At 68.9% G+C, this 53,416-nt stretch carries 56 protein-coding genes and 2 pseudogenes; 40 read left to right on the top strand and 18 right to left on the bottom strand.

Annotated features, from left to right (window positions below):
* Positions 1-44: 44 nt before the first annotated feature.
* Positions 45-851 carry an SDR family NAD(P)-dependent oxidoreductase gene (locus ACWDTP_RS09655; protein ID WP_450018933.1) on the bottom strand — a complete coding sequence of 269 codons (807 nt, stop codon included), beginning with the start codon at positions 849-851 and terminating at the stop codon, positions 45-47.
* A gap of 2 nt (positions 852-853) precedes the next feature.
* On the bottom strand, positions 854-1,720 hold the full coding sequence (locus ACWDTP_RS09650; protein WP_450018931.1) for an HAD family hydrolase: 867 nt from the start codon (positions 1,718-1,720) through the stop codon (positions 854-856).
* 38 nt (positions 1,721-1,758) lie between these two features.
* On the opposite strand from ACWDTP_RS09650, the gene ACWDTP_RS09645 reads away from it, so the two are divergent.
* The 10 genes from ACWDTP_RS09645 (at position 1,759) to ACWDTP_RS09600 (ending at position 9,488) form a co-directional block, all read left to right on the top strand.
* Positions 1,759-2,052: a glutaredoxin family protein gene (locus ACWDTP_RS09645; RefSeq protein WP_450018929.1), complete on the top strand. Its 294-nt coding sequence runs from the start codon at positions 1,759-1,761 to the stop codon at positions 2,050-2,052.
* A gap of 61 nt (positions 2,053-2,113) precedes the next feature.
* Positions 2,114-3,469, top strand: coding sequence for a glutamyl-tRNA reductase (locus ACWDTP_RS09640; protein ID WP_450018927.1), 1,356 nt, complete (start codon positions 2,114-2,116; stop codon positions 3,467-3,469).
* A 33-nt stretch (positions 3,470-3,502) separates the two neighbouring features.
* Positions 3,503-4,438, top strand: coding sequence for a hydroxymethylbilane synthase (hemC, locus tag ACWDTP_RS09635; RefSeq protein WP_450018925.1), 936 nt, complete (start codon positions 3,503-3,505; stop codon positions 4,436-4,438).
* Positions 4,435-6,102, top strand: coding sequence for a uroporphyrinogen-III synthase (locus tag ACWDTP_RS09630; RefSeq protein WP_450018923.1), 1,668 nt, complete (start codon positions 4,435-4,437; stop codon positions 6,100-6,102). Before hemC ends, ACWDTP_RS09630 begins: the two co-directional genes overlap by 4 nt.
* Before the next feature lie 77 nt (positions 6,103-6,179).
* Complete coding sequence (gene hemB / locus ACWDTP_RS09625) at positions 6,180-7,112, top strand: porphobilinogen synthase (protein ID WP_450018947.1); 933 nt, start codon at positions 6,180-6,182, stop codon at positions 7,110-7,112.
* The gene (locus ACWDTP_RS09620; RefSeq protein WP_450018921.1) at positions 7,109-7,558 is read left to right on the top strand and encodes a hypothetical protein; all 450 of its coding nucleotides are present in this window, start codon (positions 7,109-7,111) and stop codon (positions 7,556-7,558) included. Before hemB ends, ACWDTP_RS09620 begins: the two co-directional genes overlap by 4 nt.
* 20 nt (positions 7,559-7,578) lie before the next feature.
* Positions 7,579-8,010 (top strand): hypothetical protein, encoded by a 432-nt coding sequence (locus ACWDTP_RS09615; protein WP_450018919.1) that lies wholly within the window; start codon positions 7,579-7,581, stop codon positions 8,008-8,010.
* Positions 8,003-8,506 (top strand): DUF3093 domain-containing protein, encoded by a 504-nt coding sequence (locus ACWDTP_RS09610; protein ID WP_450018917.1) that lies wholly within the window; start codon positions 8,003-8,005, stop codon positions 8,504-8,506. Before ACWDTP_RS09615 ends, ACWDTP_RS09610 begins: the two co-directional genes overlap by 8 nt.
* The gene (locus ACWDTP_RS09605) at positions 8,503-8,730 is read left to right on the top strand and encodes a hypothetical protein (RefSeq protein ID WP_450018915.1); all 228 of its coding nucleotides are present in this window, start codon (positions 8,503-8,505) and stop codon (positions 8,728-8,730) included. The genes ACWDTP_RS09610 and ACWDTP_RS09605 overlap by 4 nt, the downstream gene beginning before the upstream one ends.
* A gap of 2 nt (positions 8,731-8,732) precedes the next feature.
* Positions 8,733-9,488 (top strand): APH(3'') family aminoglycoside O-phosphotransferase, encoded by a 756-nt coding sequence (locus ACWDTP_RS09600; RefSeq protein ID WP_450018913.1) that lies wholly within the window; start codon positions 8,733-8,735, stop codon positions 9,486-9,488.
* A gap of 10 nt (positions 9,489-9,498) precedes the next feature.
* On the opposite strand, the gene ACWDTP_RS09595 is transcribed toward ACWDTP_RS09600, so the two are convergent.
* The 8 genes from ACWDTP_RS09595 to ACWDTP_RS09560 all read right to left on the bottom strand — a co-directional run bounded on the left by ACWDTP_RS09595 (position 9,499) and on the right by ACWDTP_RS09560 (position 20,849).
* On the bottom strand, positions 9,499-12,252 hold the full coding sequence (locus ACWDTP_RS09595; RefSeq protein ID WP_450018911.1) for an FAD-dependent oxidoreductase: 2,754 nt from the start codon (positions 12,250-12,252) through the stop codon (positions 9,499-9,501).
* The gene (locus ACWDTP_RS09590) at positions 12,249-12,659 is read right to left on the bottom strand and encodes an SCP-2 sterol transfer family protein (RefSeq protein WP_450018909.1); all 411 of its coding nucleotides are present in this window, start codon (positions 12,657-12,659) and stop codon (positions 12,249-12,251) included. Before ACWDTP_RS09590 ends, ACWDTP_RS09595 begins: the two co-directional genes overlap by 4 nt.
* On the bottom strand, positions 12,652-13,674 hold the full coding sequence (locus tag ACWDTP_RS09585; protein ID WP_450018907.1) for a hypothetical protein: 1,023 nt from the start codon (positions 13,672-13,674) through the stop codon (positions 12,652-12,654). The genes ACWDTP_RS09590 and ACWDTP_RS09585 overlap by 8 nt, the downstream gene beginning before the upstream one ends.
* Entirely contained in the window at positions 13,671-13,994 is a 324-nt protein-coding gene (locus ACWDTP_RS09580; protein WP_450018905.1) for a hypothetical protein, read from the bottom strand. The genes ACWDTP_RS09585 and ACWDTP_RS09580 overlap by 4 nt, the downstream gene beginning before the upstream one ends.
* Positions 13,994-14,452 (bottom strand): hypothetical protein, encoded by a 459-nt coding sequence (locus ACWDTP_RS09575; RefSeq protein ID WP_450018903.1) that lies wholly within the window; start codon positions 14,450-14,452, stop codon positions 13,994-13,996. The genes ACWDTP_RS09580 and ACWDTP_RS09575 overlap by 1 nt, the downstream gene beginning before the upstream one ends.
* Positions 14,449-15,645: a polyprenyl synthetase family protein gene (locus tag ACWDTP_RS09570; RefSeq protein ID WP_450018901.1), complete on the bottom strand. Its 1,197-nt coding sequence runs from the start codon at positions 15,643-15,645 to the stop codon at positions 14,449-14,451. The genes ACWDTP_RS09575 and ACWDTP_RS09570 overlap by 4 nt, the downstream gene beginning before the upstream one ends.
* Positions 15,602-16,435, bottom strand: coding sequence for a hypothetical protein (locus ACWDTP_RS09565; RefSeq protein WP_450018899.1), 834 nt, complete (start codon positions 16,433-16,435; stop codon positions 15,602-15,604). Before ACWDTP_RS09565 ends, ACWDTP_RS09570 begins: the two co-directional genes overlap by 44 nt.
* A gap of 82 nt (positions 16,436-16,517) precedes the next feature.
* Positions 16,518-20,849, bottom strand: coding sequence for an AAA family ATPase (locus ACWDTP_RS09560; protein WP_450018945.1), 4,332 nt, complete (start codon positions 20,847-20,849; stop codon positions 16,518-16,520).
* Positions 20,850-21,081: 232 nt separating this feature from the next.
* Between ACWDTP_RS09560 and ACWDTP_RS09555 the strand changes: the two genes are divergently transcribed.
* From ACWDTP_RS09555 to ACWDTP_RS09540, 4 genes are all read left to right on the top strand, one after another.
* Positions 21,082-21,951, top strand: a complete 870-nt coding sequence (locus ACWDTP_RS09555) for an oxygenase MpaB family protein (RefSeq protein ID WP_450018897.1) — start codon at positions 21,082-21,084, stop codon at positions 21,949-21,951.
* On the top strand, positions 21,938-22,555 hold the full coding sequence (locus ACWDTP_RS09550) for a TetR/AcrR family transcriptional regulator (protein ID WP_450018895.1): 618 nt from the start codon (positions 21,938-21,940) through the stop codon (positions 22,553-22,555). Before ACWDTP_RS09555 ends, ACWDTP_RS09550 begins: the two co-directional genes overlap by 14 nt.
* 58 nt (positions 22,556-22,613) lie before the next feature.
* Positions 22,614-23,162: a hypothetical protein gene (locus ACWDTP_RS09545; protein WP_450018893.1), complete on the top strand. Its 549-nt coding sequence runs from the start codon at positions 22,614-22,616 to the stop codon at positions 23,160-23,162.
* 326 nt (positions 23,163-23,488) lie between these two features.
* Entirely contained in the window at positions 23,489-23,971 is a 483-nt protein-coding gene (locus ACWDTP_RS09540) for a pyridoxamine 5'-phosphate oxidase family protein (RefSeq protein WP_450018891.1), read from the top strand.
* A 9-nt stretch (positions 23,972-23,980) separates the two neighbouring features.
* Here ACWDTP_RS09540 and mddA read toward each other — a convergent pair whose 3' ends face one another.
* Entirely contained in the window at positions 23,981-24,751 is a 771-nt protein-coding gene (gene mddA / locus ACWDTP_RS09535; RefSeq protein ID WP_450018943.1) for a methanethiol S-methyltransferase, read from the bottom strand.
* A 95-nt stretch (positions 24,752-24,846) separates the two neighbouring features.
* Positions 24,847-25,104, bottom strand: a pseudogene (locus tag ACWDTP_RS09530) (nitroreductase family deazaflavin-dependent oxidoreductase); the annotation flags it as partial.
* 235 nt (positions 25,105-25,339) lie between these two features.
* On the opposite strand from ACWDTP_RS09530, the gene ACWDTP_RS09525 reads away from it, so the two are divergent.
* The 8 genes from ACWDTP_RS09525 to ACWDTP_RS09490 all read left to right on the top strand — a co-directional run bounded on the left by ACWDTP_RS09525 (position 25,340) and on the right by ACWDTP_RS09490 (position 32,936).
* Positions 25,340-26,371, top strand: coding sequence for a tyrosine-type recombinase/integrase (locus tag ACWDTP_RS09525; RefSeq protein ID WP_450018941.1), 1,032 nt, complete (start codon positions 25,340-25,342; stop codon positions 26,369-26,371).
* Positions 26,368-26,739, top strand: coding sequence for a helix-turn-helix domain-containing protein (locus ACWDTP_RS09520; RefSeq protein WP_450018889.1), 372 nt, complete (start codon positions 26,368-26,370; stop codon positions 26,737-26,739). The genes ACWDTP_RS09525 and ACWDTP_RS09520 overlap by 4 nt, the downstream gene beginning before the upstream one ends.
* Before the next feature lie 1,324 nt (positions 26,740-28,063).
* Positions 28,064-29,251, top strand: coding sequence for a hypothetical protein (locus ACWDTP_RS09515; protein WP_450018887.1), 1,188 nt, complete (start codon positions 28,064-28,066; stop codon positions 29,249-29,251).
* A 176-nt stretch (positions 29,252-29,427) separates the two neighbouring features.
* On the top strand, positions 29,428-30,285 hold the full coding sequence (locus ACWDTP_RS09510) for a helix-turn-helix domain-containing protein (RefSeq protein WP_450018885.1): 858 nt from the start codon (positions 29,428-29,430) through the stop codon (positions 30,283-30,285).
* A gap of 101 nt (positions 30,286-30,386) precedes the next feature.
* Complete coding sequence (locus ACWDTP_RS09505; protein WP_450018883.1) at positions 30,387-31,130, top strand: SDR family NAD(P)-dependent oxidoreductase; 744 nt, start codon at positions 30,387-30,389, stop codon at positions 31,128-31,130.
* Between the two features lie 30 nt (positions 31,131-31,160).
* Positions 31,161-31,562 (top strand): VOC family protein, encoded by a 402-nt coding sequence (locus tag ACWDTP_RS09500; protein ID WP_450018881.1) that lies wholly within the window; start codon positions 31,161-31,163, stop codon positions 31,560-31,562.
* Between the two features lies 1 nt (position 31,563).
* Positions 31,564-32,547, top strand: a complete 984-nt coding sequence (locus ACWDTP_RS09495; RefSeq protein ID WP_450018879.1) for a saccharopine dehydrogenase family protein — start codon at positions 31,564-31,566, stop codon at positions 32,545-32,547.
* A 20-nt stretch (positions 32,548-32,567) separates the two neighbouring features.
* Positions 32,568-32,936: a VOC family protein gene (locus tag ACWDTP_RS09490; RefSeq protein WP_450018877.1), complete on the top strand. Its 369-nt coding sequence runs from the start codon at positions 32,568-32,570 to the stop codon at positions 32,934-32,936.
* A 12-nt stretch (positions 32,937-32,948) separates the two neighbouring features.
* Here the strand turns inward: ACWDTP_RS09490 and ACWDTP_RS09485 are convergent, their stop codons facing one another.
* Positions 32,949-33,404, bottom strand: a complete 456-nt coding sequence (locus ACWDTP_RS09485; protein ID WP_450018875.1) for an Rrf2 family transcriptional regulator — start codon at positions 33,402-33,404, stop codon at positions 32,949-32,951.
* Between the two features lie 110 nt (positions 33,405-33,514).
* On the opposite strand from ACWDTP_RS09485, the gene ACWDTP_RS09480 reads away from it, so the two are divergent.
* The 3 genes from ACWDTP_RS09480 to ACWDTP_RS09470 are packed head-to-tail and all read left to right on the top strand — an operon-like array spanning position 33,515 to position 36,246.
* Complete coding sequence (locus tag ACWDTP_RS09480) at positions 33,515-34,552, top strand: zinc-dependent alcohol dehydrogenase family protein (protein WP_450018873.1); 1,038 nt, start codon at positions 33,515-33,517, stop codon at positions 34,550-34,552.
* Between the two features lie 36 nt (positions 34,553-34,588).
* A complete protein-coding gene (locus tag ACWDTP_RS09475; RefSeq protein WP_450018871.1) occupies positions 34,589-35,515 on the top strand; it encodes a TIGR03619 family F420-dependent LLM class oxidoreductase in 927 nt (308 codons plus the stop codon).
* Positions 35,515-36,246 (top strand): SDR family NAD(P)-dependent oxidoreductase, encoded by a 732-nt coding sequence (locus ACWDTP_RS09470; protein WP_450018869.1) that lies wholly within the window; start codon positions 35,515-35,517, stop codon positions 36,244-36,246. Before ACWDTP_RS09475 ends, ACWDTP_RS09470 begins: the two co-directional genes overlap by 1 nt.
* Positions 36,247-36,400: 154 nt before the next feature.
* On the opposite strand, the pseudogene ACWDTP_RS09465 reads toward ACWDTP_RS09470, so the two are convergent.
* Positions 36,401-36,532, bottom strand: a pseudogene (locus ACWDTP_RS09465) (nitroreductase family deazaflavin-dependent oxidoreductase); the annotation flags it as partial.
* A gap of 145 nt (positions 36,533-36,677) precedes the next feature.
* Here ACWDTP_RS09465 and ACWDTP_RS09460 point away from each other — a divergent pair.
* The 8 genes from ACWDTP_RS09460 (at position 36,678) to ACWDTP_RS09425 (ending at position 45,465) form a co-directional block, all read left to right on the top strand.
* Entirely contained in the window at positions 36,678-38,069 is a 1,392-nt protein-coding gene (locus tag ACWDTP_RS09460; RefSeq protein ID WP_450018867.1) for a cytochrome P450, read from the top strand.
* 31 nt (positions 38,070-38,100) lie between these two features.
* Positions 38,101-39,423: a glutamate-1-semialdehyde 2,1-aminomutase gene (gene hemL, locus ACWDTP_RS09455; RefSeq protein WP_450018865.1), complete on the top strand. Its 1,323-nt coding sequence runs from the start codon at positions 38,101-38,103 to the stop codon at positions 39,421-39,423.
* Between the two features lie 38 nt (positions 39,424-39,461).
* Entirely contained in the window at positions 39,462-40,049 is a 588-nt protein-coding gene (locus tag ACWDTP_RS09450; protein ID WP_450018939.1) for a histidine phosphatase family protein, read from the top strand.
* Entirely contained in the window at positions 40,049-40,678 is a 630-nt protein-coding gene (locus ACWDTP_RS09445; RefSeq protein ID WP_450018863.1) for a TlpA disulfide reductase family protein, read from the top strand. The genes ACWDTP_RS09450 and ACWDTP_RS09445 overlap by 1 nt, the downstream gene beginning before the upstream one ends.
* Complete coding sequence (locus ACWDTP_RS09440; RefSeq protein WP_450018861.1) at positions 40,675-41,463, top strand: cytochrome c biogenesis CcdA family protein; 789 nt, start codon at positions 40,675-40,677, stop codon at positions 41,461-41,463. The genes ACWDTP_RS09445 and ACWDTP_RS09440 overlap by 4 nt, the downstream gene beginning before the upstream one ends.
* A gap of 107 nt (positions 41,464-41,570) precedes the next feature.
* Entirely contained in the window at positions 41,571-43,094 is a 1,524-nt protein-coding gene (resB, locus tag ACWDTP_RS09435) for a cytochrome c biogenesis protein ResB (protein WP_450018937.1), read from the top strand.
* On the top strand, positions 43,091-44,071 hold the full coding sequence (gene ccsB / locus ACWDTP_RS09430) for a c-type cytochrome biogenesis protein CcsB (protein WP_450018859.1): 981 nt from the start codon (positions 43,091-43,093) through the stop codon (positions 44,069-44,071). The genes resB and ccsB overlap by 4 nt, the downstream gene beginning before the upstream one ends.
* Before the next feature lie 101 nt (positions 44,072-44,172).
* Positions 44,173-45,465 (top strand): MinD/ParA family ATP-binding protein, encoded by a 1,293-nt coding sequence (locus ACWDTP_RS09425; protein ID WP_450018857.1) that lies wholly within the window; start codon positions 44,173-44,175, stop codon positions 45,463-45,465.
* A 24-nt stretch (positions 45,466-45,489) separates the two neighbouring features.
* Here the strand turns inward: ACWDTP_RS09425 and ACWDTP_RS09420 are convergent, their stop codons facing one another.
* Entirely contained in the window at positions 45,490-45,651 is a 162-nt protein-coding gene (locus ACWDTP_RS09420) for a hypothetical protein (RefSeq protein ID WP_450018855.1), read from the bottom strand.
* Positions 45,652-45,727: 76 nt separating this feature from the next.
* On the opposite strand from ACWDTP_RS09420, the gene ACWDTP_RS09415 reads away from it, so the two are divergent.
* The 3 genes from ACWDTP_RS09415 to ACWDTP_RS09405 all read left to right on the top strand — a co-directional run bounded on the left by ACWDTP_RS09415 (position 45,728) and on the right by ACWDTP_RS09405 (position 47,400).
* Positions 45,728-46,009, top strand: coding sequence for a DUF4229 domain-containing protein (locus ACWDTP_RS09415; RefSeq protein ID WP_450018935.1), 282 nt, complete (start codon positions 45,728-45,730; stop codon positions 46,007-46,009).
* Entirely contained in the window at positions 46,006-47,043 is a 1,038-nt protein-coding gene (locus tag ACWDTP_RS09410; RefSeq protein ID WP_450018853.1) for an aminotransferase class V-fold PLP-dependent enzyme, read from the top strand. The genes ACWDTP_RS09415 and ACWDTP_RS09410 overlap by 4 nt, the downstream gene beginning before the upstream one ends.
* A 96-nt stretch (positions 47,044-47,139) precedes the next feature.
* Entirely contained in the window at positions 47,140-47,400 is a 261-nt protein-coding gene (locus ACWDTP_RS09405) for a hypothetical protein (RefSeq protein WP_450018851.1), read from the top strand.
* An 8-nt stretch (positions 47,401-47,408) separates the two neighbouring features.
* Here the strand turns inward: ACWDTP_RS09405 and ACWDTP_RS09400 are convergent, their stop codons facing one another.
* Entirely contained in the window at positions 47,409-49,040 is a 1,632-nt protein-coding gene (locus ACWDTP_RS09400) for a GAF domain-containing protein (RefSeq protein WP_450018849.1), read from the bottom strand.
* 103 nt (positions 49,041-49,143) lie between these two features.
* Between ACWDTP_RS09400 and ACWDTP_RS09395 the strand changes: the two genes are divergently transcribed.
* Positions 49,144-49,548 (top strand): response regulator, encoded by a 405-nt coding sequence (locus ACWDTP_RS09395; protein ID WP_450018847.1) that lies wholly within the window; start codon positions 49,144-49,146, stop codon positions 49,546-49,548.
* Here the strand turns inward: ACWDTP_RS09395 and ACWDTP_RS09390 are convergent.
* The gene (locus ACWDTP_RS09390; protein WP_450018845.1) at positions 49,530-50,183 is read right to left on the bottom strand and encodes a response regulator; all 654 of its coding nucleotides are present in this window, start codon (positions 50,181-50,183) and stop codon (positions 49,530-49,532) included. The genes ACWDTP_RS09395 and ACWDTP_RS09390 overlap by 19 nt on opposite strands.
* 169 nt (positions 50,184-50,352) lie before the next feature.
* Between ACWDTP_RS09390 and ACWDTP_RS09385 the strand changes: the two genes are divergently transcribed.
* Entirely contained in the window at positions 50,353-51,009 is a 657-nt protein-coding gene (locus tag ACWDTP_RS09385; RefSeq protein WP_450018843.1) for an aquaporin, read from the top strand.
* Here the strand turns inward: ACWDTP_RS09385 and ACWDTP_RS09380 are convergent, their stop codons facing one another.
* Positions 51,010-52,359 (bottom strand): MFS transporter, encoded by a 1,350-nt coding sequence (locus tag ACWDTP_RS09380; RefSeq protein WP_450018841.1) that lies wholly within the window; start codon positions 52,357-52,359, stop codon positions 51,010-51,012. It abuts the gene before it with no gap.
* A 170-nt stretch (positions 52,360-52,529) separates the two neighbouring features.
* Here ACWDTP_RS09380 and ACWDTP_RS09375 point away from each other — a divergent pair, with 170 nt between their 5' ends.
* On the top strand, positions 52,530-52,736 hold the full coding sequence (locus tag ACWDTP_RS09375; RefSeq protein WP_450018839.1) for a helix-turn-helix domain-containing protein: 207 nt from the start codon (positions 52,530-52,532) through the stop codon (positions 52,734-52,736).
* Positions 52,737-52,738: 2 nt separating this feature from the next.
* Complete coding sequence (locus ACWDTP_RS09370) at positions 52,739-53,305, top strand: Clp protease N-terminal domain-containing protein (RefSeq protein ID WP_450018837.1); 567 nt, start codon at positions 52,739-52,741, stop codon at positions 53,303-53,305.
* Positions 53,306-53,416: the final 111 nt, after the last annotated feature.

Below are 53,416 nucleotides of genomic sequence, written 5' to 3'. Positions count from 1 at the left end.
ATCCGGGGTTTTGGTGCAGTTTTGCGTCTGCTCGGCGGGCGAGGTCAGCCGGGACCCAACGTGGCCTCACCGGTCTGCGGGTGGAGATACCAGCCGCCCGCGGCCCGGGTGCCACCGTCGACGTGGAGGGTCTGCCCGGTGATGTAGCCGGACATACCCGACGCGAGAAACACCGCTGCCGAGGCGATCTCGTCGACGTGGCCCGCGCGGCCCAGCGGGATCGAGGCGCCGACCCCGGGTGGCGGGCCGGCCGGCGACATCGCCAGCAGCCCTTCGGTCACGGTGAGGTCGGGCGCCAGCGCATTGACCCTGATCCGGTGCGGAGCCAGCTCGAACGCCGCGGTCTGGGTGTAGTTGATGACGCCGGCCTTGGCCGCCGCGTAGGCCGCATAGCCGGGGGCGGCCCGGACTCCCTCGATCGAGGTGAGATTGATGATGCTGCCCGGCTTTTCGGTATCGACCAGCCTGCGGGACACCCGTTGGGTGCACAGCAGGACGTGGCGTAGGTTGCTCCGGTAGAGCGCGTCCCAGCCGTTTTCGGAGGTCTCCAACAGCGGGGAGGAGAATGTCCCGCCCGCATTGTTGACCAGGATGGTGACCGGCCCCAGTTCGGCCTCGGTCCGCGCCAGCGCGGCGTCCACCTGTTCGGCGTCGCGGACGTCGGTGACGATACCGAGTGCGCCGATGACTTCCGCTGCTGCCGAGCAACTCTCGGGGTCACGTTCCCATATCGCCACCGAGGCGCCGAACGCGGCGAGCCCCTCCGCGATTCCCCGGCCGATGCCGGCACCGCCGCCGGTCACGACGGCGACGTCGCCGGTGAGCAGGATGTCAGAGGGACCGATAGCCACGGTCACCCATTCTCCGCCGAGCAGACGCGTACGTACCCGGGAATGCGCATTCCCGGGTACATGCGGGCGGTCCGGAAATCGCGGATCTCCCAACCGCGTTCCCTGGCCACATCCCGCAGTGCCGCATCGGGATTGATCGCGACCGCGGTGCCGACCAGCGACAGCATCGGGACATCGTTGAAGCTGTCCGAATACGCGGTGCACCGGCGCAGGTTGAGGCCCTGCCGGATGGCCAGCGACCGCACCGCGTGGGCCTTGCCGGTGCCGTGCAGGATGTCGCCGACCAGCCTGCCGGTGAACACCCCGTCGATGGACTCGGCGACCGTGCCGAGCGCCCCGGTCAGCCCGAGCCGCTTGGCGATGGTGGCGGCCAGCTCGTAGGGCGTCGCGGTGACCAGCCAGACCTGCTGGCCCGCGTCGAGGTGCATCTGGGCCAGCGCGCGGGTGCCGGACCAGATCTTGTCGGCGATGATCTCGTCGTAGATCTCCTCGCCGAGCTCGGCGAGCTCGGCCGTCGAGCGCCCCTCGATGAACGCCAGCGCCTTGCGTCGCCCGGCCGCCACATCGTCGCTGTTCTCCTTGCCGGTGAACTGGAACTTGGCCTGCGCGTAGGCGATGCCGAGGATGTCGGAATAGGTGAAGTATTTGCGGGCGGCCAGGCCGCGGGCGAAGTGCACCAGCGACGAGCCGTGCACCAGGGTGTTGTCGACGTCGAAGAACGCCGCCGCGGTCAGGTCGGGCGGGGGCGCCTGCGCGGGCCCGGCCGGGTCGTCGCCGCTCTCGGCGCCGAGCTCGGTGACCGCCAGTTCGGCGCTGGCCTGGCCGCCGAGCTCCTGATCGAGCGCGTCGGCACTACCGGATTCGGACACCAATTCACCCTAAGTCACCCGATGGGGATACTGGCGTCGTGGCGCTCCAAGGACAGCCGGATCGGCCCGGCAGGCACACCGTGACGTTGTTGACCCGCGCGGGCTGCCAGCTGTGCGCCAGGGCGGGCCTGCAGTTGGCCGGGCTCCGCGATGAGCTGGGCTTCGAGTTGGTGACCACCGATGTGGACGAGGCGGCCGGGGCCGGGGACCCGACGCTGCGGGCCCGGTTCGGTGACCTGCTGCCGGTGGTGTTGCTCGACGGCGTACAGCACAGCTACTGGGAGGTCGACGAACCCCAGCTACGGGCCGATCTCGCCGAGCAGGCCGGTTGACCACGTGAAATTTGGTGGCCGGGCGGGAAACGATTACCTTTGGTGACGTGGTGATGAAGCCGTGAGCGTATTGCTGTTCGGAGTTTCGCATCGCAGTGCGCCGGTGTCTGTGCTCGAGCAGCTCAGCACCGATGAGGCCGAGCAGGCCAAGATCGTCGACCAGGTGTTACAGACCTCGCTAGTGACCGAGGCGATGGTGCTGTCCACCTGCAACCGCGTCGAGGTGTACGCCGTGGTCGAGGCGTTCCACGGGGGCCTGTCGGTGATCGGTTCGGTGCTCGCCGAGCACTCCGGCATGTCGCTCAACGACCTCACCAAGTACGCCTACGTCCGCTACGCCGAGGCCGCCGTCGAGCACCTGTTCGCGGTGACCAGCGGCCTGGATTCGGCGGTCATCGGCGAAGCCCAGGTGCTGGGGCAGGTGCGCCGCGCCTACGCCTCGGCCGAGGCCAACCACACCGTCGGGCGGACCCTGCACGAGCTGGCGCAGCGCGCGCTGTCGGTCGGTAAACGGGTGCACTCCGAGACCGGGATCGATGCCGCGGGCGCCTCGGTGGTGTCGGTGGCGCTGGGCATGGCCGGAACCAAACTCCCCGGCGGGCTGGCCGGCCGGACCGCGGCCGTGGTCGGGGCCGGTGCGATGGGTGCGCTGGCCGGCGCACACCTGGTTCGGGCCGGCGTCGAACGCGTGCATGTCGTCAACCGCTCGCTGCCGCGGGCCCGCAGGCTCGCCCACAATCTGACCGAACAGGGCGTCGTCGCCGATGCGGTGCCGCTGGACCAGCTGCCCGACGCCCTGGTCGACGCCGACATCATGATCAGCAGCACCGGCGCGGTGCGGCCGGTGGTGTCGTTGGCCGATGTGCACCACGCGCTGGCTCAGCGCAACGCCTCGGGCCCCGAGAACCAGCTGGTGATCTGCGACCTCGGGATGCCGCGCGACGTCGATCCCGCGGTGGCCGGGCTGCCCGGGGTCTGGGTCGTTGACATGGACCGCATCCAGCGCGAACCCTCGGCGCGGGCCGCGGCCACCGACGCCGCGGCGGCCCGCAATATCGTTGCCACCGAGGTGGCCAACTACCTGGCCGGGCAGCGGATGGCCGAGGTCACCCCGACCGTCACCGCACTGCGGCAACGGGCCGCCGATGTGGTGGAGGCCGAGCTGCTGCGCCTCGACAACCGGCTGCCGGGACTGGACTCGGCGCACCGCGACGAGGTCGCCAAGACCGTGCGCCGGGTGGTCGACAAGCTGTTGCACGCCCCGACCGTGCGGGTCAAGCAATTGGCGGGTGCCCCCGGCGGGGACAGCTACGCCGAGGCGCTGCGCGAGCTGTTCGAACTCGACCCGCAGGCCGTAGAGGCGGTCGCGGCCAGTGAATTGCCTTTTATGACAACAGATCTCGATAAGACTGAGTAGAGCTTGGTACATTCCTCGAAGGACCGAGATACCGTGACCCGGATCGGCACCCGGGGTAGCCTGCTGGCTACCACACAGGCCGGGACCATCAGGGACGCACTGACCGCTGCCGGGCATCCGTGCGAGCTGGTGATCATCTCCACCGAGGGCGACCGGTCGGCGAAGCCGGTCGCCGAGATCGGTGTCGGGGTGTTCACCGCGGCCCTGCGCGAAGCCATCGACGACGGCCGGGTGGACCTGGCCGTTCACTCCTACAAAGATTTGCCGACCGCGGTCGACGACCGGTTCGTCATACCCGCCATACCCCGCCGCGAGGACCCGCGCGATGCCCTGGTGACCCGCGACGGTCTGGTGCTCGGAGAGTTGCCGGTGGGCTCGGTGATTGGCACGTCGAGCCCGCGGCGGGCGGCACAGCTTAGAGCACTGGGTCTCGGTTTGGAAATCCGCCCCCTAAGAGGCAACCTAGATACCAGGTTGAGCAAGGTCACGAGCGGTGATCTCGACGGCATCGTGGTCGCCCGGGCGGGTCTGGTCCGCATCGGACGTCAGGATGTCGTCACCGAGACGCTCGAGCCGGTGCAGATGTTGCCAGCGCCGGCTCAGGGTGCGCTCGCGGTGGAATGCCGCGCGGGCGACACCGAGCTGATCGGGGTGCTGTCGGAGTTGGACGACGCCGACACGCGAGCCGCGGTCACCGCAGAACGGGTCCTGCTCGCCGAACTGGAGGCGGGCTGTTCCGCACCGGTGGGCGCGATCGCCGAGGTGGTCGAGTCGATCGATGAGGACGGCAATGTCTTCGAAGAGCTGTCGTTGCGCGGCTGCGCGGCGACGCTGGACGGATCCGACGTGATCCGTGCATCCGGCATCGGAACTCCGGATCGGGCCGCTGACCTCGGCGTCTCGGTGGCTGCGGAGCTTTTCGAACTGGGGGCACGCGAGCTGTTGGAAGAGCGCGGGAGTGAGAGATGACCATGCGAGGCCGCAAGGCGAAGCCAGGCCGCATCACATTCGTCGGTTCGGGCCCGGGTGATCCCGGCCTGCTGACGGCGCGGGCGCAGTCCGTGCTGGCGCACGCCGAGTTGGTGTTCACCGATCCCGACGTTCCGGAGGCGGTGCTGGCCCTCGTCGGCACCGAGCTGCCACCGGCATCCGGCCCGGCCCCGGCCGAACCGGCCAAGGCCGGCGATGCCCCCGCGGCCGAGGCCGACAAGCAGGCCGCGGTCATCCCGGGCGGCGCCGAGGTCCGCCCCGCGCTGGGCGATCCGGCCGAGGTGGCCAAGACGCTGGCCGCCGAGGCCCGGCACGGCTACGACGTGGTGCGCCTGGTGTCAGGGGATCCGCTGTCGGTCGACGCGGTGATCACCGAGATCGGCGCCCTGGCCAGGACCCAGCTGCACTTCGAGATCGTCCCCGGCCTGCCCGACACCACCGCGGTGCCCACCTACGCGGGTCTGCCGCTGGGCTCCGCGCACACCGTCGCCGATGTCCGCGGCGACGTCGACTGGGCGGCGCTGGCCGCCGCGCCGGGGCCGCTGATCCTGCACGCGACCGCATCACACCTGCCCGATGCGGCCCGCACCCTGATCGAGTTCGGCCTCTCGGATTCGACGCCCGCGGTGGTGACCGCGAACGGCACCACCTGCCAGCAGCGTTCGGTCGAGACCACGCTGGCCGGGCTGATCGACAAGGCCACCTTGGCCGCCGCCGAGCAGACCGGGGTCCCGGCGGGCCTGCTGACCTCGCCGCTGGTCGTGACCATCGGCAAGACCGTCGTCAACCGCGCCAAGCTGAACTGGTGGGAGAGCCGCGCGCTCTACGGCTGGACCGTGCTGGTGCCGCGCACCAAGGATCAGGCCGGCGAGATGAGTGATCGCCTGGTCGGCCACGGCGCCCTGCCGATCGAGGTGCCGACCATCGCGGTCGAGCCGCCCCGCAGCCCGGCCCAGATGGAGCGGGCGGTCAAGGGTCTGGTCGACGGCCGGTTCCAGTGGGTGGTGTTCACCTCCACCAATGCGGTGCGTGCGGTGTGGGAGAAGTTCAACGAGTTCGGGTTGGACGCCCGCGCGTTCTCCGGTGTGAAGATCGCCTGCGTCGGGCAGGCCACCGCCGACAAGGTGCGTGCCTTCGGGATCAACCCCGAGCTGGTGCCCGCGGGTGAGCAGTCCTCACTCGGCCTGCTCGACGAATTCCCGCCCTACGACGAGGTTTTCGACCCGGTCAACCGGGTGCTGCTGCCGCGCGCCGATATCGCCACCGAGACGCTGGCCGAGGGGCTGCGCGAACGCGGTTGGGAGATCGAGGACGTCACCGCCTACCGCACGGTGCGTGCCGCACCGCCACCGGCCCAGACCCGCGAGATGATCAAGACGGGTGGATTCGACGCGGTCTGCTTCACCTCCAGCTCCACGGTGCGCAACCTGGTGGGCATCGCGGGTAAGCCGCACGCCCGCACCATCGTTGCCTGCATCGGTCCGAAAACCGCTGAGACCGCAGCGGAATTCGGCCTGCGGGTGGATGTGCAGCCCGAGACCGCCGCGGTCGGTCCGCTGGTCGAGGCGCTCGCCGAGCACGCCGCCCGGCTGCGTGCCGAGGGTGCGCTGCCGCCGCCGCGCAAGAAGAGCCGTAGGCGGTAGGGCGCACAACGACGAGCGGAGGCATTGCAGTGGCGTTCCCGAGGCATCGACCGCGCCGGTTGCGCACCACCCCGGCCATGCGCCGCCTGGTGGCGCAGACCTCCTTGGAGCCAAGGCATCTGGTGCTGCCGATGTTCGTGGCGGACGGTGTCGACGAACCGCGCCCGATCGCATCCATGCCGGGGGTGGTGCAGCACTCCCGGGAGTCGTTGCGCCGGGCCGCGGCCGAAGCCGTTGCGGCCGGAGTCGGTGGCCTGATGTTGTTCGGGGTGCCCCGCGAAGAGGCCAAGGATGCGACCGGGTCGGCCGGGGTCGACGCCGACGGCATCCTGAACGTGGCGCTGCGCGATCTGGCCAAGGATGTCGGCGACGCCACCGTGCTGATGGCCGACACCTGCCTTGACGAGTTCACCGATCACGGGCACTGCGGGGTGCTGGACTCCTTCGGCCGGGTCGACAACGACGCCACCAACGCGCGTTATGTCGAACTCGCTGTCGCCCAAGCGGATTCGGGTACCCACGTGGTGGGGCCCAGCGGGATGATGGACGGGCAGGTGGCCGCCATCCGGGACGGGCTGGACGCCGCAGGGCACACCGACGTCGCGATCCTGGCCTATGCGGCCAAGTTCGCCTCGGCCTTCTACGGTCCGTTCCGGGAGGCGGTGTCCTCCAGCCTGGTGGGCGATCGTCGCACCTACCAACAGGATTCGGGCAATATCCGGGAGGCCGTGCACGAGGTCGAGCTCGACCTCGCCGAGGGCGCCGACATGGTGATGGTCAAACCGGCGATGAGCTACCTCGACGTGGTGGCCGCCGCCGCCGACATCTCGCCGGTACCGGTCGCGGCGTACCAGATCTCGGGCGAGTACTCGATGATCAGCGCGGCCGCCGCCAACGGCTGGATCGACCTGCGGGCCGCCGCCCTGGAATCGCTGATCGGGATCCGCCGGGCCGGGGCCGATATCGTGCTGACCTACTGGGCGGCGCAGGTCGCCGACTGGCTGGCGTGACCGGACAGGTGACCGGACGCGAACCGGCGCCCGACGGGCGTGCCGACACCGATATCCGCCCCGAGGACGTCGACACCGGCTTCTGGTTGTGGGTCGGCGCGCTGCCGCTGATGGTGATCGGTTTTCTGCTCGACGTCCTCACCGGGCCCGCGGGCGACCAGCGGATGATGGTGATCGCCTTCGCGGTGGTGTCCATGGTGGTGCTGTCCTCGATCGTGGTGACGTTCCTGATCCTGATGCGCCAGGGCTACCGCTGGGCGCGCACGCTGCTGACCAGCGGCGGCCTGGTGTCGGTGGTGCACGCGGTGAGCAGCCTGCTCAGCGGGGAGCGGTCGTCGGCGATCGCGGTCGGCTACGCCGTCACCGCGATCGTGGGATCGGTGCTGATCCTCGGCGGCGTCTATCTGGTGCACCGCAAGGACGCGAACGGGTTCTTCACCCGCTGATTCGCTACGCTTCGGTCACAATGTCACCGCCGCCACCGCCGTCTTCGCCGCAGTCCGCGTCGCCCCCGCCGGAAACCCCGCAACCGTCGCGCCAGCCGCTCGCCGCGACGGTCGGGTTCTGCTTCTGGCTGGTCGCCGCGGTCCTGCTGATCGTCGGCGGCATGATCGCCGCCTCGGCATCGCTGCCCGGCCTGGACACCGCCGTGTTCCGCGGGACCGGTGTGCTGACCGCGGTGGCCGGCGTCGCGATGGCGTTCCTGGCCGGCCGCAGCCGCTCGGGTGACCCCAGGTTCCGCCGGGCCGCGATCGCGCTGTCGCTGGCGATCGTGGTGGTGGCGGCGGTGACCGCCAAGCTCGGGGTGGTGCACATCCTGACCGTGCTCGGCATCATCCTGCTGATCATCGGCACCATCCTGAACGCATTGCCGAGGCCGAGGAGCGAGGTTGACTGATCCGGAGAAGGACGCCACGGCGGCGCGCGACGACGAGGCGGCCGAGGTGCTGTTCTACGAGCAGGGCGCCAGCTGGGCCTGGTTGCTGGCCGGGCCGTTCGCCGGCATCGGGATGGCGATCCTGCAGATGACCGGCGGCTACGGCCGCGATCTCTGGATCCCGCTGGTGTTCCTGGTGCTGGTGTCGGGTTTCATCGCCATCCAGATCAAGGCGGCCCGGATCCACACCTCGGTGCGCTTGACCGCGACGACCCTGCGACAGGGCGAGGAGCGCATCGCGGTCGACGAGATCGTCCGGATCTATCCCGAGGCCACCGGTTCGGAATCGCCGAAATGGCAGTCCTCGCGGGCGCTCGGCGAGCTGACCGGCGTGCCGCGCGGGCGCACCGGCATCGGCCTCAAGCTCAGCGGCGACCGGTCGGCGCAGGCGTGGGCGCGCAGGCACCGGCGACTGCGGGACGCGCTGGGCGCCCTGGTCGAGGAGCCCACCGCGTGAACGGGCGTGGACTCCTCGACATCGCGGCGGGCGTCGTCGCCGCCGTCGGATGCCTGCTGTCCTGGCTCGCGGCCAGTTCGACCATCGATGTCGCCCCGGTGCTCCCCGGAGAGCCCGCCACCACCTCGGTGGTCTACTCGGGGCCGCTGCTCGCGCTGGCGTTCGTGCTGGCCACGGCCGCCGGGGTGCTGCTGGTGCTGGGGATCGCCCGGCTGCGACGCTGACGATGCAGCCGGTTGCCCACGGGGAGTCCGGTGCCCCGGTGTTCCGCAGTGCCGACGGCTCGCGCTACACTAAGGTGGTCGGCCCGGCCGGCGTGGCCGACCTCGCCGCGGAGCGGGACCGGGTGTCCTGGTCGCACGGGTACGGCCTGCCCGCGCCCGCGGTGCTCGACTGGGGCCCGACCGCCGATGCCGGCGCCTACCTGGTCACCAGCGCCGTCGACGGGGTTCCGGCCGATCAGCTGACCGAATCGGCGCTGCGGGCCGCATGGCCTTCCATCGTGACCGCGGTGCGCGCCCTGCACGGCATCGCGGTCGCCGACTGTCCGTTCCGCCGCGACCTGGACCTCATGCTGGACCGGGCCCGCACGGTCGTGGCGGCGGGCGCGTTGCGGCGCGACTTCCTGCGCGACGAGGACCGCGGCATCCCGGCGGCCGTGCTGCTGGCCCGGGTCGAGCGCGAGGCCCAGGCACGCCGCGGGCAGGAGGCCCGCGACCGGGTGGTGTGCCACGGCGACCTGTGCCTACCCAACCTCCTCGTCGACCAGGACCGGCCGGCCTTCACCGGGTTCGTCGACCTGGGCCGGCTTGGGGTCGCGGACTGGCACGCCGATCTGGCGCTGCTGCTGGCCAACACCGCCGACACCGTCCCCGGGTTCGCCGCCGAGGCCGAGGCCGGTCTTGCGGCGGGCTATCCGGCGCCGGTGGACCCCGAGCGGGTGCGGTTCTACCTCGGGCTCGATCCGCTGACCTGGGGGTGACGCCTGCCGGTCAGCGGCTGAGGTTCTCGTCGCTGGGCGGCACCCTCTCGACCGGGGGCCGGCCCACGGTCACCCGGACCTCGGGTGTCTCGGCGGCCGGTTCGGGCACGTCGTATCCGGAGAACAGGGACCGGGCCGCCGGCCGGACCGGGCCCGCAGGGCCGGGCCCGAGTCCGGCATAGGCCGATCCGGGGCGAGGCGCCGCGGGCTCGTCGGGGGAGGCGTCCTCGGCTGGCCCGGGTTCGCGGGTCGGCGCTCGCGTGGGTGCCGGGTCGGGTTGGGCGGCCCCCGGCCGGCCCACCGCCTCCTCGAGGCAGCGGCGCCATACCTGCAGCTGGTCGAGCAGTTGCCGGGTGTAGTCGGCCGGCGCGACCGGCAGGGCCGGCGGGGCCGGCGGCAGGGCCCCGCCCATGGCCTGCTCCAGGTACTGCCGCCAGGCCGCCAGGTAGCCGAACAGCTGCCGGCCGGGATCGTCGGACGGAGTCGTCATCGATAGTCCTCCCGGGACGAAGGGCAGGGTGGATGCGCCGCCGGCGACGGCGTCCAGCGGGTCGAGCGGGTGCGGCAGCGACTCCAGCGAGTAGCGCGAGTCGAGGCTGCGCAGCGGGCGGGTGTCGGCGGGTTCGCGGTTCTCCAGATCGAACACGTAGCAGTAATCGCCGGCCGGTGAGGGCATCCGGACCGGGCTGGACAGCCCCTGATCCAGGAAACCGTAGGGGAACCGCCAGTCCAGGGTGGTCTTCTCCCTGCGGTCGGCACCGCCCGATTCCACCCAGATGTAGTGGTCCAGGATCGCGTTGACGGCGTGGCGGGCCGATTCGCAGGCCGCCTCCATCGACGTCATCCGGGTGAACGTCTTGGTCCAGGTGCCCGCGAACACCACCGAGTTGTGGTGCACCTGATAGCCGCCGTGGCGGGCCTGCCAGACGTCGCGCTGCTCCAGATCCTCCAGCCACGCGTCCTCGGACGGCCTGGTGGTCCACGACGTCCCGTGCGGATTCCACGGGTCGGCGCCCGGCCGGTTCGGCCAGTCCCCGACGATCGGGACCAGGTAGGGGGTCTCGTTGCGGACCGCGCGGCCGAACCCCTGGCCCGGCCCACCCGACATCACCAGGCCGCGGTCCAGCGCATACCAGGCCGGCCACGGGATGAGCGCCTCGGCGACGTTGTCGACATCGCTGGTCAGCGCCGAAACGATCTGCCGCCACACCTCGGTGGCGATCTCGTCGGCCGTGCAGTCCCTGGCCGCCTTGCCCCGTCCGGACTCGTCGACCAGGTGCCGGGACGCGGTGTTGAAATCGCCGATGTCGACCGACAGCACCGATACGTGACCGTCCCTGGACAGGTTCGGCCGCCGCTCCCACAGCCCGTGCTGGTTGATCGAGGACAGCGCCCACTCGGTGCCCGAGTAGTACATGTGGCCGCGCAACAACTGGAACTCGGTGTCGAAGTAGTACTGGATACCGCCCAGCGTCTGGAACCGGTCCCACGGCACCAGGCCCATCTCGTCCATGGCGTAGGGGTCGCGCCGGCCCGGGTCACGGTCGTGCGTCGGCTGCAGCGGGCCGTCCGGTGGCGGAGCCGATGTGGTGAAACCGTCGAGCCCGGCGACGGTGCCGCCGGTGCCCGCGGCCCGCAACGCCCCGGTGAGTTGTTCGGCGGCCGGGGCGTCGACGGCGACCACGGTGTAGTCGGTGGCCACCCGGGTGCCGTCGCTCAACGCGACCTGGACGCGGGGCCGCAGGTGCGGCGGACCGTCCGGATCGGCGCCGGGAGGCTCCAGCCGCTGGGCCGCGCCGTGCACGAAGTGGACCCCGAGCGCGGCGAGATGACGATGCCAATGGTCGAACCACGATTCGGTGGTGGGGCCGTTGAGCACCCCGTCGGCCTTGTTGTCGCGCCGATCCATCTGCAGTTGTAGCTGCAGATAGGTGGTCAGGTTGGTGCGGGCGTCGCCCCATCGCGAGTCGAATGCGGCCAGCACCCTTGGCATTTCGAGCAGCAGCGCATCGAAGCGCGGGGTGTAGGTGAACCGGGACTGCTCGGAGGTGTTGTCGCGCCCGATGAAGAAATCGTAGGCCGACAGGTTCTGCAACTCGGTGGCCCGGCGCAGCGGGCTGGTGACCAGATAGCGCAGCAGCCGTCCGACGAAGGTGTGCACATCGCCGACCGTGAAACCCAACTGGGTGAGCTGGCCCAGGATGGTCAGGAATTCGGCCGGGGTGCGCGGCGCCTCGCGCGGGAACACCAGCGACGGTTTGCCCTCCACGGTGGTGCCCTGGGTGACCACCCGCCGGACGTTGTCCATCACGGTGCGGGCCGTCGGGTGCCAGCGGATGTCGCCGCCACCCAGATCCAGCCGCTGATAGACCGGGATGCGCTGGAACAGATCCCAGGTGTGCAGGTAGTAGGCCGGGAAGAACCGGAAGCCGTGTTCGCCGGCCACCGCACGCCCCGGGGTGCGGGGCTGCCCGCGCCGGCCGGGGAACGGGCGCAGCTCGGCCGCGCTCCCGTCCCGGGTGCCGACCGTCGAGTACTGGGACGCGGCCAGACCGCCGAGTTTGACCTCGGGGTAGGTCTCGGTGGTGGAGACGCCGTCCTCGGACAGCCCGGCGCGTTCGTCGGCGCGCGGCTCGTAGACCGTGACCTCGAAACCCCGCTCGGCCAGTTCGTGGGCGGCGGTGAGCCCGGCGATGCCCGCGCCGAGGACCGCGACCGTGGGGCGGCGCCGGCACGACGCCGGGGTGACGATCGATTCGGTCATGCCCGATCCGCCCCCATCCTCAGCGCCTCCAGCAGCCCGGGTTGCGACGGCGCCCGGACCGCGGCGTGCACATAGGCCAGCAGCGTGTCGTGGGCGCGCAGAACGTCGTCCAGACTCCCTCGGACGCCGACCGCGCCGCCCTCCACCGCTTCTCGCAGACTCACCCTGGCATCGAGCACATCGAGGATGGCGGTCCGCGAGGCGCGGACCCGGGCACCGGCCGACGGCGCGGGGCCGTCGGCCACCTCCAGCCGGGTGCCGCCCCGCAGCGAGAACAGTTCACCGTCGACGTCGAGGGCGACCACCAGCGGCCCCAGATCCTCGAGCATCAGGCGGCAACTGTCGGGCACCTCGGCGGCCAGGTGCTCGACCGATCGCCGCAGCAACGACGAAACCCGTTCAGCCATGGAGGAACTCGAATACCCCAACGCCGACGGCGTCGATCTCGCGGCCACCGATGGTCCCGGTCAGCCGGGCCGTGCCCGCGCACTCGCACAGCACCGTCACGTGCCGCGGCGAGACGTCGCCGGGCAACCCCAGCCGCGCATACGACGACGCCAGGAACTCGGCGCGCACCGTGTCACCGGCCCGGGTCGCGGCCACCTCGACCCGCTCCGGGACGCCGGGCAGTTCGCCGTCGAGCAGGATCCCCATCGGCGGCGGCAGGGTGCAGTCCGGGCCGCGCCCGAGCCGGCCGCCGGAGCGGGTGCGCACCGCGGCGTGCCGGAAGATGGCGGCAGGCTCGTCGTGATGCCACACGTAGAGCGCCTGGGACAGGCAGCGCAGCCTGCGGCGGTCGGTCATCGCCAGGAACACCGCCGACCACGGGTCCCCGGCCCGCCCGGGCAGGATCGCGCCCCAGGTCCAGCCGAAGTCGTCGCCCCACCGGAAGCGGCCCCAATTGTGGTCGTGGTAGGCGACCGCGGCGTCCAGGTCGTACCCGCGGCCGTCCACCGACAGCCACCCGTCGGCCCGCAACCTCGGCACGAACAGCCAGCTCATCCGGCCCGCGCCGACCGGCTGGTTGTTCACCACGAAGGGCCGGCTGACCGCGGTGAAGGCGATCTCGGCGCGGATGCCCGGGCCGGGCAGGTCGATCGACACCCGGTAGCCGTCCGGGCGCACGACCATCCGGTTGCCGCCGATCACCAGGGCCGCGAGATCGGCCGACAGGTCCACGTCGGCGTCGTCGAACCGTTCGACGACGCCCGACCAGCCGCCGTCGTGGACGATCACGATGACCCGGGGGACCAGGCGGCGCCGACCGCCCGGCCCGGCCTGGTCGGTCAGGCTGAAGTTGACCAGCAGCCGGGTGCCGTCGGCGTGGACCACGAAATGATGCCACTCCTTGAACCCCTCGGGCCGGGCCGCCGCCAGCACCGGGGCCCGCAGGAAATCGGCGTGGCCGAGCGTGGCGGTCATCGCAGCCACCGGGTGTCGGTCCGGCGCGGCTCGGCCGGGGTGCTGGTTTGTGGCGGCTCGGCCGCCGTGTTGGTTTGTGGCGCCTCGGCCGCCGTGCTGGTTGGTGGCGGCTCGGCCGCCGTCGTTCCCAGACGGTCGATCTCGCGCCCCACCCGGACCACACCCAGCAGCAGATACACCAGATCGGCCGGTTCGCCGCGCGGGCCGCCCGGGTGCGGCTCGGCGAGCGCCGACACCATCCGGCCCAGGGCCGAAAGGCCGAGCAGGTAGCCCACGAAGCTGCTCTGCTCCGCCAGCGCCGGGCACGGATCGGTGAGCATCAGGCGAACCCTTCCGGCCGCAGCCGCGCCAGCAGCGAATCGTCGAGGCCGTGCCCGATGATGGTGTCGGCTAACAGTTCCGACCAGCCGTCCGGGGCGGCACCGGGCGCCGCAGGGCCGTCGAGGGCGTTGAGGCTCACCGTCTCCCAGACCCGCCTGAGGTTCTCCACGGCCTCGGAGGCCACCAACCCGTCGCGCAGGTGTGCACCGTCGGGGGTTTCGGCGAACCGGCGGCCCTGAGCGATCAGCAGATCGTGCAGCCCCCTGGCCGCCGCCGGGCTGCCGAGCACCGCGCGCCGCAGCCCGACCAGCAGCTCGAACATCGACCGTGCGGCCCCCGCGGCCTCATCCGGCGGTGCCGGGATCAGCCGCGGGGCGTCCCGCTCGACCAGGTCGAGGGCGAGTTCGCGGATCCGCTCCAGCTCGGCGAGCAGACCGACGAGCACCTCGGGGCTCATCGGGTGCGCCCGTGCACGTAGTCGACCAGGCCGGCCAGCACGTCGCGGTGCCGGCTGGCCGGCAGCCAGTCGAGTCCGGCCAGCACCGCCGCCGCCCGCTCGGCATGCCCGCAGGCCACCGTCCTGGCGTGCTCGAGCGATCCGACCCGGTGCAGAAGCCCGTGCAGCCAGGTGATGTCGTCGAGCGTCTTGGTATCGGTGCGGTGCCCGGCGCGGTGCCAGTCCGCGATCTCGGCCCGCCCCGCGGCCGACAGCTCACCGTGGGCGGTGAGCCGGTCGAGCAGGGCCGCCAGCCCCAACTCACCGTCGGCACCCGGCCGCCGTTTGGCCAGAATCGCCACGGCGCGGTCCCGTTCGTCGGGTTCGGCGCAGCGCAGGGCGCGCAACAGCATCAGGGTGCGTTTGCCCTCCCACAGGTCGCCGCCGATCTCCTTGCCGTACTCCTCGGGATCGGCCCGCAGGTTGAGCAGATCGTCGGTGATCTGGAAGGCCGCCCCGAGGTGGCGGCCCAGTTCCTCAAGGGGCGCCGAGCGGTCCGCGTCGAGCCCGGCCGCGATCGCCCCGACCTGCAGGGGCGTGATGAACGAATACCAGCTGGTCTTGAGCTCGACCATGGCGAGATAATCGGCGTCGTCGAGCTGCCATTCGTTGGACCGGACCCAGTCGAGTTCGATCGCCTGCCCTTCGACGGTCCGGCGGGTCATCCGCGCGACGGCGCGCAGGATGCGCAGGGCGGGCCCGAGGCCGATTCGCTCGACGTTGTCCAGCAGCGGCTGCAGCGACAGCGAGAGCATCGCATCGCCGACATTGACCGCGATCCCGATGCCGTGGTCGATGTGCAGGGTGGGGGCGCCGCGCCGGGTCCACGATTCGTCCTCGATATCGTCGTGGATGAGAAATGCGTTGTGGTACAGCTCAAGTGTCGCCGCGGTCGGCAGGATCGCCTCGAGCCGGCCGCCGAGACCGAGGCAGATCGCGATGCTCAGCGTGGGGCGCAACGCTTTTCCGCCGCGCAGCGGGTAGTCCAGGATCAGATCGTAGAGACCGTTGGTCCCCCGCCGTCCGGTCGCGTAGAGCCGCTCGAGCTCGCCGTCGCAGGCCCGCTTGCACGCGGCGAGGTAATCCTGCAGCGTGTCCGGGGTGGCCGCGTCATCCGGTCGCGACGACGGTGACAGCAGCGAGGCCGCCGGCATCCTTGATCCTTAACGCATACCGCAGGCGGACGGCCAGTTCGATTCGCCCGGTGCCGGTTTCGCCGAGAACCTCCGGGCTCGGCGGCACGCTGAACGCGATATCCACGGGTTCCTCCCCGGCCGACGCCTCGGCGGCACCGCCCCGGGCGATGCGTTTGCGCCGGCCCAGCGTGAGTAGCAGCAGCCGCCTTGCCGGCTGCTGTTTGGAACGCGATGTGCCGGAAGGGGTTTTGCCCCGGTTCTCGGTGTCGTCGAGTACCGGAGTCCGGTACAGGGCGTTGACATTGGCCGCCCCGAGCAGTGAATCGGTGACGGCCTGCCCGTCGACCAGCGTGCTGAGCGCCTTGAGGCCGGCCGTGCCCACCAGCAGGCAGGACGGTGCCCGGTAGCCGGCGTCCTCGACCTTCGCGCGCCCGTCGATCAGTGCGTCCAGCAGGATCTGATCGGTCAATTCCGCTACCTCCGTGGACAAGACGGTGGCCATCGCCCGCAACGCGGTGACGACTTCGCCGTCGAAGACACCCGCGAGTGCCACGGCCTTGGCCATCACCGCGGCGAGCAGCGGGTCGGCGGTCGGGGCTCCGGCCTGGGCCAGGGTCACCTGGAAGTCGACGTGCCTCGGTTCGAGCGGAAGAAAACCCGGTTCGGTGAGGTTGTCATCGCGGACCCGGGTCTGGCCGGGATCCCCGGTGTCCCAGTGCGGGATGGTCTGCCAGGCGATGCTGGTCTGGGCGAAGGTCTCTTCGACTGCCCGGGTGGCGACGGCCATCCGCTCGGCGCTCAGGTACATGGGCTGCGACCCCCTCGGCGAATGTGATTGCGATCATGGCAGACCGCGATCTCGCGCGGAGGGCTAAACGCGGTTCCGTTGCCTACTTCTGTGCAAGTGCAACTTCTTGGCCGGGGGACATGTCGCCCCTGGCGATCGCATCGCAATGCGCCAGGTGCAGGGTGGCCACGGAGTCGTCGGGCAACAGGTCGCGGCACCGGGCGAAGGCGGCGCCGGCCCGCGCCACCTCGCCCGCGTCGAACAGGGTGAAAGCCTCCTCGAACGCGGGCTGCGCCGACCGCTTGGCCTCGCGCAGCGCCGGCGGATCGTCGTCGAACACCTCGTAGATCGTCACGGGTCTGCGCCGGTTGACCACCATCACCCGTTCCATCCGGCGGATGGCGAACTCGTCCGGATCGGCCAGCCGGGCACGGGTTTTGTCGGAGATGAGCAGTGCCGAGCCGTACCGTTTGTTGGTGCTCTCGATCCGGGCGGCCAGGTTCACCGCATCGCCGATGATGGTCAGCACCATCCGGTTCACCCCACCGACCAGCCCGACTCCCACCGCGCCGGTGTTGATCCCGATGCCCACCCGCAGTTCCTCGGAGCCGTGCGCCAGCCGGTCCCGGTTGTGGTCGCGCAGCGAGCGCAGCATGGCCAGGCCGGCCCGGATCGCATCGGCCTCGGATTCGAACACCGCGACGATCTCGTCGCCGCGGACGTCCTGGATCATCCCGTTGCAGGAGATGATCGGCACCTCGACGGCCCGCAGGAACCCCATCGCCAGATTGCTCGCCTCCGCCACGTTCATATCCTCGAGCAGGGTGGTGTAGCCGCGGATATCGGAGATCAGCACCGTCATCCGGCGTTCGACGCGGTAGCCGCTGTGCACCCGGCGCAGGTCGTCGATGTCGAGGATGCGCAGCAATTCGTTGGGTACGAATTTGGACTGCACGTCGATCAGCGAGCGCCGGTATTCGTCGGCGGCGGCCAGCCGCGCCTCGAGCTGGAAGTTCCACAGCGGCGCGGCGGCCTGCCCGCACAGGAACGCCACGGCCTCCTCGTGTTCGGCGGTGAAGTATCGTCCCGGTTCGTCGTGTTCGGCGTAGACGATCCCGATGATCCTGTCCTGCACCAGGATCGGAACCGCCAGCGTGGAGGTTGGAGCGTCGGTGCGCCGGCGCCGACCGTTGCCCCGGACCGCCGGGTCGGCCCTGACCATCAGCGCTGCCCCGCTGAGTATCACGCGGCGCACGATGTCGCGGTCGTAGGGCACCTCGGTCCACGGGCCGTCGATGGTTCTGGTGTGCCCGTGCTCGTAGACGGCCCGGACGGCGAGATTGCCCGCATCCCCGGTCAACCCGAGAACCCGTCCGGCACCGGTGGTTTCGGCGACCGTGCGCAGCACCACATTGGCCAGGCCGTCCGGGGTCCGGGCCGCCGCGATCGCCCGGAAGACCTGATGGGCCCCGGCCGGGTCGATGCCCGCCGAACCCTCGGGGATCAGATCGCGGCTGAGCAGCCACGGGTGGGCCTGCGCCAGCCGTTCGGTGCGCCGGGTCATCCCGAGGCCGAGCCAGCGCTGATAGGCCGCGCGCAGCATGTGCTCGCGCAACCGTTCCCGGCCGGTCGCACCGTAGAGCGTGGCGACCTCCTCGTGGGCCAGCGCGCCGATCGCCGGAAGCTGGTGGCATTCGGCGAGTTCCATCGCCCGGTGCAGGTGCCGTTCGGCCTTGCCGTGCTGGCCGCGCGCCCTGGCCCACGCCCCCTCGACGAGGGCGCACGGCGCGGCGTAGTTGGCCGGGGCGTCGGCCGCCCACCTGCGGTGCAGCGCGAGCGTGCGGCGCACGGCCCGCGCGGTGGACCGGGCGTGGGGTGCGGTATGGATCCGGCTGATCGCGCTGATCATGTGGACGAGCTGCTCGACCGCGGTGCCGTCCATCCCGCCGAGGTGCTCGAGGGCGTCGGGGGTGCAGGCGACGGCACCCTCGTAGTCACCGGACCAGAAGTACACGCCCTGTTTGACGTTCGTGGCGACGCTGACCGTCACCTCGTCGTTTTCCAGGCGCGCCGCGGGCACCACGGTCCGCTCGTCGTAACCGCTTTCACCGGCCAGCAGGTATGGATCCTCGCTGCGCCCCATCAGGTTCAGGCACAGCTGCTGCATGGCCTGGCACAGCACCCGCGGCACCGGCTGATTGCGGATCTGGGGGATCACGGTCTGGGCGAGGGCGTCGATCTCGGCCAACGGGCGGCCGGCCCAGAACGACTGCGCGAGCAGGACGGCCGCGATGAAGCCGGCGTACTCCCGGTCGCCCTCGTCGAGGGCCCTGGTGACGGCGCCGCGCAGCATGCCCAGCCCCTCGCGGACCGGGTGGCGCCAGGGCCGGATGAAGTTCAGATACATGAACAGCGTCTCGCTGCGCACCCGGCGGAACTCGTCGCGCCGGCTGAGCTCAAGGCCGGCCTCGCCGAAACGCTGGGCGCCGGTCCGGTCCCCGGTCAGCACCAGCACCGTACCGTAGCTGGTGAGCACCACCGGCGAGGACGGGGTGAGGCCGTGGGCGAGGGTGAGCTCGAGCTGTTTGCGCACCAGCAGCGGGAACAGGTTGGGCCGGACGATATAGGACAGGCTGCGCAGCTCGGCCAGGATGCGCTGAATCTCGACGACCCGTCGGTCCCGGCAATGTGGTTGGCGCAGCAGCTGTTCGGTGGTCCAGTTGCGGGTGGTCAGCTTCATCCGGACCAGTGCGTTGGCCATCCGCGGTTTGCCGGGATGGTGCGGCAGCGGCTCACCGGCCTCCTCCAGCGCCCGCAGCCCGATCTCCATGGCGTCCTGCAGGCGGTTCTGGGCCACCCGGCCCTTGAGCCGGAGATAGGTCAACTGGGCCCGGTCGGCCGGATCGCGCAGCACCTGCTCGGCCTCGTCGATCAGCGCATGCAGGGCATCGACGTCGCCGGCCAGCAGGGCGGCGTCGGCGGCGTCGAGGTGCAGTTCGCGGGTCAGCGCGTCGTGATCGGACCAGCGCCGCTCGCCGAGCAGCCGCAGGCCGGTGCGCCCGTATTCGAGGGCCAGGGCGAACGAGGCGTGGGCCCGTGCCCTGCCTGCGGCGCGCCGCTGCACGTCGACGAACCGGATCCGCTCGTCCGGTTCGGCGAGCGGCCCGCCGATGCCGAGGTGCCGGGCCGCCTCGAACAGCCTGCCGTCGCCGAGGGTGACCAGTCGCCGGCCGATGCGCAGGTGCACCTCGCGTTCGGCGTCGGTGGACAGATCCGCCCGCGCGGCCTCGGCGACCCGGTCGTGGCTGAACCGGTACCTGGCGTCGCGGCTGATGGTGTTGGCGATCCGCCTGCCCCGGCCGTCGACCGCGTCGAGCAGGCGCAGCTCGAGCCCCGACCAGATCGCCTGGGCCACGATGTCGGTGGGGTGATCGGCCGCGGCGGCCGCGTCGTCGAGGTCGAACTCCCCGCCGATGCAGGTCAGCGAGCTCAACACGGTCCGGTCCAGCGGGCGCAGCTGATCGAGGTAGTGGCTGAGGAACTCGGCGGTCGAATCGGTCACCTCGATCGAGGTGAGGACGCGCAGGTCCCAGCTGGCCCGGCGGCCGGGCCCGACCGAGGCCAGCGCACCTTCCCGTTGCGCGCGGTACAGCAGCTGGCGTACCTGCAGGGGGTTGCCCGCGGTCCGGTGATGGAATTCGGTGGCGACGTCGCCGAGCTCCACGGTGCGTCCGCACACCGCCGCGAGCAGGTCCTCGACGGCGTCGCGGGACAGTGGGCCCAGGGCGATGTCGCGCAGTGCGGCCGAGGTGAATCCCGCTGCCGCCGGTTCGAATTCGCCGGTCCGGTGCGCCCCGAGAACCAGCACGTCGCGCAGCGAATCGGCGAGCAGGTCCGATAGGAACTGCAGGGTGTCGCGGCCGGCCCACTGGAGATCGTCGATCGCCAGCACCACCGGCCGGTAGGACGCGGTGGCCGACACCAGCCGGATGGCGGCGCGGTGCAGCCTGCGCCGGGCATCGTCGCCGGCGTCCTGGCCGGCCTCGGCTCCGGCCGGGCCGATGGTGTTTGCCAGATCGGGCACCAGCACACCGAGTGTGCCGGTGGGGACCGACCGGTCGGCGAGCAGTTCGGCACGCCAGCGGTCGTGTTCGGCCGGTCCGGTGGCCGCCATGGTGTGGACGAGCGCGCCGAGCGCCTCGCCGAGCGCGGCGTACGGCGCGGGGGCACCGTCACGGCACCGGCCGTAGGCGAATACGCATTCCCGTCGCGCGACCTCGACGCCGAACGCCTGGATCAGGGTCGATTTGCCGACCCCCGGACGGCCGCTGAGCATGACGCAGCCGCCGCCGGTGCGTCCGGCCGCCTCGACGGCGTTCCGCAGTTCGGCCAGCTCATCGACCCTGCCGACGACCCGACCGTCGAGGTCGAGCATCGGGGTGGTCACGGCGTGAAGGGCACCGGGATGGGCGAAGCGCGCCCACCCGAACGGACCGGGGAACCCAAGGGGAAGCGCATGGTCAACCGTCCCTTCACCCCCCCGGAACCGTTCACTCATGTTAATGACCTGGGTGCGGGTTGGGCGGGCCGATGAGTGAACTCGGGGCGAAAGTGAAGCTGGTCACATGACGGTTGTTACAAAGTTCAAAACTTGTAACACTGTGTCCATGACGGATCTGGCCGCGCAGCCGCAGCAAACCGACGCCCTTCCGCTGGGCCCGGAATCCCTGGTGTGGAAATACTTCGGCGACAACCGCATGTACCTGATCGGGCCGCGGCCCGCGGTGCTGCAGAACATGCTGGCCGAACTCGGCCAGGGCGTTCTGGACCACTCGACGTTCTTCGCCGACACCGCCGAGCGGCTCAAACGCACCATCCCGCCGATCTTCCGCACCGTGTACGGCAGCGACGAGGACAACGACGGCACCCTGGTGCGCGATTTCCATCACCACGTCAAGGGCGATATGCCCAGCGAAGAGGGAAAACCGGCCTCGCGCTACCACGCACTCGACCCGGAGACCTACTTCTGGGCCCACGCCACCTTCGTCGAGCAGGTCCTCTACTTCGCCGACACCTTCGTCAAACGGCTGAGCTCGCAGGACCGGGAGCAGATCTACGCCGAGTCCAAGACGTGGTATAGCCGGTACGGCGTCAGCGATCGGCCGATGCCCGCCGATTACGCGGAGTTCGAGCGGTACTGGGACCGGATGATGAACGAGGTCGTCGTCGCCCACAAGACCGCGCAGTACGGCGTCGGCTACGTCACCAAGGGATTCCCGTGCCCCAAGGGCGTGCACCCGGCGGTGTGGCGGGTGCTGGCCGTCGCCTTCAATCCGGTCGCGGCCTTCCTCACCACCGGCGGGCTGCCGCCACAGGCCCGCGAGCTGCTCGGCCTGCCCTGGAGCGAGCGGCGCGAACGCAACTACCAGCGGTTCGCCGCGTTGTGGCGCTCGGCCCCGGTGAACTGGGTGTGGGATCATCTACCGATGAGCGTGCGCTACAACAAGTTCGCCCAAAAGGGTTATGCCAGAGCCTGACCCGGTATTCGACGCCGCGCCGGACGCCGGCACCCTGCACATCCTGGACGCGGCTCTGGTCGAGTTCGAGCGGCACGGCTTCCGCCGGGTCGCGCTCGACGACGTCGCGCGCCGGGCCGGGGTCAGCCGCACCACGATCTACCGCAGATTCGCCAACCGCGACGAGTTGGTCGCCGCGGTGATCGAACGGGAGAATGTGGCGCTATTCGCCGATATCGCCCGCGAGCTCAAAACCGCCGGGCCGCAGTCGAATTACTACGTCGAGGCGTTCACGCTGTCGATTCTGCGGTTCCGGCGGCACCGGGTGCTCAACCAGATGATCGGTGAGGAACCGGCGCTGGTGATGGAGTTGATGCACCGGCATTACGCGGCCGCCGTGGGGCGGATGGCGGCCGCGCTGCGGGTGATCTTCCCGGCCGGGTTCGCCGACCGGGTCGGTGAGCAGGCGGTCAACGATCTGGCCGACACCATCCTGCGCTACGCCGCGATGGTGCTGCTGCTGCCGGGGGTGCAGCCGATGGAGAGCGCCGACGACATCCGGGCCTTCGCCACCCGGCATTTCCTGCCCAGCCTTCCGGCGGTGGTGCGGTCGGTCCGCGCCTGAGCGCGGGCCGGGCCGTTACCGGGCGGAACTGGACGACGAGGACGAGCCGGTCGACGAGGTGGACCGGTTGGTCTGCGCGCTCACCTTGCTGGTCGGCTTGGATTTCTTCGCGCCGGTCGACGTGCGGGAATTGCCGCCGGACGCCGATGATGTTCCGCTGGTCGACGTGTCGGAGTCGCTCGTGGACGCCGATGACGTCGCGCTGTCAGACCTGCGGGATCCGCCGGTGGACGCCGAGGACTGCCGGCTGGTCGACGTGCGGGAGCTGCCGGTGTCTGTCTGCGCTCGGGTCGACGACTGGGCCCGGGTTGGGCCGGATGTCGGCGAGCCGGCCCTGCCGGGGGTGGCCCGGTCGCGGGCCGGGGCGTCGGCCCCGCTGCGGGCACCGGACGCGCGCCACTCGTGGTGTTCGTTGTTGTTGTTGTCGCGGTCGCGGTGGAACAGGCTGCCCAGCAGGCCGGTGGGGGCACCACCGGCGATCGGGCTGGCCGACGCGGTCGCGCCGCCCAATGCCGCGGACCCGGCCATCAGCACGCCGCACGCGACAAAAGTGGCCGCGGCGAACCGTGCCCGATGGTGGGCGGAGACTCCCGGAGTCGATTCCTGATGATGTCCAACAATGGTGAGCGCCATTGTTGCAGCGTACCCTGAACCATTTACTTTCGGAACTGCACATCGCCTCTCGGTCACTTGCGGCGGCCGCCGCGTGGCGATGAACCTGGTCGAGTTACCGTTATTGACACCATGATTCGCCGGTGGGCGCGGAATGCCGGCCGCGACGGCTATCGATCGAAGGATTACCCGAAGCGCGAACTCTGACCAAAATTGTGACCAATTTATGACGATGGGAATAAATGCCGACCGATACTCGTTGTAAATCTTTTTATCGTCATCTTGTGTGCGTCGGCCGGACCCGTTGCTTATCGTGTCGGCATGACCCCGCTGGAGCAGATCGCGCCGAGCTTCGTCGATATGGCCCATTCCATCGTGTGGGCTTCGGCGGCCACGGTCGACGCTGACAGCCAACCCAGGACCCGCATCCTGCACCCGATCTGGGAGTGGGACGGCACCGATCTGTTCGGCTGGATCGCCACGGTGCCCAGCCCGGTCAAACGCGCCCATCTCGCGGCGCACCCGCAGATGTCGGTGAGTTACTGGGCCCCGAGCCACGACACCTGCTCGGCGGACTGTCTGGTCGAGTGGTACACCGACGACGAGACCAGGACCCGGGTGTGGGACAGGTTCGCCAACGGTCCTGAGCCGGTCGGCTACGACCCCCACGTGATCCCGCAGTGGAGTGGGGGACCGACCTCCGAGCAGTTCGCGGTGCTGCGGCTGGCGCCCTACCGGTTGCGCGTGATGCCTGCGACGGTGCTGACCCAGGGCGTCGGGGAGGTCGTGCACTGGCAGCGGTGAGCGGCGCGCTCACACCGGGCGGTGCCGGATCCGCGGTGTCGCGGCGGTATCGGCGCGGTGCGGCCACGGCACCAGCATCGGCACCCGGTGCCGGTAGTCACGGTACGTATCACCAAGTGTGGCAACGAGATCGCGCTCCTCGAGCTGGATCGCCGCGACGATGTAGGCGGTGCTGACGGCGGCGAACAGCAGATGGCCCGCGGTCATGGTCGGGGTGGCCCAGAACGCCACGATGAACCCCAGCATGATCGGGTGCCGGATCACCCGGTACAGCAGGACCGAACGAAATCCCGGTTCGTGATAGGTCTTTCGGGAACCGTCCCGCCAGACCTGGCGCAAGCCGAACAGGTCGAAGTGATCGATCATGAAGGTTGAGGCCAGCACCGTGAGCCAGCCCAGCCAGAACAGGGCCCACAGAACCCACCGTCCCGCAGCCGATTCCACCTCCCAGACCACCGCGGGCATGGTCCGCCACTGCCAGTACAACAGCAGCAGCGCCAGGCTGGACAGCAGCACGTAGGTGCTGCGCTCGACCGCGGGCGGAACCACCCGGGTCCACCGGCGCTTGAAACCGGGGCGGGCCATCACACTGTGCTGCACCGCGAACACCGACAGCAGCAGCAGATTGACGATCACCGCCTCGACGGGCGGTGCCGCGACGGCGGCGTCGACGGTGCGCGGCACCACGAAGTCGCCGACGAAGCCGATCGCGTAGAGGAAGGCCACGACGAAAACCAGATAGCTCACGGCGCCGTAGCCGATGGTGAGGATGCGCTTCATCGTGACCTCCGCGGGACCGGTGGCCACCCCCGTGGTCACGCGCCTACGGTAAACCCGAATTGACGTCTTGACCAGGGGTTTTATCTCGAATGCAATCAGTTGACGCGGCGCAGCAGCACGGCCTGTTCGAACGGCAGCCGGGCGAACACCTTCTGCATCCGGCCGGTGACATGGGTCGCGGCCTCGGCTTTGGGCACCACGCGCGGGTCGGCGAGCCGGATAGTCCGGCCGTGCCTGCGCATCTGCGCGTCGCCGGTCGCGGTGATGTTCTTGAGCCAATCCCGGTCGGGTCCGTAGGTCAGCAGGATGGCGACGCCCTCGTCGGTGCCGAACACCGACAGCGGGGTGGACCACGCGGAGTTGCATCCAATGCACGATTCGGTCGTTCGTGACCTGTAGAGATGGTGTCAACTCTAGCCGCCGCAAGTCCTACACGCACAGTCCCAACCTGGTATGTTCGGATCAATCGTGTATCAAATGCATGAATCATGCAACAAGGGGGTGCTCGTGGGCACGGAAGGGGTTGGGCCGGGTTCTGCGCATCTGGAGCTCGTTGTCGGCGTCACGCACCTGCACCCCGAAGACGACATGGTGCGTGCCATGTTGTCCGGTTGGGCCAAGCAGCAGCTCGGTGGACGCCTCTCCTGTGAGAAAACGGTCAAGGTTCGAGCCTCAATTGTTCGATCCTTTATTGATTTCTCCGGCGCCTATCCCTGGGCGTGGACCGCCCAGATGATGGATGACTGGAGTGCTCACCTGGTTGGTGAACTCAGCCGCGCGAAGTCCACCATTCGTCAGAAGCAGGGCGCCGTACGGGTCTTCTGTGACTACATAACCTCGCCGTACTACGACTGGCCGTCGCTGTGCGAGGACATGTTCGGCGAGCACCCGACCCAGATCTGCCACGAATGGAACACCGTCGCGCATCTCGTCGATTACGAGGGCGATCCGGCGCGACGGCCGTTCACTCGCAACGAAATTCAGGACTTTCTAGACTGCGCGGATGATCGCGTCGAGAAGGCTCGGCGGTCTCGTCGCAAGGGGACGTTGGCAGCCTACCGAGACACCACGATGTTCAAGGTGATGTACGGCTGGGGCCTTCGCATCAACGAACTGTGTCGGCTCGAGGTGGTCGATCTGCTGCGCAATCCGCACGCACCGGAGCTGGGACGCTGCGGGTTCCTGCATGTGCGGTACGGCAAGGCGTCGAAAGGTTCACCCCCGAAACGCCGTACAGTCCCGACATTGATGCCGTGGGCGGCCGATGCTCTGCTGGATTATCTCGACCACATCAGACCGCTGTATGAACCCGACGGGAAGAACGCCATGTGGCTGACCGAACGTCGGTCACAAATCAAACCGCGAACCCTCACCGACTCCTTCGGTGAAATCCGCGACCAAGCAGGCTTGGATGCCAAGTTGACCCCGCACTGCTTTCGGCACTCCTTCATCAGCCATATGACCGAAGACGGCGTGGATCCGAGGTTTCTTCAGGAGATCGCCGGACACCGATTCGGCACCACGACAGGCATATATACCCACGTGAGCGGTGAGTTCATGAACACCATGCTGACCAACGCGTTGGGGCGTGTCACCTCGTTCGCGCAGGGCACGCAATGAGCACCGCGGTCGACTACGAATGGCACCTGCGGCGGCTCATGGCCGAGCGTGGGATGTTCAACACCACCGCACTGCGCCCCCTGCTCGCCGAACGTGGCGTCAACCTGTCCGCCAGCCAGGTCTATCGCCTAGTCACCGAGAAGCCGGAGCGCCTCAGCGTCGCGACCCTGGCAGCCCTGGTGGACATTCTCGGCTGCCCGATGGATGACTTGATCACCGTCGTGGCGGTGAAGGCCGCGCCGAAGAAGGCGGCAGCGGGTGGCCGACGAGCAGCGGCCAAATCTGGAAGAGATCACGACATCGGGGTGCATCGCCCTGTAAGAGCGCGAGTGGTGGATCCGGACCAGCGACCTGATGACTCGGAGTGAAACGGAACTCCGCAGCCTGATCATCGATGCTGTGGCAGATATCGAGCCACACCTGGACCGGGTTGCAGTCGAGGCCGTCGTCGAGGGACTCACCCCACCGTTGGCAGACCTCACCCGACTCGCTCGGACCCTCCACCGCGACCCCACCGTGCTGACCACCGACGGAGGTGTCAGCTGCGTCGCCAACATCGAACCGCTTGTCGGTGAACTTTTGGCGATCGGTGCCCGCTCGGTCGTGATGCCGAATTGCGTTATCTGTCTGACTGCAGCGTCCGAAACCTACTCCAGGCAACTGCGGAAGCGGGTTTGCCGGCAGTGCGCAAAGGAACGATGGCGCCCCGAAGAGACGGCGTGCGTCAATTGCGGCCGAGTTCGCCCACAGGCTTACAAATCCCGCCGTGGAAAGGCTTTATGCCGGGACTGCCCACCCGAGCCCGACGTCGACCACGCTGCACGAGTGCGAGAAGGAATTGACCAACTGAACACTGGCCTACCGGAGGCCACCATCACAACCATTATTGGCACATTCCGCGCGAAGGTCACACTGCGCCAACTCAACTGGATCCTGCACGACACCCCAGAGGTGTTTACCGGCGCGGAGCCCCACGTCTCGGCGCCCTCAGTCCAACTGGCCGAACGCCTCATCGCCGCCGGAGCAGCGGGGATCCGAACACCGGTGTGCCCGCGCTGTGCTCGAGAGGTGCCCCTCGGATCGACATTGGACGGCCTGCGATGCTGTAACCGGTGCTGGCGGCACCACAACACTCGAGGATTGTGCGAAAGGTGTGGTAAAGAACGGCATCTCACGAACTACCACGGGGCCGGGGAGCGAATTTGCGGGACGTGTTACACCCACGCCGCCGAACATGACCGTCCGTGCACCAACTGCGGTCGCGTCGCGTTCATCACGCATCGCCGCGGTGACACCATGCTCTGTCGCCGATGCTACCGCGGCCCCACGGCAGTCTGCAGCTACTGCAATCGCGAACGACAGTGCGACCGCATCAAGACCGGCAAACCCATCTGTCAGACCTGTGCGGCGAAGCGGCGTACGAAAGAACCTTGCTCCCTGTGCGCCAAGGTACGCCTAGTGCATCTGCGGACCGAGGAGGGGCAACCCGTCTGCGACCCGTGTGCCCGTAAACGCGAACGGTGCGCCCGCTGCGGCCACACCCGCGTAGTCGTCGGCCGCCTCGCCGGGATCGGGCCACTATGCGGCAGTTGCCTGGAGACGGAGCCTGCGTACTTCGTCGACTGCGTCCAATGCGGAGCACACAGCCGCGCCTACCATCGAGGGCTCTGCAACAACTGCGCCTGCCCCGGTGTGCTCACCCGGCTCTTCAGCCGGGATGACACCCTCGGTGCCCCAGCAGCGCAGATCATCGCGGCGCTGCTGCGTCATGACCGAACCGCAGTGCTGCACTGGGCAGAAGAGACCAAAGAGCGTCGCAGGCTCGCCGACGCCATCAGCGGAATGGACGAACTCAGCCACGCCGCCCTGGACTCACTTCCACCAAGCAAATCCGTCGACTGGCTGCGCAACGTCCTCATCAACGCCCAGGCCCTGCCACCCCGCGACCACCACCTGCACCGCACCGAGCTGTTCATCAAGAAGCGACTCGAGGGCATCCAGCATGCCGACGATCGCTCAACTGTCCGGACGTACATGGAATGGCATCACCTCCGCAAACTCCGGCAGAAAGCTGGCCGGGGACCACTCAGATTCGGGCACGGTGCAGGTGCACGCACCGAAATGTCGGCTATCGCTGCCTTTTTGGCGGGTTTGCACGAGTCGGGGTCCGACTTGAACAGCTGTGTCCAGGCGGATGTGGACAGCTGGCTTGTCGCCAACCCGACCAAAGTGCAGATCAATCAGTTCCTAAAATGGGCCACCAAGCGTGGTCACGCCCACAACATCACTGCGCCGACACCACCGGACCGCCGCACCCGTCGCACACTCCCCGCCGGAGACGACGAACGATGGCAGCTGATCCAGCGCCTCATCGAAGATGACGAAATCGACGTCCGAGATCGGGTAGCGGGCCTGCTCGTGTTGCTCTACAGCCAACAGACATCCCGGCTCGTGACACTGACAACCAGTTCCGTCACAGTTGATGAAAACAATTCATGCACAATCACACTCGGCGATGTACCCCTCTCGGTGCCCGAACCCTTGGCCGTGTTGCTTCTCGAGCTCGTAGCGAACCGCCGCGGCTATGCAGCCGTTGACCTCGGAACCAACCCGTGGCTGTTCCCGGGCGGCAGAGCTGGCCAGCACATCTCCGCACAACGGATGGGAATCAGACTCAAGCGAATCGGAGTATCGCCGAAGCTGGCGCGCAACACCGCACTCATCGCACTGGCCGGAGAGCTCCCCGCCGTCGTTCTCGCCAAACTGCTGGGCTTCAGCGTAAAGCGAGCCGTCACCTGGAATGCAGAAGCAGGGAACACCAATCCCGGATATGCCGCTGCCGTGGCCCGTCGAGATCGCCTCGGGGCACCCACCGCGTGAGCGCAGGCTCTGAACCGGGGAATCGGTACTCGAGAGCTCTGTGAAGATTCGACCAGGGCAACTTGAGCCAACAGAGCCGACCACATCTGCGTGGGTGCTGCCCGCTCTTCGAGTGCAGTCCTTCACAGCGTCAGCGTCCTCGGGGTCGGAGAAGAGGGCGGAGTACCGTTCGAATGGTGGCAGTGCGAGGCGGTTCGTCGAGTGACCTAGGGGCTTTTCTGCGCGCGCAGCGGGCGTTGATCGCCCCGCAGGATGCGGGGCTGCCGGCCGCGCCGGGCCGACGAGTCGCCGGGCTGCGACGCGAAGAGGTGGCGGTCTTGTCCGGGGTCAGCGCGGACTACTACACGCGACTGGAACAGGGGCGAGAACGCAGTCCATCCGCGCCGGTGTTGGACTCGATCTGCGAAGCATTGCGGATGTCAGCCGATGCCCGCGACCACGCGTTCCGCTTGGCTCGGCTAGCGCCAAGGGTGGGGCGCGACAACGAGATGATCAGCCCTGAACTGTTGCAGACGATGGACGCATTTCCTCACGCAGCGGCCTATGTCACCAACGCTGCTTTCCGCGTCTTGACTGCCAATCCCATTGCAGCAGCGCTTATTGCGCCGCTGCAGCGACGCAACACCAGTGTGCTGGCCGCCATCTTCGTAGACCCGGTTGCCCGCGAGTACTACGTGAACTGGGATGAGGTGGCCCGCGCTGCGGTCAGCGCCTTGCGCCTGGCGCAGAGCTTTGTACCGGCGGTGCCGGAGGTCGACGAACTGGTGACACGTCTCTATCAGCGCAGCGACGCCTTCCGGGGAATGTGGGACGACCAGCGAGTCGCCGGGTTGTCGGCGACCCGCAAGACGATCCGCCACCCCGATGTGGGCACACTCGAGTTGAGCTTTCAAACCTTCGACGTCAACAGCTCTCCAGGACAGCAGCTGACAGTGGCCACTGCCGCCACCGGATCCGCCAGCGCCGACGCGCTGGCGCTGCTCGGGACACTGGGCGCTACCCGCAGTCAGGAGCACGTGCAGCCGGACCGCTGATCCTGGGTGCAGCGCACCCAGGAAGTACCGACCTTCCTCGTCGTGCCGTCGCGGCGTTGACTCACTTCCGTCAGCACCACGACGGAAGGACACATACGACCATGACGATCGTCGTCATCACCGGTGGAAGCCGCGGCTTGGGCGCCGCCACAGCACGGGCCTGCGCTGCACGGGGCATGGGTGTTGTGCTCACCTACAAAGCCAACCCTGAGTCAGCCATGCGCGTCGTCGACGACATCACCGCTGACGGCGGAACCGCGGTCGCGCTATCACTCGACGTCGCAGATACCGCGTCCTTCGGCGAATTCCGGGACTCGTTGGAGGCCTCGTTGCGCACGACATGGAACCGGCAGGACTTCGACGCGTTGGTGAACAATGCCGGCTACGGCGAGTACACCCCGATCGCGTCGGTCAATGAAGCGCAGTTCGATGCGCTGTTCAGGGTGCACCTCAAGGGCCCGTTCTTTCTGACGCAGGCGCTGCTGCCGCTACTGGCCCACGGCGGTCAGATCGTGAACATGGCCAGCGCGACCTCTCGGGTGGCGACCCCCGGAGTGGCGCCGTACGCCAGCTTCAAGGGCGGGCTTGAGGTGTTGACTCGGTACATGGCCAAAGAGTTCGGTGACAAAGGAATTCGAGCCAACGCGATCGCCCCGGGTGCAATCCGCACCGAGCTGGGCGGCGGGCTGACCGACGAGTTCGAGGCCGCGCTGGCTGCACAGACCGCGTTGGGTCGCGTCGGGGAACCCGAGGACGTCGGCACGGTGGTCGCAAGCCTGCTCTCCGCAGACAACCAGTGGATCAACGCTCAGACTATCGAAGTCGCCGGCGGCTACGTCATCTGAGTCATCTGAGACCGAGAAGGAGATTGCCTCATGCTCGACCACGTTTTCCTCACCGTCGCCGACCCCCAGGCGGCGATCGCGTTCTATACCGCTGCGCTGGCCCCGCTGGGCATCACCACCCGGCTGGACTACGACGGCAAGGACGGACCACCCGGACACCCCGACCTCTACGGGCTCGGTGACGCCGACACCGGCCGGATGATCTTCTGGCTGCGCCGCGGTGTGGCCGATGGCGGCGCCGCCCACATCGGGTTCGTCGCCGACAGCCAGGCTGAGGTGAACGCCGCCTACGCCGCCGCGATCGCCGCGGGCGCTACCGACAACGGGGCGCCGGGCGCCCGGCTGCATTACGACCCGCGCTACTACGCGGCCAATGTCATCGCCCCCGATGGTTACAGCCTGGAGTTCGTCTACAAGAGCTGGCAGCACTGATATGGGTGAGTTATTGATCTACGGCGCAACGGGTTACACCGGGGCGATGGCCGCCGAACACGCCCGCAATGTTGGCCTGCGCCCAGTGCTGGGCGGCCGCAATGCCGACACGCTCGCCGCGATCGCGGATCGGTTGGACTGCACCTACCGGGTGTTCGACGTCGACGACCGACCCGCAGTAGACGAAGCCCTCACTGCAGCTGAGGTGCTGCTCAACTGCGCCGGCCCCTACCTGCGCACGGCGCGACCGCTGATGGAGGCAGCAATCCGGAGCGGTACGCACTATTTGGACATCGCTGCCGAACTGGACAGCTACCGGCTGGCCGAAGTCCTCGATCAAGCCGCGAGCGCCGCCGGGGTCATGCTGTTGCCGGGTAGCGGTGGCAGTGTGGCCATGCTCGGTTGCCTGGCTGCGCACACCGCCGCGCGCGTCGAGCATCCTCGCCGGCTGCGGATCGCCCTGCATGTGGCGGGGTCGATGTCACGCGGATCGGCGATCAGCGCCAGCGAGAATCTGACCACCGACACCGTGCACCGCGTCGACGGACTTCTGGTCCCCCAGAGTCAACAAGCCGGCGACACATTCGATTTCGGCTTCGGGGAAGTGACCTGCGCACCGGTCACGCTGCCGGATCTGATCACCATCGGCCGTGCGACCGGCATCGCGAACATCGACACCTACGTGTACGCCTCCGGCGACGCCTTCCCCGACGGGGAGTTGGCCGACCTGCCTGACGGCCCCAGCGCTGAGCAGCGTGCCGCCGACCGCTACCACGCCGTCGCCGAAGCGACCGGAGGTGACGGACGGGCGGTGTCCTCGGTGCTCGACACCGTGAACGGCTACACCTTCACCCCGCTGGCCGCCGCCCACGCCGCCCGCCGGGTCCTGGCGGGAGACGTGCGGCCCGGATTCCACACTCCCGCAGAGGTCTTCGGCACCGGATTCGCCGAGACGATCGCCGACACCCGGATCACCGACCGCTAAGATGATCGGAGGCAACGCTGATGAGTGACAACGGAACACCGCCGCTGCAGGTGTCGATGGTGACCTTCGACTGCACCGATCCTGAGCCGCTGGCGGCATGGTGGGCCGGCGCACTCGACGGTCAGGTGGCCGTGGCAGTGGCGGGCGAATTCGTGCTGGTCTCGGTCGCCACCGGGCTGCGGCTGGGTTTCCAGAAGGTGCCCGACCCCACGGCGGGGAAGAACCGGCTGCACCTGGATCTGCACTCCCAGGACAGGGATCGCGACGCGGCCCGGCTGGTCGCTGCCGGGGCCACGAAAATGGGCCGGCACGACGCCGGCCCGGACTTCGGGTGGATAGTGTTGGCCGACCCCGACGGCAATGTGTTCTGCGTCGCCGGCGCACCGTAACCGGTTGCCGGTCTACGAGGTTGCGGCGCCGGCGGCGTATTCGGCCATCGCGTCGCGCAACACGTCGGCGATCGTCGTCTGCTTCAAGGAGGCGCACAAGGCGTCGGAGGCCGCGGCGTACACCCGTGCCAGGACCGGCTGGATGCCGTAGCCGACGTAGCACTCGGCGTCCGGCGGGGCGGCGGGCATCGCGAAGATCTCCTCACCGCCGACCCCCCGGTAGACGTCGAGCAACGTGATGTGGGCGGCGTCGCGAGTCAACGCCCACCCACCGTCGCGGCCACGAGTGGCCTGCACCAGGCCCGCATCGCGTAGCTCGCCCAGGCAGCGCCGGATCACCACCGGATTGGTGTTGACACTGGTCGCGATACGGGCTGAGGTGGCGATCTCCTTGTCGGTCCCGCGCCGATCGAACGCGATCCAGGTCAATACGTGCACAGCCAGACTCATCCTGCTGTTCGCGCTCATAGGACCTCCTTGGACACCACTTGACTGTAACCAACATAATTACATATGGTTGAATGTAACCACTATGGTTACATATAAAGATCGCAGGGCGACATGATGGGAGCGAAAAAATGGCTGATGCGTTGACAATCGACGACGACGCGATGCGGCAGGTGCAGTTCACCCGGCTCGGTGGCCCCGAGGTGCTGGAGATGGCGCCACTGCAGCTGCCGGAGCTGGCGGCCGGACACGTGCGCGTTGCGATCCACGTGATCGGATTGAACCGATTCGAGGCGCTGTTCCGGCGTGACCACTACGTCGTCGCTCCAGTCCTGCCGGCCACGCTCGGTGTCGAGGCGGTGGGCACCATCATCGACACCGCACCCGACGTGGACGGATTCGCCGTCGGGGAGCGGGTGGCGATCCTGCCGATCCAGTCGCCGGCGGTCGGTACCGGCACCTACGCCACCCACGCCGACGTCCCTGTCGAGGCTCTCGTCTCCGTGGCTGCCGATCGCTCCGACGAGCAGGAAGCCGCGACATGGATGGCCAGTCTGCAGGCTTACACTCTGGCCACCAAGGTGCCAGTCCGAGCCGGTGACACCGTGATCGTGACCGCCGGAACCTCGTCGGTCGGCACCGCACTGATCCAGATCGCCCGCGACTTCGGCGCCACCGTCATCGCCACCACCCGCACCGCCGCGCGCAAGCCGGAGCTCATCGACTTGGGGGCTGACCACGCCATCGCCACTGATGAGGAAGACCTGGCCGGCGTCGTCGCCTCGATCACCGCCGGCCGCGGCGCCGCGGTCGTCTACGACACCGTGGGCGGTGCTCTGCTGACCGAGTTGGTCGCTGCCACCGCACCTTTCGGGCATGTACTCTGCTACGGCGCGCAGACCTCACCCGACATCCGCGCCGCCCGCATCGACGTGCCCCTGGTCGCCCTCGACCGCAAATCCGTCGCCTTCGTCGACCTCTTCGAACTCATCGAGTTTCCTGACCGCCTTTCGGCCGCCAAGGCTTACATCACCGATGCCGGCAAGCGCGGCGCACTGAGCATCGGCATCGACCGAGTGCTGGACTTCGACGACGTGCAGGAAGCCCACCGCATCCTCGAAACCGGCCGCCTAGCAGGCAAACTCCTGCTCCGCGTTTCCCGCACCTGACCAAAGATTCAGCCACCGACGATCGGAACGAACACCATGAGATTCGGCCTGTTCGGAGTGAACAGTTTCCAAGGCGCTCACCCCGCCACCGCCGCCGCCACCGCCCGCCTGGCCGAAGAGGTCGGACTGGACTCGGTATGGGCGACGGACCACGTGGCGGTCCCCGCCACCTACGACACCACCTACCCGTACGACGAGACCGGCAAGATGATGGGCGGACAGGTCGAGTTCGACCTGGCTGATCCGCTGATCTGGCTGTCCTACACCGCCGCCGTCACCGAACGCATCATTCTGGCCACCGGCATCCTCGTTCTACCACAACGCAATCCGTTGGTTCTGGCCAAACAGGTCGCCTCCCTCGACGTCCTCGCTGCCGGGCGCGTGCACCTCGGCGTCGGCGTCGGCTGGCTCGAAGAGGAATTCGCCGCCGTGGGGGTGCCGTTCGCCGACCGCGGCCGCCGCCACGACGACTATGTGACCGCCATGCGCGCACTCTGGCGCGAGACCAAAGCCACCGTCGACACCACCTACGCCAGCTTCACCGACGCCATCAGCCTGCCACATCCGGTCAAGGGCGGCGTTCCCATCGTCATCGGCGGCGGCTCCACCCGCGCGGCCCGACGCGCCGGGCGCATCGGTGATGGGTTCTTCCCTACCGTTGCTGGTCCCGATGCGCTTCGGCCGTTACTCGAGACGGTCCGCTCCGAAGCCGATGCCGCTGGTCGAGACGCAAACGTCATCGAGGTCACGGTGCCCTACGCCGGAGACCTCGCCGGCCTCGACAACAGTGATCGACGCCAAGCCGTTGTCGACGAACTGTGTTGGACCGCCGACGCTTACGCTGCCGTCGGCGTCACACGCATCTTGGTGCCCGCACTGTCCGCAAACGCACTCCACCCACTGGCCGCCGACCTGGCCAGCCGTTACGGCACAGGTGACGACGTCATCGGAGGCGCAGCCTGATGGGCAAACTGGAGGGCAAGACCGTGCTCATCACCGGGGGCACCGCCGGAATCGGTCTGGCCACCGCCCGGCGGATGGCAGCCGAAGGCGCCACCGTGTACATCACCGGACGCTCGGCCGACAGGGTACAAGCTGCAGCAGCCTCGATCGACGGCGACGTGCACGGCATCGCAGCCGACGTCAGCTCACTGGACGATCTCGACCGCCTCTACTCCGTGATCAGACAGAAGACCGCCCGAATCGACATCGTGGTCGCCAATGCCGGCGGTGGTGACCTCCTGGAGATCGGGAACGTCACCGAAGCCGTCTACGACGCCACCTTCGACGTCAACGTCAAAGGCGCCTTCTTCACAGTGCAGAAAGCCCTACCACTACTCGGCGATGGCGCCGTCGTCATCGTCGTGTCGTCGATCAGCGGCATCACTGCAGCGCCCGGCATGAGCGTCTACGGCGCCACCAAAGCCGCGCTGCGCCACCTCGCACGATCCTGGGCGCTGGAACTAGCTCCGCGTGGCATCCGCGTCGCCGCCTTGTGCCCCGGGCCCGTGGACACTCCTGGGATGGAGAAGCACCTTCGAGAAGCCGCCGCGCACGGAGACGCTGTGGGTCCGACCACTCCACTCGGTCGCCGCGGGGATGCCGCCGAAATCGCTGACGGTGCAGTCTTTCTCGCTACTGCCGACTTCTTCAGTGGGTCCGAACTGATACTCGATGGGGCCACCATCGCTTGACTCCCGGTACCCGAGAGATCAGGTGTGGACATGGGGTGAGACCGCAACTACTCGCGGAGCGGTACTGGACACAGAACTTGGGAAGCCACAGTCGTCAGGAAGACGGCACATCCCGCGGCCTATTCGGACAGTTCTGATACCGCGTGTTCCCAATACGGTACGGCCTGCCGGATTTCCGGCCGACGTGTTCGAGGATCCCGAACGACGGCGCCCAACCCGCCCACAGCCGCTGGATGGGGTTGGTGACGTGGCGATTGAACCGGGCCAGCCGCTGCGGTAATTGCATGGCTTCATCCAACCCGTTCTGGCCGGCGTTCGCGAGGGGGCACCCGCCGCCGGGATTACAGCCGATCATTCACGGTAGGTTCACACCGGCGGACTTTACTGCCCGATACCCCGCATTCGACGCTCTGCGACTAGAACTGATGGCGATGAGTACCGCAACCGACACCCCGGACGTCGGCGCCCTGCCCCTGGCGCCGCGCAACCCGCTGTCCATCCGGCAGCTGGCGAATGCGGTGCGTGAGCTCGACACCGGGCAGGAGCTGATCCGGGCCGCGGGCGGGCCGGTGACCCGCGTGCAGCTGGGGCCCAAGTGGCTGGTGCCGCCGCTGGTCGCGGTGTTCTCCCCGGAGGGCATCCGCGATGTCCTGGGCCGCAACGATACCTTCGCCGAGCGGTGCATCGTGCACGACGAGGTCCGGCACGCGGCGGGGGACAGCCTGTTCGTGCTGCCCAACGAGCAGTGGAAGCCACGCAAACGGGCCGTGCAACCCGTGTTCACCAAACACAACGTGCGCGCCTTCGGCGGGCATATGTCCAGGGCCGCGCAGACCGCCGTCGACGACTGGCGCTCGGGCGGCGTGGTGGACCTCGATGCCGAATGCCGACGCGTGACCATGCAGTCGCTGGGCCGGTCGGTGCTGGGCATCGACCTCAACGAGCGGGCCGGCGTCATCGCCGACCATATGCACACCGCATCCGCCTACGCGGCCGACCGGGCGCTGCGGCCGGTGCGGGCGCCGCACTGGCTGCCCACCCGGGCGCGCGGCCGGGCCCGCGCCGCGGTGGCGGCGATGCGCGAGGTCACCCGCGAGATCCTTTGGGCCTGCCGTGCCGACCCGGCCCGCGACGCCCCGCTCGTGCAGGCGCTGATCGCGGCGACCGATCCGGAGACCGGGCGGCCGCTCCGCGATGACGACATCGCCAACGACCTGCTGATTTTCATGCTGGCCGGGCACGACACCACCGCCACGGCGCTCACGTACGCGCTGTGGGTGCTCGGCCACCATCCCGACACCCAGGACCGGGTCGCCGCCGAGGCCGCCGCGCTCGGTGACCGGGAACTGACCCCGGCCGACGTGCCCGCGCTGGGCTACACGATCCAGGTGCTGCACGAGGCGCTGCGGCTGTGCCCGCCCGCTGCGGGGGTGGGCCGGCTCGCGATCCGCGATATCGCGGTCGGCGGATACCGGGTCGAGGCGGGCAGCCTGCTGGCCCTCGGCATCTACGCCGTGCACCACGACCCGGCGCTGTGGCCCGATCCCCGGGTGTTCGATCCGGACCGGTTCAGCCCGCAGAACACCCGCACCAGGGACCGCTGGCACTTCATTCCGTTCGCGGCCGGGCCGCGATCCTGCATCGGCGAGCATTTCGCCAGGCTGGAGACCGCGCTGGCGCTGGCCACCATCATCCGTAGCGTGGAGATCGTCGCGACGGACCGCGAATTTCCCGTCGATGTGCCGTTCACCACGGTGGCGCGGGGGCCGATCAGGGCGACGGTGCGCGGGCGCCGGCCCCGAACTATTACACCCTGTAGTTGACGGGTTTGCCTCGGCTGGGACACTGGTGGCCATGCCTGTCGACCAAGCCCGCGGGGAGCACAAGACCGAGCGCTCGACCCGGCTGTTCGCCGACGCCTGCACCGTCATCCCCGGCGGCGTGAACTCACCGGTCCGTGCCTTCAGCGCGGTGGGCGGCACGCCGCGGTTCATCACCTCGGCCAACGGCTACCGGCTCACCGACGCCGACGGCAACCAATACGTCGACCTGGTCGGCTCGTGGGGGCCGATGCTGCTCGGCCATGCCCACCCGGCGGTCGTCGAGGCCGTCCAGAAGGTCGTGGTGGACGGGCTGAGTTTCGGTGCCCCGACCCCGTCGGAGACCGAGCTGGCCGCCGAGATCATCGGCCGGGTCGCCCCGGTCGAGCTGCTGCGGCTGGTCAACTCGGGCACCGAGGCCACCATGAGCGCCATCCGGCTGGCCCGCGGCTACACCGGCCGCGCCAAACTGATCAAATTCTCCGGCTGCTACCACGGCCACAGTGACGCGCTGCTGGCCGACGCCGGCTCGGGCGTCGCCACCCTCGGCCTGCCGTCCTCGCCCGGCGTCACCGGCGCGGCCGCGGCCGACACCATCGTGCTGCCCTATAACGACGTCGCAGCCGTGGAAGCCGTGTTCGACCAGTTCGGCGCCGAAATCGCTTGTGTCATCACCGAAGCCAGTGCGGGCAACATGGGGACGGTGCCGCCGCTGCCGGGGTTCAACGCCGCGCTACGGGTCATCACCGCCCGGCACGGCGCGCTGCTGATCGTCGACGAGGTGATGACCGGATTCCGGGTCAGCAGGGCGGGCTGGTACGGCCTGGACCCGGTCGATGCGGATCTATTCACCTTCGGCAAGGTGATGAGCGGCGGGCTGCCGGCCGCCGCGTTCGGCGGCAGCGCCGAGGTGATGGGGCGGCTGGCCCCGCTGGGCCCGGTGTATCAGGCCGGGACCCTGTCGGGTAACCCGGTGGCGATGGCCGCGGGCCTGGCCACCCTGCGCAACGCAGACGATGCGGCCTACGCGCGGCTCGACGCCAACGCCGACCGGTTGACCGGCCTGCTCGGCGACGCGTTGACCGGGGCCGGCGTGGCGCACCGGGTGCAGCGGGCCGGCAACATGCTCAGCGTGTTCTTCACCGATGCGCCGGTGACCGATTTCGCCTCGGCCAAGGCCACCGAAACCTGGCGTTTCGCACCGTTCTTCCACGCCCTGCTAGAGGCCGGCGTGTACCCGCCGTGCAGCCCGTTCGAAACCTGGTTCGTGTCAACGGCCTTGGATGACGAGGCGTTCGCCCGCATCGCCGACGCCCTGCCCGCGGCGGCCCGGGCCGCCGCGGAGGCCCAGGCGTGACCGAGCAGGCGGCGCCGGTCCGCACGACCGTGCACGTGATGCGCCACGGTGAGGTGCACAACCCCGAGAAGGTGCTCTACGGCCGGCTGCCCGACTACCACCTCTCGGCGCGCGGACGCACCCAGGCGCAGGCGGCCGCGGACTGGCTGGCCGGCCACGACATCGTCTATGTGGTGGCCTCCCCGCTGGAGCGGGCCCAGGAGACCGCGGCGCCGATGGCCGAGAGCCACGGCCTGTCCATCGACACCGACGACGATCTGATCGAGTCGTGGAACGAGTTCGAGGGGCAGCGGGTGTCGCCGGGCGACGGCGCGCTGCGCGACCCGAGGAACTGGCCGCGGCTGCGCAACCCCAACAAGCCGTCCTGGGGTGAGCCCTACACAGAGATCGCCGGGCGCATGACGGCCGCGTTGCACCGGGCCAGGTCCAAGGCGGCCGGCCACGAGGCGGTGTGCGTCAGCCATCAGCTCCCGGTCGAGACGCTGCGCCGCGCGGTGACCGGACGCAAGCTCGCGCACCTTCCGCTGCCGCACAGCCGGCTGTGCAATCTCGCCTCGATCACCTCGTTCACCTTCGACGACGACCGGTTGATCCGGTGGGGTTACACGGAGCCCTGGGGAATCTGATGCGGGGGTCGGTCGCCCGGATCGCGGGCCTGGTGGCGGCGGCGCTGGTGGTGTCGCTCACCGGCTGCTCGACCGGTGACGACGCGGTGGCCCAGGGCGGCGGCACATTCGAGTTCGTCGCACCGGGCGGCAAGACCGACATCTTCTACGACCCACCCGAAAGTCGCGGCCGCCCAGGAAAACTGACTGGCCCCGAGCTGACCGACCCGTCGCGGACCATCTCGCTCGACGACTTCGCCGGCAAGGTCGTCGTGATCAACGTCTGGGGCCAGTGGTGTGGGCCGTGCCGCAGTGAGATCGGCCAGCTGCAGGAGGTCTACGACGCCACCCGGGACAAGGGCGTCGCATTCCTCGGCATCGACGTGCGCGACAACAACCGCGACGCGGCCGTCGATTTCGTCACCGACCGCAAGGTGACCTTCCCGTCCATCTACGACCCGCCGATGCGCACCATGATCGCGTTCGGCGGGAAGTACCCGACCACGGTGATCCCCTCGACGGTCGTGCTGGACCGCGAACACCGGGTGGCCGCGGTGTTCCTTCGCGAACTGCTGGCCGAGGATCTGCAGCCGGTCCTGGAGCGGCTGGCTGCCGAGCCGGCCCCGGCACCCGAGGCGTTTGGTCCATGACCGGATTCGCCGAGATCGCCGCCGCCGGGCCGGTTCTGCTGGCCCTGGGGGTCAGCGTGCTGGCCGGCCTGGTGTCGTTCGCGTCGCCGTGCGTGGTGCCGCTGGTGCCCGGCTACTTGTCGTATCTGGCCGCGGTGGTCGGGGTCGACGAAACCGACGCGACCGCGGGCGCGGCGGGGTCGGTCGGGGTGCGGACCGCGCGGCTGCGGGTGGCCGGGTCGGCCGCACTGTTCGTCGCGGGATTCACCGTGGTGTTCCTGCTCGGCGCGGTCGCGGTGCTCGGCATGACCACCACGCTGATCGCCAATCAGGTTCTGCTGCAACGGATCGGCGGGGTCGTCACGATCGTGATGGGTCTGGTGTTCGTCGGTTTCATCCCGGCGTTGCAGCGCCAGGCCCGGTTCACGCCGCGCCGGCTGTCGACGATGGCGGGTGCGCCGTTGCTCGGGGCGGTGTTCGGCCTGGGCTGGACACCGTGCCTGGGACCGACGCTGACCGGGGTGATCGCGGTGGCCTCGGCCACCGACGGGGCCACCGTGGCGCGCGGGGTGGGGCTGGTGTTGGCCTACTGTCTGGGGCTGGGGATTCCGTTCGTGCTGCTGGCGCTGGGTTCGGCGCGCGCCGTGCAGGGGCTGGACTGGCTGCGCAGGCACACCAGGACCATCCAGGTGTTCGGTGGGGTGTTGTTGATCCTGGTGGGCATCGCGCTGGTGACCGGGTTGTGGAATGAGTTCGTGTCCTGGGTGCGCGACGCGTTCGTCAGCGATGTGAGGCTCCCGATATGACCGACCTCGACTCGCGAGCAGATACCGCGGTACCCGAAAAGCGCCGTCCCGGGGTACCGGCGCGTCTGCTCGCGGTCGTTCGGAACACCTGGCGGACCCTCACATCGATGGGCACGGCGCTGGTGCTGCTGTTCCTGCTCGCCCTGGGCGCCATTCCCGGGGCGCTTCTGCCGCAGCGCAGCCTCAACGAAGCCAAGGTCGACGAGTACCTCGCCGCGCATCCGACCATCGGTCCGTGGCTGGACCGCCTGCAGGCCTTCGACGTGTTCGCTAGCTTCTGGTTCACCGCGATCTATGTGCTGCTGTTCATCTCGCTGGTGGGCTGCCTGACGCCGCGGATGATCGAGCATGTCCGCACCCTGCGGGCCGTGCCCGTGGACGCGCCGCGCAACCTGGCCCGGCTGCCCAAATACCACCGCGAACAGGTCAAGGCCGATCCGCAGGAGCTGGCGCAGACGGTGACCCGGCGGCTCAAGGGCTGGCGCACCGTCACCCGCCAACGAGACGGCGAGATCACCGAAATATCCGCCGAGAAGGGTTATCTGCGGGAGTTCGGCAACATCGTCTTCCATTTCTCGCTGCTCGGTCTGCTGGTCGCGGTCGCGGCGGGCAAACTGTTCGGCTACGAGGGCAATGTGATCGTGATCGCCGACGGCGGTCCCGGCTTCTGCAGCGCGTCACCGGCGGCGTTCGACTCGTTCCGGGCCGGCAACACCGTCGACGGCACCTCGCTGAACCCGATGTGTGTCCGGGTGCACGATTTCGACGCGCAGTACCTGCCCTCCGGGCAGGCGTTGTCGTTCTCGGCCGATATCGACTACCAGGCCGGCGACGATCTGGCCGCGGGTAACTGGCGGCCCTACCGGCTGGAGGTCAACCACCCGTTGCGGGTCGATGACGACCGGCTCTACCTGCAGGGCCACGGGTATGCGCCGTCGTTCACCGTCACCTTCCCCGACGGCCAGACCCGCAGCCAGACCATCCAGTGGCGGCCCGAGGAGCAGACCACCTTCCTGTCCTCGGGCGTCGTGCGCATCGACCCGCCCGCGGGCACCTATCCCGACCCGGAGCAGCGGCGCAAACACCAGATCGCGATCCAGGGGTTGTTCGCCCCCACCAAACAACTCGACGGCGCACTGCTGTCCTCCAGCTTCCCGGCGCTCAACGATCCGGCCGTGGCCGTCGACATCTACCGCGGCGACACCGGGCTGGACACCGGGCGGCCGCAGTCCCTGTTCAACCTCGACCCGCGGCTGATCGATCGGAACAGGCTGACCAAGGTGGCGCGGGTCAATCTGGTGCAGGGCCAGGACACCAGGCTCGATGACGGCACCGTCGTGCGGTTCGACGGGGCCACCCCGTTCGTCAACCTGCAGGTGTCGCACGATCCGGCCCAGATCTGGGTGCTGGTGTTCGCGATGTCGATGATGGCCGGGTTGCTGGTGTCGTTGGTGGTGCGCAGACGCCGGGTCTGGGTCCGGATCAAACCAGCTGGTGCGGGTACCGTGAGCGTCGAACTCGGCGGGCTGGCCCGCACCGACAACTCCGGATGGGGCGACGAGTTCGAGCGGTTGACGGAACGGCTGTTGGAGGGCCGTGCCGGGCCGGCAGAAGAAAAGGCGAAGCAGTGATTTCTGAGCACATCGATATCGGGCTGGCCCGCTACTCCGACTGGGCGTTCACCTCGTCGGTACTGGTGCTGGTGGGCGGGCTTCTGCTGCTGGCCGTCGAGCTGGCCTACAGTCGCGGCCGTCGGGTCGAACAGCGGGAGCTGGTCGGCGCCGGTGGACCGGCAGTAGTCGGCGCCGACAGCGCCGTTCCCGGCGTCGTCGGCGAGGAGCCCAAGCGGCCGTTCGACGAACGGGTCGGGAAATCCGGTCTGGCCCTGACCTACGTCGGCATCGGCCTGCTGTTCGTGTGCATCGTGTTGCGTGGCCTGGCCACCTCACGGGTGCCGTGGGGCAACATGTACGAGTTCATCAACCTGACCTGCTTCTGCGGCCTGGTCGCCGCCGCCGTCGTGCTGCGCCGCCCGCAGTATCGCGCCCTGTGGGTGTTCGTCCTGGTGCCGGTGCTGATCCTGTTGACGGTGTCGGGCCGCTGGCTCTACACCAACGCCGCGCCCGTGATGCCCGCGCTGCAGTCGTACTGGCTGCCGATCCACGTGTCGGTGGTCAGCCTCGGCTCGGGTGTGTTCCTGGTGGCCGGTGTGGCCAGCATCCTGTTCCTGGTGAAGATGTCGCCGCTGGCCGGCCGCGCCGACGGGCTGGGCCGGGTGCTCCAGCGCCTGCCCGACGGTCAGACCCTCGACCGGATCGCCTACCGCACCACGATCTTCGCGTTCCCGATCTTCGGCTTCGGGGTGATCTTCGGGGCCATCTGGGCCGAGGAGGCATGGGGCCGGTACTGGGGCTGGGATCCCAAGGAGACGGTCTCGTTCATCGCCTGGGTGGTCTACGCGGCCTACCTGCATGCGCGGTCGACGGCGGGCTGGCGCGACCGCAAGGCCGCCTGGATCAACGTGGTGGGTTTCGTTGCGATGGTGTTCAACCTGTTCTTCATCAACCTGGTTACCGTCGGGCTGCATTCCTACGCCGGAGTCGGCTAGCGGCCCCTCCCGGCGGGTGACCCTGTGTCCCGACGCCATGGCGCGCTATGGTCAGGCCGCGGGGGTGGTCTGCGAACAGGGGCGAGAGAGAAGGGGATTTCGTGTCCGAGTCATCCGAACACCCGGTATCCAACGCGGTGGACGTTTCCGAGACCCCGTCCGAGACACCACCCGACGCCGCGTCCGAAACCCCATCGGCGCAGCCCGCGCCCCCACCCGTTCCCACCAGCCCACCCGATGAGACGCCGGTCGTCCCCTCGGTGTTCGCACCGGTGCCCGGCTTCCGTAGCCAGAAACGGTTCAGCGACCCCGCCCAGCCCGGGGTGACCACCCCGCTGCCGGCCGAGTGGACCGCGCCGACGCCCCCGCACGGCATCCCGGCGCCCGCCGGGGGGTTTGCCCGGCCCGCCGCCGGTCCACCCCCGACCGCACCCGCGGCCCCGCCCGCTGACGGCGAGTTGTTCGCGACGCCCTACCGGGATCTGTCCACCACGGCGCTGCTCGGCCAGCGCAAGAATCCGCCCACCTCGGGTTGGCGCAAATGGCTCTACGCCGGGTCGTTCAAGAAGATCAACGTCGGCGAGAGCCCGAAGATCACCAACCGCAACACCCTGATCGCCGAGGTCGGCCAGCCGCTGCAGGGGTGCTACCGGATCGCCCTGCTCTCGTTGAAGGGCGGTGTCGGCAAGACCACCATCACCGCGACGTTGGGTGCCACGTTCGCCTCGATCCGGGGGGACCGGGTGGTGGCGGTCGACGCCAACCCGGATCGGGGCACGCTCAGCCAGAAGGTCCCGTTGGAGACCGCAGCCACCGTGCGCCACCTGCTCCGCGACGCCGAGGGCATCGAACGGTACAGCGACGTGCGGGCCTACACCTCGCAGGGGCCCAGCCGGCTGGAGGTGCTGGCCTCCGAGAGCGATCCGGCGGTGTCCGAGGCGTTCAGCTCCGAGGATTATCTGCGCGCGGTGGAGGTGCTCGAGCGGTTCTACAGCCTGGTGCTCACCGACTGCGGCACCGGACTGATGCATTCGGCGATGTCGGCGGTGCTGTCGAAGGCCGACGTGCTGGTGGTGGTCAGTTCGGGTTCGGTCGACGGCGCCCGCAGCGCCGCGGCCACGCTGGATTGGCTCGATGCGCACGGCCACCAGGACCTGGTGCGCAATGCGATCGCGGTGATCAATGCGGTACGGCCGCGTTCGGGCAAGGTCGACCTGTCGAAGGTGGTCGACCACTTCTCCCGGCGCTGCCGTGCGGTGCGGCTGGTCCCGTTCGATCCGCACCTGGAGGAGGGCGCCGAGATCAGCCTCGAACAGCTCAAACCCGGCACCCGCGATGCGCTCATCGAATTGGCCGCCGTCGTGGCCAGCGACTTCGCCGGGGCGCGCCGGTAGGCCGGCCCGCGCGGTCGTTCCGCGTCAGGGCCGGGGATTGTCGCCGTGCCCGAGCCGCCGCAGAAAGTCCGGATCGTCGTCGGGGCCGATCACACGCTTTCCGGATTGATTGCCGGTCGCCCGCGTCAATCGCCAGCCGACATACACCAGACAGGCCACAGCGAGAATCAGGAGTAGGTACGCCACTCGAAACCTCCTTGCTCCGAATATACGCGTCGTCGGTAGGCTCGGGCCCGTGTCAGCAAGTGGTCGCACCTCGCGCATGGTTACCGATGTCCTGGTATACGTGGCGGCCAGGCTGGTCCTGGTCGCGGTGCTGACCGCGGCGATCTACGTGATCGGACACCTGTTCATCGCCGACTTCCCGGTCGTGGTCGCGTTGCTGTTCGCCTTCGTGATCGCGTTGCCGCTGGGCATCTGGCTGTTCCGGCCGTTGCGGGAGCGGGCCACGGCCTCCATCGCCGTGTTCGACGAACGTCGACGCAAGGACCGCGAACAACTGCGGGCCCGGCTGCGCGGCGACGAGCCGCCGGCTCAGCAGTGAGAGAGGCGTTCGGCGCCGAATTCGTCGGCGCCGAAGGGTTTCTCAACTCGCCGACCTACGGTCTGCCGCCACAGTTCCTGGTCGAGGCGCTGCACCGGGTTATCGCCGACTGGCAGGCCGGAACGATGGACGCCACCTCGTTCGACGAGCCGGTGCGGCTCGGCCGGGCCGGATACGCCGCGCTGGTGGGGGTTCCGGTGGAATCGGTGGTGATGGCCGGCAACGTCTCTGCCGCTTTGGGATTGGTGGCCGCCGCGGTGCCCGACGGTTGCCGGGTCGGCGTCTTGACCGGCGAATTCACCAGTACCACCTTTCCGTTCGCCGCCCAGGCGGCCCGCGGTGTCACGGTCACCGAGCTGGCGCCCGACGAGCTGATAGCCGCCGCGGCCGAGTTCGACGTGGTGGCGCTGAGCCTGGTGCAGTCGGCCGACGGTGCGGTGTTCGACCAACGGCAGCTGCGCGATGCGGTGAGCGACAGTGACACCGTTACCGTGATCGACGTCACGCAGGCCGCGGGCTGGAAGCAGCTGGATCTCGGTTGGGCCGATGTCACGGTCGCGGCGGTGTACAAATGGCTGCTGGCTCCCCGGGGTACGGCGTGGATGTCGTTGAGCGACAGGGTCGCAGGGCGGATGACGCCGCATGCGGCGAACTGGTACGCGGGTGAACAGCCCTGGCAGTCGATCTACGGCCTGCCGTTGCGGCTGGCGTCGGATGCGCGCAGGTTCGACGTGTCGCCTGCCTGGTTCGGGGTACTCGGCTCCGGGCTGACCCTGCAGTGGCTGGCGGCGCTGGATTCCGCGGCGGTGCAGGCCCATACGGTCGGCCTGGCGAATCGGCTGCGGGCCGAGCTCGGTCGGCCGGCCCAGGATTCGGCGATCGTGTCGATCCCGGTCGCCGGTGCCGCGGATCGCCTCGAACAGGCCGGTATTCGCGCCGCGATCCGGGCCGGGGCGGTGCGGGTGGGGTTTCACCTGTACAACACCGAGGACGACCTGGACCGGTTGCTGGATGTCATGGGGGATAACCGGTAGGTGGCGTTGGGGGCCAGCGCCGAGGACATCCGGGCGTCCCCGCGCGAGGCTGGAGTTACTCGAATTGAGCTGGCCGACTTAGGAGTACTGCCGATCATGAGTAACCGTATCCGCATCTCGACCGCACTGGCCGCCGGCGCGGTCGCGTCCGCGCTCGTCGTCGCACCCGTCGCCGAGGCCGCCCCGACCGGGCCGGAATGTACCTCGGCGGGGGAGACCTCGACGTTGTGTCAGTCCGAAGGCAACGCGCAGATCACCGCCACCCCACCGGCCGTCGACTATCAGGCGCAGTACCCGTTCTTCGGTGCCTACGGTGGTGGGCTGTTGTTCCATCACGGCGGCGCCCACCGCGGATGACGTTGTGGTCAAACGGGATCGAGCGGGATCCTGGCCGTGATGGTGGTGCCCGCCCCGATCGGGCTCGATATGGTCAGCCGCCCGGACAACGCCTCGACCCGATCGGTGAGGCCGATGAGTCCGGACCCGCCACTGGTGACCGCGCCGCCGACCCCGTCGTCGCGGATCCGCAGGTGCACGTCGCCGTCGGCGACGGCGATGTCGATCTCGACCACGGTCGCGTTCGCGTGCTTGGCGGCGTTGGTGAGTGCCTCGGCGACGACGAAGTACGTCGCGACGCCCACCGATTCCGGTATCGGCCCCGCAAGGTCGAGCGCGAGATCGACCGGTACCGTCGAGCGCCGCGACAACGACCGGATAGCCGCCCCCACACCGCCTTTGGACAGCACCGCCGGGTGGATCCCGCGGGAGAACTCCTGCAGCTCGGTGGACAACGCCGATAGTTCGCCGACGATGCGGTCGATCTGCTCGCGCAACTCGGCGTGACAGCCGGTCAGCGACGCCTCAAGGGCCCGCATGGCCAGACCCAGTGCGACCACTCGCTGTTGAGCTCCGTCGTGCAGGTCACGTTCGAACCGTCGCCGGGCCAGGTCGGCCGCGGTCACGATCCTGGCGCGGGACGCCGTCAGCGCGGCCCTGGTCTGGGCGTTGCCGATGGCGGTGGCCACCAGATCGGCGAAATCGCCGACGCGGGCCTCGGTGTCGGAGGCGAATGCGTGCGGCCGGGCCGAACCCACGCACAGCATGCCGCGGACCTGCCCGTTGACCGTGACCGGGGCGCCCACCGCGGACCGGACCCCGATACTGCGGATCCGGGCGGCGGTGGCACCGCCGACGTCGGTGTAGTCGTCGACGCGGGCCGGCAGGCCGGTCTGGGCAACCGTGGCCGGAATGCTGCTGCCTTCCAGCGGCAGCCGTTCTCCGATGGTGAGTTTGGTGGCACCGCTGGGATCGCGCGATGCCAGCACGACCGCCGTCCCGTCGCCCGGATACAGCAGCAGTGCCACGTGATCCATGCCGAGGCCCCCGGCGAGTTCCTCGACCGCGGCGGGATACACCTCCTCGGGGCTCGACCCGCCGGCGACCAGGGTGGCGACCCGGCGCAGCGCGGCCTGCTGTCCGGCCAGGGCACTGACCGCCGCATGGCTCTTCTCGATGAGGAGCTGGGCCTGGCGTGCGGAGGCCGCGGCGCGATCGGCCTGGTATCTGCGGCGCTCGGCCTCGGCGGTGCGCAGCCGGGCCTGCCCGACCAGCACGTTGGTCAGCAGCGCCACCGGCACGAAGATCGCGATGGCCGCCACATCCTGGGACCGGGTGAGCATGAACGCACCGTGGGTCCGCATGTGGAACTGCACGTACACCACGGCGCTGACCACCGATGTCGTCACCGCCAGTCCGGTGCCCCACCCTGCCGAAACGATGAGCACGCCGAGCAGGAACACCGCGCCGAACGTGCTCTCGGGGGCCACCTGACGCAGCAGGTACACCAGCAGCGTCTCGGCGGCGATCAGGGCCACCGCGACCGCGATGCCCACCCTCAACGGCGGTGCCATCGGCCGCAGCACGAAACCCAGCAGGCGCGCACGCAGCGCCCGCAGGCGGCGGACCGGCGGTGACTGTGCGGCGGCTGTGGTACTCATCTGTTGGATACGAACGATGCGGCCGTACGGTTCATGCCCACGGCCCCAGCAGATTCCGGCTACCGGTAATGAAACCGGGCCCGGCGCCTGCCACGCTGAACAGATGAACGGCTTTGTGGGCATGGTGCGCTGCCTCATCGTCGATGACAGCGCCGGCTTCCGGTCCGCGGCAGGCACTGTGCTCGCCCACGGTGGCATCGAGGTCGTCGGTGCCGCGGGCAACAGCCGTGATGCGTTGCGATCCTGTCGTGAGCTGCTGCCCGATGTGGTCCTGGTCGACGTCGCGCTCGGCCAGGAGAGCGGTTTCGACCTGGCCGAGGAATTGCACCACAGCATCCTGGCGCACCGGCCCGCGGTGATCCTGATCTCGACCTACGCCGAGCAGGATCTCGCCGAGATGATCACGGCCAGCCCGGCCGTCGGCTTCGTGCCGAAGTTCGCGCTGTCGGCTGCGGCGATCGAGGCCGTGCTGGCCGGTGCCTTAGGCGATCACCGCGCTTCCAGGTAGGTGATGACGGCGCGGACCCGGCGGTGGTCGTCGGCGGCCTCGGTCAGGTTCAGCTTGGTCAGGATGCTGCGGACGTGCTTTTCCACGGTGCCCTCGGTGACCCACAGCCGGCGGGCGATGCCGGAGTTGGATCTGCCCTCGGCCATCAGCATCAGCACTTCCTGTTCGCGGGCGCTGAGCACGGCCAGCGGGTCGTCGCGGCGCCGGGCCGAGACCAGCTCAGAGACCAGCGCCGGGTCGACCACCGAGGCGCCCTTGGCGATCCGTTCGAGGGTTTCGACGAAATCGCCGACGTCGGTGACCCGGGTTTTCAGCAGGTAGCCGATGCCGTGCCCGCTGGCCAGCAGTTCGGTGGCGTGTTCGACCTCGACGTGCGCGGAGAGCACCAGGATGCCGGTCTCGGGGGATCGGGTGCGGATGATCTTGGCCGCGTCGAGCCCCTCGGTGGTGTGGGTCGGCGGCATCCGGATATCGACCACCGCCAGCTGCGGTGTGTGATCGGCCACCAGCGCAAGCAGTTCCGTCGCATCGGCGGCCTGGCCCACCACCTCGAAACCGGACCGGTCGAGCAGGCTGGCGATCCCTTCACGCAGTAGTACGTCGTCGTCGGCGACGACGACCCGCAGCGCACTCATCGCGATCCTTTCCGCGCCGGCCCATCCCGCCACCGCGAGAACGGTGAAACGGCCAGTGACCGTGTGTCAATTGCAGCTAACCGGAATTGTGTGAGTGTAGTCAGCATCCGGGCACGATGGCGGGCAGCTTTGACGACACTGCCTCGCGCACCAGCCAGGGTAGGACACCATGACAGCGATCGCGCTCCGGCCGTCGCGCTCCACGGATGGGGCGCAACGGGCGTGGGGGCGCTACGCGGTCGAGGCGATCGGAATGTTCTGCCTGCTCTCGGTGGTCGGGCTGGCGGTGTCCTCGGCCGACCCGTCCGCACTGATCCTGGGTGCGGTGGTGGTCGCGATGATGTACGCGGGTGGCCAATTCTCCGGTGGCCACTTCAATCCCGCGATCACCCTGGCGGCGTTGCTGCGTGGTCGCGTCGCCGTGCCGGTGGCGCTCGGCTGCTGGGCCGCGCAGCTCGGCGCGGTGGCCGGGGCGGCCGTGGTGTGGCGGCTGGCGGTGGATCCCGGGCGGTTGAGCGTCGCGCTGTCGACAATGCTGTCGGGCCCGCTGCCTGCGGCCGCGGTCATCGCCGGGCTCCTGCTGGCATTCGTCGGCGGCTACGTGCTCATCGGTGCCGAGCCCGCCGAACCCGCGGCCGCCGACCTTGCGGTGGGGGTCGCCCTGCTCGTCGCGGCCGGGACCGTCGCGGCCCTCGTCAACGGGGTACTGAACACCTCCGGCCGGCTCGAGGTGTTCAGCTGTTCGACCGTCGGGCTGTATCTGGTCAGCCAGATCATCGCGGGCGCCTTCGCCGGAATCGCGTTCCTCGTCGACGCCGTCCGCTGACTACCGCCCGAACGCGGCGCCCTTCTCCCGGTCCAGGTAGGTCTCGGATTTGTTGCGCAGGAAGAACAGGTACACGATGAGCGAGAGCGCGATGCAGATCGTGACGTAGGTGATGAACAGCGGCACCTGGTCACGTTCCTTGAGCGCCTGGTAGATCACCGGCGCGGTTCCGCCGAAGATCGAATTCGCCAGTGCGTAGCCGACTCCCACTCCGAGGGCACGCACGTGGGACGGGAACAGCTCGGACTTCACGATCGCGTTGATCGAGGTGTATCCGGTCAGGATCACATAGCCGACGGCGACCAGCAGGAACGACAGCAACGGCGAATGTGTCTGGGGCAGATAGGTGATGAGGACGTAGGTGTAGACGAGCCCGCCGAATCCGAACCACAGCAGCAGCGGTTTGCGGCCGACCTTGTCGCTGATGATGCCGCCGACGGGTTGCAGCAGCATCAGGAAGATCAGCCCGGCCAGGTTGATCCAGGTGGCCGTCATCGCCTGATCCTTGTACGTGGACTTGACGATTGTGGGCGCGTTGACGCTGTAGGTGTAGAACGCGACGGTGCCGCCCATGGTGATCAGGAAGCACAGCAGCAGCGGCCTCCAGTACCTGGTGAACAGCTCGCTCATCGAGCCCGAGCTGGTGTCCTGGCCCGCCTTGACCGCGTCGAGCTGCTCCTGCGACAGCGACTCGTCCATCGTGCGCCGCAGCCAGAACACCACGATCGCGGCCACGCCACCGACGGCGAAGCCGATGCGCCAACCGAATTCGTGCACCTGCTGGTTGTCGAACGCGGTCAGGATGATCAGCAGGGTGAACTGGGCCAGCACGTGGCCACCGACCAGGGTGACGTACTGGAACGACGAGAAGAAGCCGCGTCGTTCCCGGGTCGCGGCCTCGGACATGTAGGTCGCCGATGTGCCGTATTCGCCGCCGGTCGCGAAACCCTGCACCAGCCGGCACAGGATCAGCACGATCGGTGCGGCCATGCCGATGGTTTCGCGGGACGGCACCAGCGCGATCACCAGTGAGCAGGCCGCCATGAGCGAGACGCTGAAGGTCAGGGCGGCCCGGCGGCCCCGCCGATCGGCGAACCGGCCGAAGAACCACGAACCGATCGGACGTGTGATGAACGTGACGGCGAAGATCGCGTAGACGTACACCGTGGAGTTCTGGTCGGATTCGGCGAAGAACTGTTTCTCGAAGTAGGTGGCGAACACCGTGTAGACGTAGACGTCGTACCACTCGACCAGGTTGCCCGATGAGCCTCTGATGGTGTTCCAGATGGCCCGGCGGGTTTCGGCCCGCCCCGACGGCGTCGGTGGGTGTGCCTCGGTCGAAACGGTCATGCGCGTCTCCCAGGTGTGGTCGGCGTAGAAGTGCGACGGTCACGTTACGGCTTTTTCGGCGAGCAGACGCGCCGGTACCCGGAAAACGCGAATTCGGGGTACCGGCGCGACTGCTCGCGGGAGAGCCGGGTCTCTTGACGCATCCATGATGTCAACTTAAATTGACAACTATGGACGCGATCAACACCGACAGCCTCGGCAGCTCCGACCCGGTCGTGGGCCTGCGCGCGGTGGGTGCGCTGGAGCGGTTGCGCGAGGGCCTCGAGGTCATCCACGTGGCCAACGCCCGCGACCAGGGTTGGAGTTGGCAGGAGATCGCCGATGCGCTGGGCGTCAGCCGCCAGGCGGTGCACAAGAAACACAACCGGAGGAAGTGACCATGTTCGAACGGTTCAGCCGCAACGCCAAGGTGTCGGTCGTGCTGGCTCAGGAGGAAGCTCGCGAGCTGGCCGCCGACGACATTCGCCCCGAACACCTCCTGGTGGGAGCGCTGCAGAGTGCCGGCCGGGACCTGTCGGCCCTGGTGGCCGGGTTCGGGCTGACCGCGGATACGGTCCGCGGCCGGTTGGTCGCCGGGGAGGCGCCGGGCGACGAGTCCTTCGACGCCGACGCCGAGGCCCTGCGCTCGATCGGCATCGATCTACATGCGGTGCGCGACAAGGTGGATCGCACGTTCGGCGCCGACGCGTTCGACAATGCGCGGCGCCCGTCCGAGCGACGACGCAGGCGCCGCGGGCATATCCCGTTCACCAAGTCGGCCAAGAAGGTGCTGGAGCTCGCGTTGCGAGAGTCGTTGCTGCACAACGACGGCCACATCGGATGCGAGCACATCCTGCTCGGAATCCTTCGTGGCGGCGACCAGTATGCGCTCGGTCTGATCACCGAGCATGTCAGTGCCGACGTGTTGCGCGCGGGCATCGTCGGCGTCCTGGACAAAGCCGCCTAGTTTCTTCGCCGAGCAGACGCGCCGGTACCCGCACACGGCCAGTTTCGTCACGGTGGAGAATATCGACGTCTTGGACGAACTGGCTGTGGATTTCGATCCGGGCGTGATTAC

The sequence above is a fragment of the Mycobacterium sp. NPDC003449 genome (assembly GCF_053588415.1).
This window is presented reverse-complemented; position numbering and strand designations above follow the sequence as displayed.

What these genes read in the sequence shown, in the direction of transcription:
- ACWDTP_RS09630 (WP_450018923.1), top strand. Translation starts at nt 4,435, where the DNA reads ATGACCATGCGAGGCCGCAAGGCGAAGCCAGGCCGCATCACATTCGTC.
- hemB (WP_450018947.1), top strand. Translation starts at nt 6,180, where the DNA reads ATGCGCCGCCTGGTGGCGCAGACCTCCTTGGAGCCAAGGCATCTGGTG.
- ACWDTP_RS09615 (WP_450018919.1), top strand. Translation starts at nt 7,579, where the DNA reads ATGTCACCGCCGCCACCGCCGTCTTCGCCGCAGTCCGCGTCGCCCCCG.
- ACWDTP_RS09600 (WP_450018913.1), top strand. Translation starts at nt 8,733, where the DNA reads ATGCAGCCGGTTGCCCACGGGGAGTCCGGTGCCCCGGTGTTCCGCAGT.
- ACWDTP_RS09595 (WP_450018911.1), bottom strand. Translation starts at nt 12,252, where the DNA reads ATGACCGAATCGATCGTCACCCCGGCGTCGTGCCGGCGCCGCCCCACG.
- ACWDTP_RS09590 (WP_450018909.1), bottom strand. Translation starts at nt 12,659, where the DNA reads ATGGCTGAACGGGTTTCGTCGTTGCTGCGGCGATCGGTCGAGCACCTG.
- ACWDTP_RS09585 (WP_450018907.1), bottom strand. Translation starts at nt 13,674, where the DNA reads ATGACCGCCACGCTCGGCCACGCCGATTTCCTGCGGGCCCCGGTGCTG.
- ACWDTP_RS09580 (WP_450018905.1), bottom strand. Translation starts at nt 13,994, where the DNA reads ATGCTCACCGATCCGTGCCCGGCGCTGGCGGAGCAGAGCAGCTTCGTG.
- ACWDTP_RS09575 (WP_450018903.1), bottom strand. Translation starts at nt 14,452, where the DNA reads ATGAGCCCCGAGGTGCTCGTCGGTCTGCTCGCCGAGCTGGAGCGGATC.
- ACWDTP_RS09570 (WP_450018901.1), bottom strand. Translation starts at nt 15,645, where the DNA reads ATGCCGGCGGCCTCGCTGCTGTCACCGTCGTCGCGACCGGATGACGCG.
- ACWDTP_RS09565 (WP_450018899.1), bottom strand. Translation starts at nt 16,435, where the DNA reads ATGTACCTGAGCGCCGAGCGGATGGCCGTCGCCACCCGGGCAGTCGAA.
- ACWDTP_RS09560 (WP_450018945.1), bottom strand. Translation starts at nt 20,849, where the DNA reads ATGCTCGACCTCGACGGTCGGGTCGTCGGCAGGGTCGATGAGCTGGCC.
- ACWDTP_RS09555 (WP_450018897.1), top strand. Translation starts at nt 21,082, where the DNA reads ATGACGGATCTGGCCGCGCAGCCGCAGCAAACCGACGCCCTTCCGCTG.
- ACWDTP_RS09550 (WP_450018895.1), top strand. Translation starts at nt 21,938, where the DNA reads ATGCCAGAGCCTGACCCGGTATTCGACGCCGCGCCGGACGCCGGCACC.
- ACWDTP_RS09540 (WP_450018891.1), top strand. Translation starts at nt 23,489, where the DNA reads ATGACCCCGCTGGAGCAGATCGCGCCGAGCTTCGTCGATATGGCCCAT.
- mddA (WP_450018943.1), bottom strand. Translation starts at nt 24,751, where the DNA reads ATGAAGCGCATCCTCACCATCGGCTACGGCGCCGTGAGCTATCTGGTT.
- ACWDTP_RS09525 (WP_450018941.1), top strand. Translation starts at nt 25,340, where the DNA reads ATGGTGCGTGCCATGTTGTCCGGTTGGGCCAAGCAGCAGCTCGGTGGA.
- ACWDTP_RS09520 (WP_450018889.1), top strand. Translation starts at nt 26,368, where the DNA reads ATGAGCACCGCGGTCGACTACGAATGGCACCTGCGGCGGCTCATGGCC.
- ACWDTP_RS09505 (WP_450018883.1), top strand. Translation starts at nt 30,387, where the DNA reads ATGACGATCGTCGTCATCACCGGTGGAAGCCGCGGCTTGGGCGCCGCC.
- ACWDTP_RS09500 (WP_450018881.1), top strand. Translation starts at nt 31,161, where the DNA reads ATGCTCGACCACGTTTTCCTCACCGTCGCCGACCCCCAGGCGGCGATC.
- ACWDTP_RS09495 (WP_450018879.1), top strand. Translation starts at nt 31,564, where the DNA reads ATGGGTGAGTTATTGATCTACGGCGCAACGGGTTACACCGGGGCGATG.
- ACWDTP_RS09490 (WP_450018877.1), top strand. Translation starts at nt 32,568, where the DNA reads ATGAGTGACAACGGAACACCGCCGCTGCAGGTGTCGATGGTGACCTTC.
- ACWDTP_RS09485 (WP_450018875.1), bottom strand. Translation starts at nt 33,404, where the DNA reads ATGAGCGCGAACAGCAGGATGAGTCTGGCTGTGCACGTATTGACCTGG.
- ACWDTP_RS09480 (WP_450018873.1), top strand. Translation starts at nt 33,515, where the DNA reads ATGGCTGATGCGTTGACAATCGACGACGACGCGATGCGGCAGGTGCAG.
- ACWDTP_RS09475 (WP_450018871.1), top strand. Translation starts at nt 34,589, where the DNA reads ATGAGATTCGGCCTGTTCGGAGTGAACAGTTTCCAAGGCGCTCACCCC.
- ACWDTP_RS09470 (WP_450018869.1), top strand. Translation starts at nt 35,515, where the DNA reads ATGGGCAAACTGGAGGGCAAGACCGTGCTCATCACCGGGGGCACCGCC.
- ACWDTP_RS09460 (WP_450018867.1), top strand. Translation starts at nt 36,678, where the DNA reads ATGAGTACCGCAACCGACACCCCGGACGTCGGCGCCCTGCCCCTGGCG.
- hemL (WP_450018865.1), top strand. Translation starts at nt 38,101, where the DNA reads ATGCCTGTCGACCAAGCCCGCGGGGAGCACAAGACCGAGCGCTCGACC.
- ACWDTP_RS09450 (WP_450018939.1), top strand. Translation starts at nt 39,462, where the DNA reads ATGCGCCACGGTGAGGTGCACAACCCCGAGAAGGTGCTCTACGGCCGG.
- ACWDTP_RS09445 (WP_450018863.1), top strand. Translation starts at nt 40,049, where the DNA reads ATGCGGGGGTCGGTCGCCCGGATCGCGGGCCTGGTGGCGGCGGCGCTG.
- ACWDTP_RS09440 (WP_450018861.1), top strand. Translation starts at nt 40,675, where the DNA reads ATGACCGGATTCGCCGAGATCGCCGCCGCCGGGCCGGTTCTGCTGGCC.
- resB (WP_450018937.1), top strand. Translation starts at nt 41,571, where the DNA reads ATGGGCACGGCGCTGGTGCTGCTGTTCCTGCTCGCCCTGGGCGCCATT.
- ACWDTP_RS09415 (WP_450018935.1), top strand. Translation starts at nt 45,728, where the DNA reads ATGGTTACCGATGTCCTGGTATACGTGGCGGCCAGGCTGGTCCTGGTC.
- ACWDTP_RS09405 (WP_450018851.1), top strand. Translation starts at nt 47,140, where the DNA reads ATGAGTAACCGTATCCGCATCTCGACCGCACTGGCCGCCGGCGCGGTC.
- ACWDTP_RS09400 (WP_450018849.1), bottom strand. Translation starts at nt 49,040, where the DNA reads ATGAGTACCACAGCCGCCGCACAGTCACCGCCGGTCCGCCGCCTGCGG.
- ACWDTP_RS09395 (WP_450018847.1), top strand. Translation starts at nt 49,144, where the DNA reads ATGAACGGCTTTGTGGGCATGGTGCGCTGCCTCATCGTCGATGACAGC.
- ACWDTP_RS09390 (WP_450018845.1), bottom strand. Translation starts at nt 50,183, where the DNA reads ATGAGTGCGCTGCGGGTCGTCGTCGCCGACGACGACGTACTACTGCGT.
- ACWDTP_RS09385 (WP_450018843.1), top strand. Translation starts at nt 50,353, where the DNA reads ATGACAGCGATCGCGCTCCGGCCGTCGCGCTCCACGGATGGGGCGCAA.
- ACWDTP_RS09380 (WP_450018841.1), bottom strand. Translation starts at nt 52,359, where the DNA reads ATGACCGTTTCGACCGAGGCACACCCACCGACGCCGTCGGGGCGGGCC.
- ACWDTP_RS09375 (WP_450018839.1), top strand. Translation starts at nt 52,530, where the DNA reads ATGGACGCGATCAACACCGACAGCCTCGGCAGCTCCGACCCGGTCGTG.
- ACWDTP_RS09370 (WP_450018837.1), top strand. Translation starts at nt 52,739, where the DNA reads ATGTTCGAACGGTTCAGCCGCAACGCCAAGGTGTCGGTCGTGCTGGCT.